A 55745-nucleotide genomic window follows, 5' to 3' on the forward strand; every position below is an offset into this window, starting at 1 on the left:
CTTGAAAATCATCATCCTAATTATCCTTTTACTGTTGGCTATGCCTGCATTCTAGGATAATTCCATCGGGGAGCTGCAACTCCCCGATGACTCCACTATAAATCACTCACAACCAAAAAGCAAGGTGGCAATCATGGCAAACGCACAAACAGAACACAGCAAAAAATTACGGGCAAAAACAGCAGCCGCGCACAATAAAGCGTTGCTCGCCAGTGGCAAAGTTAAGCGCATTTTGCTTCAGCTTGACGCAAATGTGGCCGCTGAATTTGACGCTATTGTCTCGGAGCTGAATGTCAGTCGCCCGCAAGCACTCAAAGCCCTTTGTGAGCTTTACCGGCAACAGCAACAATAAAAAAACCGCCCGAGGGCGGTTTTTATTGTGAAATCTAAAATCACAAGAACGGCAACTAGAAAAATCATATTAACTCTTTTATAATTTCCAGCAACCTAACGTTTTGTTAGGGAGGTGGTAACTTGATGCCGCCAACCTGGTCCGTTGAGGGCAACTTGTTACTTATGAGAAATCATAATAACAAAGAGACAATATGATGAAAAAATTGTCGTTATATGCGTTTCTTGGTTGTCTAGTCTTGACGGTAAATACAAAAATATTTCAGGTTGATGTATTAAGCGTCTGGCTAGACATCAAGGTAAATGTAACACTGTAATCAGTTCGAGGGGCTTTTGCCCCTCTTTTTTTATTATATATAGCCAACGGCTAACAGATCAAGCGGTTTTAATGTGAGCTTTACCGACCACAGCAACAAAAAAAACCGCCCGCAGGCGGTTTTTTTGGGGGTTAAATATCTTCCACCGTGTAATTTAACAGGGCTTTGGCCATCGCTAGCGCGCCTTCTTCTGTCGTGAATACCAACCCACGCTCAACTAAATTAACATCGGCTGGGTCATTCTTACTCAAAATTCTTGAAGTAACCATGTGGCTGGAGCTGTAATACACAAAATAGTAAGGGCGTGTTTCGTCCCATTCATCAATGGTCACACAGTGTGGCACTTTAACGCCATTAATGTAGCGAATTTGCTCTTTCCACATGCCTGCAATTGAGTGTTCCCTATACCCCATTGTAGAAATGCCCGCCTTAGTCCACGCAATTGAGTATTCAACACCTTTATAAATATAAAATCCAACAAAGCAATCCACATGTGCGTTTCTTGTGCCTTTTAACTCCCTCAAAATATAGGCCTTAGATCCATCTCTTAGTTTAATTGGCTCACCAGCCAAAGCTTTATCTAAATCAAATTTTTTCATTGTTACCCCCAAAAATCAAAAAAAGTATAAAACTAAAGCCCACGATTAGCGCCACATAGCGCAGCACGCGTTCGTCTGACAGCACCACGGCCAGCACGAGCAACACGGTGGTGATGCCGTAGCCAATGCCCTTGAGCAGTAGCCAGCCTTTATACAAGAGATCCAGCATTGGCTTTCTCCTCCTCAATTGGGTGGGCGTTGCGGGGTGCGTCTAGCACCGGTGCGTCACCTTTCGGCAATTGTGCCAGCCAGTGGGCGATGCACTCAGCGGGGCTTTGTGGGTTGCAAAGTGCGGTTGTTAATTCGTCAAGCATTGATCAGCTCCTTGAGTGGTATGTAGTGGGTGACTTGTCCGTCTAGCCACGGCTTGTGGCTGTCGTTGTAAAAGCAGGCGATCAGCTGCGGGCGGTTGTTGCGGCGTATAGCTTTCCCCGTGCGGTAATCCAAAAACGCCACGCGCCCTTGGGTGATGAAAAAGATCTCTTGCGCGTGCTCGGCGATTAAATTAAACCAGCGTGTGCTGGTGTCTGCATTGAGCAGCACGGCCACGTTGCAATCCTCTTCATCTCGGGCGCGGATTGCACGCTCCACGAATGGCAGCGGTTTTGAATAGGGTGGGTTCATAAACACCGCACGATTGCGCCCCCACTCGGTGGCCAGCGTGTTTTGCTGTTCGGTGATAAATTGACTGCACTTTGTGTTTTGCGCGTTGGCGCAGGCATCAAGCTCAAAACGCAGTGATGTGATGCGCTCAATGCCCTTGAATACATCACGCGGAGTGGACCAATAGTCTTTGGGTTTGAGTTTTATTGATTTTCCGGCTTTCATATTTTCTCCTGGCGTATGAAATTTAGATAATTCAATCCCGTTGGCGGTCGTGCCGCTCGGTGATCAGCATGTTATGTTTGAGCGTGACGCTCTCGAATTGGGTTAAATAAAGCCTTTTGCCGCTCAAAATATGCTCAACGTGGTGGTCAGTCACTTTAAACATCAGCCGTTTTAGCTCATTTTTTATACTTTGCTTAAAATCTGTACTATTACAGTTACTGACACAAGTCCAAGGGCGCGCAAGCGCGCCAATGTCGGTGGCGCTATCCCGCTCTGTGCGTGGGTTCGGGCGTTTTTTGATAGTCCACTTTTTCTTTCTTGTTTTGATAAAATCGCCCAGGGCGGCACAGATGTTTTTGGCGATGCCCACAATGCGTTTTTGTGGCTGGCCATATTTGTTGGTGCTGGTGGTTTCGTAGTGCAACTTGATCAGGCGATCAGCACGGGGTGCACCCGCGCCGCCTTGTTTGTCGATGTACCACGCATAGTCACTTAGATCGGCGCCAAACCACGTGTCTTTGATCGCTTTGTCTTTGATTTCGCCTTCCACTAAGCGGCGCAATTCACGCCAAATGCTGACACCGGGGTCGCCATAAAATTGAAATTGGCGAATGTTCCACAAGCTCGCCCACGCACGTGAGCGGCTGGCGTTTTCGCGCAGGGGCATATCGTCCACTTCGTCGGATGTTTCGCCCTTGAGCGCGTAGCCGTCAATGTTTTTGGAGATGTATTTGGTGATGTAACCGGTGGCTGAACCTTTGGATTTATCGCAGTCTTCCACCTTCACGCGGTGCTCGGCTGCGCCTTTTTCGTCGCCGTCCACTTCCAGCCCTTTGCGGCGCAAGACTTCGGCCACTTCGTCGCGGCATTCTTGGCGCACAAACATCAGCATGTGCCAGTGCGGGGTGGCATCGTGGTGCGGTTCGGCGCAGCGCATACCAAAAAACTTGATTTTGCGCTGGGCAAAAATGGCGCGCACTTGCACCCACACTTTGTTTAAGTGGGCTTGTGTGTCGCGGGGGCTGGCACCGTTGTATTTCGGGTTAGGTGCACCATTGTGCAATTGGGCGTGGAATGATGACGGGGCGGTGAGCGTCACAAACAGTGCGTGCCACCCGTTGTGCTCCGCCCATGTTTCAAGGCCGTTGAGGCGCGTCATCAATTCTTGACGGCGCAAGGCTGGGTTTGAATTGGATTTTAAATACATATCCAACAGCTCCGCTTGGTCTTTCGGGTCGGCCACGTTTTCCAAAATCATGGCGCGCAGGAAGTCGTAATTTTTTTTCACTTGGGCTTTGTGCTCGGCAAAGGCGTTGTGTGACACATACGCGCTCGTGCGCTTTTGCACTTCACCGCAGGCGATGGCGATGTGCTCCACCATTCTTTTCTGTGTGGTGCGCATACGGCGTAGCCAGTATTTTGCATCCACCACTTGGCAAAGTGCGGTGTCGAGCTTTTCGCCCTTTAACCGGCGCAGGCCTTTTTTGCTTTTGGCGTTTTCCCAATGTGCGATAGGAAAGCCAATGCTCACACAAAACTCACCGCACTTTTGATATAGCTCAATAAAGATCTCCCGCTCAAGTTCGGGGGTTAAGGTGTCAATTTCTTGGCTTTTGGCCACCATAAAGTCGGCTTGATTGCTTTCAATAATGCTGGCTACGGTGCGGGCGTAGTCTTCCAACAATGCGGGTGGGATTAAATAAAATGGTTGTTTGGCAAATTTGTTGATTTGCCGCTTAATGGCTGCGGTGTATTTGTGGGGTGCGTTTTCGTCAAAGTCAGGCTCGCGGTAATGCTGCATAGAAAATTGCGCCACGTGGCAATCGTATTGATTGAGCACACGATCCAGTCGATTAAACAGCACTTCACGCAGATAGGTGTTAGCCGCTTTGCGCTGTTTGTTGCCGCATTTAAACGCGATGGAGCCGTCGTTTTTCACGGCTTTGTAAGCATTCACATACAACTTGCGAAAGTGCTCGCGCTGGCGTTTGCGTGGCAGCTTGCACAGCCATTTTTCAACTAAGTCGTAATCGTCGGCGTTGGTTTCAAACAACGCGATTTGCATTTGGGTGGGTTTGGGTTGCGCTCAAAAAATGCTTCACGGCGAAAATCAACCGCCCTTGGTTGGGCGGTTTGTGTGTTGGCGGTGGCGTGGCTGACAGCGTGCATAGCTTACCACTCCATTGCGTGAATTTGGCCTAATTCGTTGCATATTCCTTTCAAGGCTGGCAAGGCTTGTGTAAGGTTTTCACGGTTCACTTCATTGCCATCAAGGTTAAGCTCACCAATCAGCAAAAACGAAAAGAACACGGATATTTTGTCAAACTCATAGCGCGTGCCAAAATCAAATGTGCCCGCGGCGTTAAGGTTGAGATGTGTCACCGCCACACGGTTGTTTTTCAGCTCCACTTTATAGCGGTTGTGCGCCAATTCAATAAAGTACTCCATAACGCCCCCATTAATGTAACGTGGCGATGGCTTGGCTGACTAAACATTCAAGTGCGGCCAAATTGCGCTGCGCAAGGGCTGCTTGATGTTGCCAGTGTTGGCGCTCGACGTCGGTGGTGGCGCTGTGGGATAGCTCCACAAAAACGTCAAAGCTATCTTGCCAGTAGTAGAAATAATGGTTGACGGCGTTCACGTTGATATTTTTGGCTTGGATATTCATTTCATTGCTCCCTTTTTTGGTTTTTCGGCATCACAAATAAAATCTTTGATGGATACGGCATTGCCGTGGTTAAAAGCTTTGCTTAGCTTTCGAATGCGGCGAAAGGCGTAAGCCAGCTTTTGCCGTTGTTCGTAGTCGTATTTTGCAAAGTTTTCATATCGGGCCACGTCGGCAATCTTGCACAGGAATGTTTGATCTGATTTATCAAGGCGGTTGTAGTCCCGATTAACATAAAACCGCGCGCCGCGTGTATATGTTCTCAATGCGCCCCAATCATTTTTGATGATGGTGGCGCTCGGTGATCTATCTTGCTGCATTGCCAACACCACGCTCTTTGCGGTATGCTTTCAGCCATATGCGATTTAGTTTTCGGCTTAACTTAAGGATTTGCCCCAATGACCGATCAGAACGATAAAACTGTTGAAGAACTTCAAAAACAGCTGCTAGAACTTCAGGTGGCGCACTCGGCGCTTGAAACATTGACGGGGTGCTTGATTCGTGCTGCGGCGCGTCATTCGCCCGAGTTATTGAGTGCGTTTGAGCAAGAGGTTTATCAGCAAGTTGAGAAAGCTCAACAAACACATCAGCCAACAGCTGATTTCTTGGCGCATTACCTCGCATTTCTGACAAAAACGCAGGATTATGCTGAATAGCTTGTTTAAGATGCTTTTCAAGGTTAGCCAGTGGGCTGGCTGCGCGTTGTGATGATTGTTCGGCGTGTTGTATGTCAGTGAACAATTGAGCAAAGCGTGCTAATTCAAGGCCTACTATTCGTGCTTGTTTCACAAGCTGTGATTGCCCGTATTGTTCGGTGTTTTGCATTTCAGTGAGTAATTGCGCAAAGCGTGCCAATTCAAGTCCGACTTTTCGAGCTTGTTTCACCAGCTGCGCGTGCTCGTATTGATTGATTGTTTTCATATTCCACCTCTAACTTGATTACTTAAGGATTAACGATGAAGTTGACGTCCCAACAAGAAAAAATGTTAAGTGCCACCGCATTGAATAGTGTTTGCATTGAAGCGCTTGCTTTACTGTCGTCAGAGCAAGGGCAGCTGCTTGAAAAAGATTTTCCCAATGTGATGTCAGAGTTAAGTTTTGACTTAACTGATAGCCGTCATCGTGCGCAGCTATCACAGAAAATGGCCTATGCTGAACGCGTACTCCGCCAACTCTCAAGCGTGCTAGACGATGAACAGATTGAACAGCTAAAGCAGTTGATGAACGAAAAACAAGCCCAACTGAATGCCACGAAAGATCCATTTGATACATTGTGTCTCTCCCGTGAACTTAGCTATTTTTCAGCGGTGCTTGCTGATAGATAATTTGTTTCAGATAGGCATAATTTTTTGTAGCAGTTTCTTTCCATTTGTCAGAAAGATAACGCGATGTTTTGATACGATTGTTCATATTCCACCCCCGACCGCACTTTGTGCGGTTTTTTTGTTAGTTGATGACTTTGAATTGTTCAATGATGTTGATGGCATCTTCTTCTTTTACCCAGAATTTGCTGCCACCTGGCAAGCGAAAGGCAGGGATTACGCCTTTTTTGATAAGTCGCAGTAATTTTCTGTAATGCAGCCCCGTGGTGTTGGAAAGCTCTCGCACGGTGAGATAGGTCGGCTTGTGCTGTACATTTGTACACATTGCGTTATTTAGGCTCATAATGTACTCTCTTAAAAAACGTGTATTTTTGTGTCTTCTTGTGTTTTATTGTGGTCTTTTTTGACCGTGATCTATGATAGATCGTCAAAAACGACTTGTAAATAATTTTTTGTGGTCTTTTTGTATGATTAAAGATTTGCAGGGTGGTAAGCCTATTGTCGATAGGTTACAAAAAGCTTATGGATTCAGCCGTCGCAAGGATTTGGGCGAACACTTAAACATTTCGCCCAACACCTTTAGCACTTGGGTGAAAAGAGACTATTTCCCAGGTGATATTGTTGCGCGTTGTGTGCTAGAAACTGGTGCAAGACTGGAGTATTTAGCCTACGGTGAAGAGCCAATCTTCAATGACGAAAGCGATCTAAAGGTATTTGAGCGCATTAAACTTGATGGCGGAAAGCTGATCGAAATGCCACCGACGTCATTCACCTTGCCACACTTGCCGCCCGATACTGACCCCGACAAAACATTGTGTGTAATCGATGGCGACCGCACTTTCTTTGTGGCGGTGGAATTTGGCGATTTGATTGATGGTGAATATTTGGTGGTGGTGGAAAACTCGGCATGGATTAGGCAACTCACCCTTATGCCGGGGAAACAGGTTCACGTAGCCGGTGGCAATTTTGACTTTGACACCGCCGTGGAAAATATCAAAGTGCTTGGAAAAGTGATTTTAAAAATGGAGAAGGTGTGATGGAATTTATAGGCTTTATTGGTGCTCTACTGTTTTTCTGTGCGTCGATCGCCACTTTTGTTGGACTAATATTCCCTAGACTTTGGAAGAATAAAGCAAATAACACAATCCCCACTAGAAAACAGATTTTAAAACGCGGGCTTATTACTGCGATTATTGGTTTTATTGTTGGTGCTGTTGGAATAAATAACAGCAAAGACACTCAACAAAATAAAACAGAAATAGCCGCAAAAAGTGAAAGTGCGGTTACAGATACAAATTCAGACAAACCAAAACCACAAACAGAAGATAGAGATACAAGTATTTGGAAGAAAATAGACGACGCTATCGGGCCTGCTGCTGATAATGCTAGTCAAAAGGATGAAAAGCGTGTTGCTGTGCCTGATCCTGCTAAATCTATTCATTTCAATATGGATAAATTATATTCTGATTTGAAAGATATTTATCCCTCAACACGATTTGAAAGCCGTATGCTTAATGATGGCCGAATGGATCACACTATTTACATTAATGATGGTGTATTAATTGAAGGATTTGGGAAAAAACGGTCAGATGTATATAAAGTAGATATGCAACTCGTTTATGCTGATGACGCATACATAGAGCAATCTTCTATCTTAGTTCTTGCTACGGCTAGCCATTTTAAAGTCAAAGATAATAAAAAATTTGCAAAGTTTTTATCTAATATTCAATCTAAGGCTGCTAAAAAATATACGAAAACTAAAAAGGATGTTGTATTAACTGAAAATTATGAAGGCTACAAAATACAGTTTAAAACCATTGCTGTTTTTGGTATCGGTCATCTTTCAATTGAAAAGCGTTAATCTTAGGATCAAGGAGTAAACAATGAAAAAGTTACTTTCTATTTTATTGATTTCTAGTGCGGTGGCGATGGTGGCGAATGCAGCAGACGCGCGCGGGCGTGAGCCATGCTCGGGCAAAAAAGGCGGCATTGCGCATTGCACCAAAGGCGGGAAATTTGTGTGCCGTGATGGCTCAATTTCTAAATCAAAGAAAATTTGCCGACGCGATGAATATTAATTTGTGATGATGTAAATGGCCGTTCGTAAAGACAAAAGCAAAGGCAAGTGGCTGGCTGAATTTTATCAAGGTGACAAGCGCGTGCGCCGTTGGTTTGCCACACGCAAAGAGGCGGACGGCTTTTTCGCACTCAATAACCCCGCCTTTCAATCTGAAACCGCACTTTCAGCCGCTGAAGGTGACGCTGCGCAACACAAGCCCACATTTAAGCCAGTGAGTTATTATGTGCAGCTGTGGTATGACTTGCACGGGCAAACGCTCTCCGACGGTGAGCAACGCTTGGCCAAATTGCTCAATGTGTGCCAGCACTTGGGCGACCCGCTGGCGCACGAATTTGACGCCGAAGTTTTTGCGGAATATCGCCGCCAGCGCTTGGCGGGTAAATTTTCAGCCAATCCTAAACGGCCACCAAAACAAACCACCGTCAACCGCGAGCACGCCTATATGCGCGCCGTGTTCAATGAGCTGTCACGCCTTGGCAAGTGGGATGGCGACAACCCATTAAAAGGCGTGCGCCAATTTCGTGAAAGTGAAACCGCACTGGCATTTTTAGAAGCCGACGAAATCCGCCGCTTATTGGCAGAGTGTGACCGCTCGCGCAATCCTGACTTAGGCATGATCGTGCGTGTGTGCCTTGCAACCGGCGCACGTTGGAGTGAGGCGGAAACCTTAACCGGTGCGCAGGTGAGCAATCAGCGCATCACGTTCGTTCATACCAAAAGCAAGCGAAACCGCACGGTGCCGATCAGTGCGGAATTGTTCGCGATGTTGCCAAAGCGCCGTGGGCGATTATTTGGTGATGCTTATGAGGCGTTTTCAAATGCGGTGGAGCGTGCCGAGATTGATTTACCCAAAGGGCAATTGACGCACGTGCTGCGCCACACGTTCGCCAGCCACTTTATGATGAATGGCGGCAATCTGTTAGTGCTCAAGGAGATTTTGGGCCATTCCACGGTTGAAATGACCATGCGCTATGCGCACTTCTCACCAACGCACCTAGAAAGTGCGGTCAGTTTGAACCCATTGCAGGGCATAAAATAGCCAAAGGGATTAAAATTTTCCCTAATCCCTTGGGGCTTTTGGTGGCTGTGGTGGCTGTTTATTTTTTGCTTTCTGTGTTCGTTTATGTTCTTTTGGAACACTTAATCTATTGATTTTTAAATAAGTTATTGATTTAAAAAAGGCAGGCAAAAGTCTTTAAAATCCCTCGGCTTTCGAGCTGTGCCAGTTCAAGTCTGGCCTCGGGCACCATTGAAATGCCTCAGCACATTAGGTGAGAAGTAAAGAATAGCTTCTTAAAAGCGATGTACTGAATGTACCTAGCCAATACACTCCATAGTTTTGAGGGTTTATAACCCGTATTTATTATGCCTCGTATGAGTGTAGTTTGTAAAGCCTTAAAACAATAAATCCAATCAAGATCACAAAAAGATCCTAATAATAGGATCTTTTGCTAAACCACTATATCAGCGCATTAATCTTATTTCTTATCATATCCACATCATGTTCAATGTAGCTCAATGTGACCTTGATATCTCTATGCCCCAGCAATTTCTGTGCAATATAAACATTTTCAGGTTCTTTCATTAATTTTGTTGCTATTGTGTGTCTAAATCTATGTGGAGAAACAGAAATTCCTATCTCTTTCGAGATGACTCTACATAAATGCGAGAGTTGATGCTGTGTTGTTAATAACCCTTTTCTTCTATTGCATACAGAAAACAGGTTGTAGTTGAACAGCTGCATCTCATCAGAATAACCTCGTTTTTTTATTTCAATCACCAATCTAGTTAAATAAGGCTGCAACACGTCAGGGATGGGAATGATATGATCATCATGATTTTTATTATGGTGTCCTTCAATATAAATAACTTTGTCTCTAAGTCGAATATTCTTTACTTTCAATGTTAGTAACTGAGATCTCCGTATCCCTGTATATTGGAATGTTAATATAAGTGCTTTAATAAACCACACTGGCTTTAATATTTTGGGAATATCATCATCTTCATCATCTAATAATGAATTTATTTTATTTATCTCATCTGCTGTAAAAATTTTTCTTTTTCCTTTTCCTGCTCTAACAAATAATTTAGCAAACGGATTACATTTTATTATGATTAAATTTTGTTCAATTGCAAATGTGAATAATGCCTTAAGGTGTCGAACATAACTGTTCCATGTGACAGGTTTAACTTCGACATTAAGTATTTGAGAGCGCCACTCTAAGATTAGCTCACTCGTCAGTTCTGCTGGCCTGATATCGGGATAAAAAAACAACAAACGCCTCACCGCCTTGTTGTAACTTTCAACTGTTGCAGGTCTTAAATGTTTAAAGAAAAAAATTTTGTTAATAAATCATCAAAAGAATATCATGATTTAACTTCATAAATCACCTTTTATTAAAATATGATAGTATTACTCTTATGCACATCACACTTGATGCGAAAGCAGATAATACATCAAATAGCCCCTATCGCCAACATCCATAGAAAATACTCATCTTTCTTTTACCTCGAAGGTCTATTTTTCTATCTCATTTTGAAAAAGAGTTTCTTCTTGTTAAAAATCCCCTCTCTCTATAAAGTCATTTTAGATAATTTTTAGAGAGTGATATCAAAATGGATGATAATGTTAAAGCCATTGGGCAGCGCATACGAGAAGAGAGGCTTCGGTTGGGATTAACGCAGAAGGAAACAGCCCAACATTGCATGACGAGTAAATTAAGTCAGATGAATTACGAGAGTGGGAAACATACGCCAAATGCACTGTATCTCCAAAAAGCCAATCACCTTGGTATGGATATCTTTTATATCATTACAGGCTCAAGATTATGTGAGATGCATCTTACAGACGACAAAGAAAAGGCGCTGTTTGATAAGCTCAAAACAGCTCCTAAACTGATCCAGGATTTTATAAAAAACGCGTTATAGCTACCCCAACGCTAAATTATCTAAGAAAAATAAAAATTATACTTCTGTGAACTCAATTCCAGTTATATTATTTTCCATCAGCAATTTTTTAAGGCGTTCACTAATAATAATTGCAATTGAAAACTTACCCAATCGGAATAGTTCTTTATTAATTCTTGAATAATCCAATTTAAGTTTATAAAATCCATCATATTCACCTGCTAAATCTGGCCTAACAGGATCATCCTCTTCAAATTTAGTAAATTCAGACCTTTCTTCATCCACACAATCTATTTCATTATGAATAACCATAGCAAAATATTTCTTGACTGTTTTTTATTCTCAATTTTAACAGGAATAAAAGATAATCCATCAAGATTTCCTACCATATCCTTAAGAGTATCACTTACAATTGGAATTCCAAATACTTCTGTAACAGTATAATCCATCTCTCTACCATCTCGGTATAATTCAAGTTTAAGAGCATCATTTTCAATATCTATTGTTTTATTTAATAACTGCCAATTATCAATTGTATTTATTTCTCCCAAATACCAACGCTTGGGATACTCAATATCATCTAATAGCCTATAGTATTTCACTAGATTACTCCTTTGTTAACCATTTATTGACTTGCGTTCCAGGCGTCTGTGCTTCCTTACCTATTCGTTCTAATGTAGACTCTACTGCTCGTCTATATTCAGGCGTGTTAGGGGAAAGACCTCTAGTTCTTCTTGATAACTGATCATACACATATTGATGATATTCTTTAGGATGTGGTCCTTGGTGACCCGCCACCTTAACCTTGTTAGCTGCATCTCTAAAACTTAAACCTGCTCCATTAAAAATTTTCTCAAATCTAGGCGTCCAAGGCCCTCCGTTTACTGTTGAGATACAGTTTTTATCCGTACAAATGTGGTGAATCGGGGCGTCTTGCTGATTTAAACTATTTTTAATCCAGATGGTCGAGGAACACTAATTTGTAATCCATCATTATCAATCATGACAAATTGATTAACATAAGAATTATCGTCTGTAACTCGTTGGAAAATTACGTTACCTGTCGTTTTATCAACCCTTCCTGTATTAACTATCTTACCTCCATTAGGGCCTATAAACATACCATCACCTAAGTAAGTATACTTATTATTAAGCATATTTCCTGAAGGCCCAATAATATTTCCCCCACGATCTAAGGTCTCTTTAGTTGATGTGCTGGCTAACTTACCTAGTGAATGAAGCTCTTTCGTGGCCATATTGGCACCTTTAATGGCAACTTTTGAGCCTACAATTGCAACATTAGATAATCCAGAAGCAGAGCCAAGAACACCTAATTCAGTAGATAAATAAACCTGCATCCGCTTCACATCGGCCTCTCTTATTAGGCCTTGAGATTCTAGTCGATCAGCTTCAGCTAACTCAGCTTTTATATTATCTGATATAACCCCTACAGGAGATTGAACAAAAGCTTTTATAGCTTGACCCATTTCATGTAATTGAGATTGCGAAGCTTCGTCTCCAGTTATAGCTTTAGCGGTTATTTTAACTAGCTCTGTAGAATTAGTTATATTTTCAGATGCTATCTTAGATAATGCTTCTCTCGCTACGTCTTCTGCATATTGGCGTTTAGCTTCGCTATATTTCATCGCCACATCAAGATATTCTGAGCGGATAGAATTATTTTGTAATTCATCTTTTGGATTTCCATAACTATGGAAAGCGTTACTCAAACTAATAAGTTCATTGGCACAAGTTGAGGTCATACCTAAATGACAAGCAGTTTGTAAATTGTTATCACGCTCAATATCACGTTTATGTAATTCAGATAGCTCATCTTTCTCTTCTTTAGTTAAACCTTCCTTCTGCTGTTTAGCTAATAGTTCAGATTGTCTAGTAGCCTCTTGCTTAAATAAATAGTTATTCTCAACCGCACTTTTACCACTCTGCGCTGCCGTGATTCCACTGCCGGTGTTATCTCCTGCCAGCACACCACTGAGTCCACTGGCCAATTGGCTCAAGGCGGATACGGTCTCTTTCTGTGCCTCGCTGAGTTTGTCTGGTGTGGTGTTATAGAGCTGTTCAGTAATCAGTTTGGCCGCCACTTCACCTGTAGCCGCACCAGCAGCCCCGGCTAACGCATTATTGCCCGTAGCAAGGGCTTCAGCCGCCCCCAGCACCGCATGGGCAAGGAGGTTGGCGGACTGATTAACTTTTCCATTTTCATCCGTGGTTGCCTGTTTGATGGACTTGTAAACTAGCTCAATAATTGTTCATCAACAATATCGAAGTCATTTTGAGAAACTACTAATCCATTTAATTCATAAATTAACTCCATACTACTCCATCCTTCATATGGATTTATTCTATAAATATACCTAAAAGAATCAAATTCAAAAGAATCATTCGATAAAACAGATTCAAAAATTCTGTTTATGATTACAATTTCTTCATTCCCTATTTTGAATATTAATTTGAATATTGCTTAGCGGTGAACCTATTCCTCCAACACCACATGTCCGATGTAGCTGAGGTTGCGGTGGCGTTGGGCGTAGTCGATACCGTAGCCGACGACGAATTCGTCTGGGATGGAAAAGCCGACCCAGTCGACAGGCACTTCAACTTCGCGGCGCGACGGTTTGTCGAGCAGGGTGCAGATGGTCAGGGAGGCGGGTTCGCGCAACAGGAGCATTTGGCGGACTTTGTCGAGGGTGTAGCCGGTGTCGATGATGTCTTCGGCAATCAACACATGCTTGCCTTTGATGTCGCCGTCGAGATCTTTGGTGATTTTGACATCGTGGTTAGAATAAAGCCCCGTGCCGTAGCTGGTGGTGGTCATGAATTCGATTTCGGTGGCGATGTCAATTTGGCGCACGAGGTCGGCCATGAACATGAACGAACCGCGCAGCAGCCCCACCACGGTGATGCATTCCACCTGTTGCTGTTGATAAAAGCGGGTGATTTCTTGCCCGAGGGTGTGAATGCGCTCGATGACGTCGGCTTGCGGGATGAGGGTTTCAACGTGATGTTTTTTCATGCTTGTGCCTTTCATAAACTAAGAGGTTTTATGATACATCAAAGTGCGGTTTTCGCCAAAAAGAAAGGCTGAAGAATCTTCAGCCTTAAAACTTAACGAATTTACTTTTACTCTACATCTGCTGGACTGCTATCACAATCGCTGCGGACATCGCTACACCCAATCGCCGTGTAACTGTGTGCCATGATAGCAGGTTTATCCTTGTTGTCAATAAGAATTATTATCAATTGCATTAATTTCCTGAAATTTTCATCTCATCGAGCAAAATTGAGCCTGATTGAATGTTGGATCGCAGCTCGATGTCGTCACTCATCGCCACCATGTTAGCCAGCATGTCGCTAAGGTTGCCCGCAATGGTGATTTCACTCACTGGGTAGGCAATCTCGCCGTTTTCAACCCAAAAGCCTGCCGCGCCGCGGGAGTAGTCGCCTGTGACTAAATTCACACCTTGGCCCATTAGCTCGGTGACCAACAAGCCGGTGCTCATTTGGGCTAAAAGTGCGGTCAAGCCGCCTTGCACGTTGGGGCTCACGCGCCAGTTGTGAATGCCGCCAGCGTGGCCTGTGCTTTGCAGCCCCAATTTTTTGGCGCTATAGGTGGTGAGTAAATAGGTTTGCAGCACGCCGCGCTCTATAATCACGCGCGCTTGGGTTTTCACGCCTTCGCTATCAAAAGGGGTTGAGGCCAAGCCTGCGCGCACGTGGGGTTGCTCGGTGATGGTGAGCCAGTCAGGCACGATTTGTTGGCCGAGCTTGTCAAGCAAAAAGCTCGTTTTGCGATAAATGCTGCTGCCGCTCGCGCCGCCCACAATGGTGCCCAAAAGCCCCGTTGCCACATCGTTTAAAAACACCACGGGCGCGGTGCAGGTGGCCAATTTTTGCGGATTAAGGCGTTTGAGCACCTTTTGTGCGCATTGCTGCCCCACCCACTCGGCGCTGGCGAGTTGGCTGAAATCCCGCGCGATGGTGTATTCATAATCCCGCTCCATCGCCCCGCCGTCTTGGCCAATCACGCTGCACGAGAGGGAATAGCGCGAGGAGAGATAACTGGCTAACATGCCGTGGGTGTTGCCATAAACGCGGATGCCGCTGTGGGCGTTGACACTGGCGCCTTCACTGTTAACAATGTGCGCATCGGCATCTAGCGCGGCGCGCTCAGTTTCCAGCGCTAAGGCGATGGCTGCGTCCACATCGAGCTCGTGCGGGTGATAGAGATCCAAATCAGGTGGATCAAAGGCAATCAATTCACGCTCGGCAAGGCCATTGCAGTCATCTTCAGAGGTGTATTTAGCAATGCTTAACGCCGCCTCAACCGCACTTTTAACCGCACTTGGGCTGAGATCCGACGTTGAGGCGTTGCCCTTGCGCGCGCCGAGATAAACCGAGATGCCCAGCGCGCCGTCGTTGTTAAATTCAATATTTTCCAACTCTTTCAAGCGGGAAGAAACCGAAAGCCCGGCGGTTTTAGTCGCGCCCACCTGCGCGCTGGCGCCGGTTTTTTGGGCATAATCCAGCGCCATTTCGGCAGCGGCTAATAGATCGTGACGTTGTTGTTGCAGAAGTTGTGTTGAATCGCTCATGGTGCACTCTTTTGGAAAATTTGCCCCATTCTACCGCACTTTTGCGCCGCTGTTTAACGTAATTACAGAATTTATGCTATGATGAGCGCAATTTTTTGATAACCACAGAGAGTTTATGCAACACAATACGCCTGACTTTGTAGATGAAACAGACCAAGACGACGAAATCATTTGGGTGAGTAAAAGTGAAATCAAGCGCGACGCCGAAGAGCTGAAAAAATTTGGTGCCAAATTGGTCGCGCTCACGCCTGCCCAGCTGGAAAAGTTGCCGCTGGAAGAAAAACTGCGTGACGCCATCGAGCTCGCTCAGCGCTCCCAACGCGGGGCGTTGCGCCGCCAGCTGCAGTATATCGGCAAGCTTCTGCGCGCCATGGATGTGGAGCCCATCAAAGAGGGGTTAGAAAAGCTTGAAAACCGCCACAACCAGCAGCAAGTGCACTTCCACCGCCTAGAAAAATGGCGCGATGCGCTGCTTGAAGACGACAATAACGACGTGTTTTCACAACTGATTGCCGACTACCCAGCGCTGGACATTCAGCATTTGCGCAATTTGATTCGTGGTGCGAAAAAAGAGCGTGAGGCCAACAAGCCGCCGAAGTTTTATCGTGAAATTTTTCAATATCTCAAAGAGTTGAGCGACGATGAGTAAGCCTTTTCCTCCTGCGCGGGTGATTTTCCCGCCGCAGGCGCGCAAGCTCAAAACGCTGCGCTCACACCTGCGTTACTACTTTTATCGCGCCAAAGCCGCCGGACAATGCGCGCCGTGGATGGACTATTTAGCCCAGCACCGAGCAACCAATGCGATTTTTGACGCGCAGCCTTATCGCCACTATGCCTTGCTCTATTGCTACGGCGACAAGCGCTTCGGCCCCGCCGAGCGACGTGAGGCGATGGAATACACTTTTGATTTTGTCCGCCACCACCTTGGCGAGCGCTACCCTGCGCTGGTTGAACAGACCACGATGCCACTGGCTCGCTTGACGGATGACATTAGCGCGCATTTTAACGTTAACCAAATTGACCCGCTGGAAGGCTTTTTTTCACTCAACTTGCGTGACGACAGCCACGAGCGGCTTTATGATCTCGCCTTTATTGTGCTCAAAGGCAACAGGCTGGTGATCACCTCGCTGCAAGGCCCGAAAGGTGAGCACGCGCAAGGGCTGGTGCGCAGCCTGACCAAGCAACTGCATGGCGTGCGACCGCACTTTATGTTAGTCAATTTGATGAAAATGCTCTCCGCCCACTGGGGCTGCACGCTCTATGGCGTGGCGCACAAAAATCAAGCAAAATACCGCTTTAACGATCACTCGCGCTTGCTGTTTAACTATGATGAATTTTGGGCTGAAAATGACGGCGAGTTTGATGCACAATCGGGCTTTTGGCGTTTGCCGATGCCAATTGAGCAAAAGCCGCTTGAAGAAATCGCCAGCAAAAAGCGCAGCATGTATCGCAAACGCTATGCCATGCTTGACGACGCACAACGCGCGATTGCAGAATTTTAAACCACAAAGTGCGGTCAAGCCTTACAGCTTGCGCCGCCCTAAAAACGCGTGGCTGAGCGTGGTGCCGTCGGTGTTTTCCAACTCGCCTCCGACTGGGATGCCGTGGGCGATGCGGGTGACAGGGATGGCGTATTGCTGGCAAAGTTGTGCGATGAAATGCGCGGTGGCGTCGCCCTCCACGGTGGGGTTGGTCGCCAAAATCACTTCACTGAATGACTCGGCAGCGAGGCGTTGCTCGAGCAAATCTAGCCCAATTTCTTTCGGGCCGATGCCATCGAGTGGCGAGAGGTGGCCCATCAGCACAAAATAGCGGCCTGAATACTGCCCTGTCAGCTCGATGGCTTGAATGTCGGAGGGCATTTCCACCACACAAAGCTGCTGGCTTTTTTGCCGGCGTGGGTTGCGACACAGCGCGCATACGTCTTCTTCTGTGAAGGTGCGGCAGTGGCTGCAATGGCCGATTTGGCTCATGGCGCGCTCGAGCATTTGCGAGAGGTTCATGCCGCCGCTGCGGTTGCGCTGCAGCAGGTGATAAGCCATGCGTTGAGCCGATTTTGGCCCCACGCCCGGCAGGCAGCGCAGGGCGTCAATGAGTTGGTCTAATAATGGGCTGATTTGCATGCATAATCCAAAACCGCACTTTTATCTAAAGTGCGGTAGCAATTAGAATGGCATTTTAAAGCCAGGTGGCAATTGCATGCCGTTGGTGACAGAGGCCATTTTTCTTTTTGCAGCTCTTCGGCGCGACGCACAGCGTCGTTGTAGGCAGCGGCAATCAAATCTTCGAGCATCTCTTTGTCGTCTTCCATCAAAGATGGGTCAATTTCAACGCGGCGGCAGTTGTGCGCACCGTTGATGGTGATTTTCACCAAGCCCGCACCCGATTCACCAGTCACTTCAAGCTGGGCGACTTCTTCTTGCATTTTTTGCATGCGCTCTTGCATTTGCTGCGCTTGCTTCATTAAATTTCCAAGTCCACCTTTTCCAAACATTGTTTTCTCTCTCTTTGTGTTAAAAGCTGCATTTTAGCCTAAAAGCCCCGCGCTGGCAAAGCCTAACCCACTGGCCGAATGCTGTCACTTTCCAGCGTGGCGTCAAAGGCCTCTTTGAGCAGCGCAAGCTTGTCGTCTTGCTCAAGCGCCTCTTTTGCAGCTTGGCTAAGTTCTTGATAAATCTCACGGCGCAGTTCAATCGGCGTGCGCGTGCTCTCGTCATCGTTGATCTCCACGCGCAATTGCAAGTGCGGTTGGGCAAAATGGTGTTGTAATTTGCTTTGCAACGCCTCAAGGTAATTATCCCGCTGCAGGTGGCTAAATTGCCCGCGCAGGCCAAGCACAATTTCATCCTCACCATGGCTTAGCAACACGGCATTGAGCGCCAGCTGCTTGCTTAGGCCAGTCATGCCCAAAGCCTCAACATCCGCCGCCCATTGATCGCGCTCGGCACTGAGTTTGAGCACTTTTGCCACCACATCAGGGGTGTAATCTTGCAAAATCGCTTGTTTGATATCCGACGGGCGCAGGCGGTTGTCATCACCGCTTTCAAGCTCAGGGTTGAGCCACTGCCAGTGGTAATCTTCGCCAATTTCCTCCTCATCGCGCTCATCTTCCCCCTCCGCGGCGCCTTCCGCGCTCGCGACAGGCTCAGCTGGCGCCGCCGGCGTGCTTTGGGCAAGGTGGTTGAGCCGCTCAAGCAAATCAAGCTTACCGCACTTTTGCGCGGGCTTGGCGGCCTCTGCTGGAGGTGACGCTTCTTGCTCGGGCTCAGCGGCTAGGGCTGGCTTTTTTTTTTCGCGCGGTTGAGCTTTTTCAACGCCGCCGCTGCGCGCAAGGCAGGCGAAAGTGTTTCGGTTTTGGCTTCATCAGCACTGTTTTCAGCCGCGGTGGGGCTGGATGGATTTTCCACTGTTGGGTTTATATCAGAGCTTGGCGAGGGCGCTTTGGCTTGGCTGACCGCACTTTGGTTTTTCAGCTGCTCACGCACGGCATCAATTTTGCGCGCGGTGTCTTGCACGGCAGTGGGGTTGGCGCTGGGTTCGGCGTGCCAATGGCTTGGGTGAAACGCCAGCGCGCGCAACAATGTCATTTCCACACCACTGCGCGGCTCGGGGGCGTAAGGCAACTCTTTGCGGCCGGTGAGGATTAATTGGTAATAAAACTGCACATCTTCAGGCGGCAAATGTTGTGCTAAAAAGCCAATGCGGTCATCGGCGTGGTCGGATTTCAGCAACTGGCGCATCGCGATCAAATGCAGCTGGCTGGCCAGCTGTTGCAACAACTGATCCCACCCAATGCCTTTGTGCGCCACGGCGTTGATCGCCTGCATCAAGGCGTTGCCATCGGCCAGTTGCAGCGCTTGAATAATATCCAGCGCTTGGTCATCGTCGAGCGTGCCGAGCATTTGCTGCACGGTGGCTAACCGCACTTCACCATTACCCATGGCGATGGCTTGATCGGTCAAGCTCAAGGCATCACGAATGCTGCCCTTGGCGGCTTTGGCCAATTGCTCGAGCGCGGTGAGGTCAAAGGCGAGCTTTTCTTGGTTTAAAATCGCGCCCAGGTGCTCGCTGATTTGCTCCGCGTCCAGCGCTTTTAAGTGAAACTGAATGCAGCGCGATAAAATCGTGACGGGCAATTTTTGCGGATCGGTCGTCGCCAGCAGGAATTTGACATATTCTGGCGGCTCTTCGAGGGTTTTAAGCAACGCGTTGAAGCTGTGGCGCGAGAGCATATGCACTTCGTCGATCAAGTAGATTTTAAAGCGCCCTTGCACTGGTTTATACTGCACGTTGTCGAGCAGATCGCGGGTATCTTCCACCTTAGTGCGCGAGGCGGCGTCAATTTCTAACAAATCGATAAAGCGCCCCTCTTCAATCGCCTTGCAGTTAGCGCATTTGCCACACGGCGTGGCGGTGATGCCCGTTTCGCAGTTCAGTCCTTTGGCAAACAGCCGCGCAATCGAGGTTTTGCCCACTCCGCGCGTGCCTGAGAACAGGTAGGCATGGTGCAGCCGGCCGGTGTTGAGGCCATTTTGCAAGGCGCTGAGCACATGCTGCTGGCCCACCACTTGCGCAAAGGTTTGCGGCCGCCACTTTCTTGCCAATACCTGATAGCTCATGTTATTCCTTAATACTGATCTTCACTAAATTCCACCACGTCAAAACACGCGATGTTTTCTTTCGCTAACCGCTCTTTGCCACCGAGATCGATCAAGCGGATAATAAAGCCCGCGTGCTCGGCTTTGCCGCCTAAGCGGCGGATTAATTTGGCTGTGGCCTCAACGGTGCCGCCGGTGGCGAGCAAGTCGTCGATGATCAACACATTGTCACCGCGGGTAATGGCATCAATGTGAATTTCTAACGTGTCTTGGCCGTATTCCAATTCGTAGCTTTGGGCGAGCGTTTCGCGCGGCAATTTGCCAGGCTTGCGCACCAGCACAAATGGCACACCAAGCGCCAGTGCCACCGGCGCGCCAAAGATAAAGCCACGGGATTCGGTGCCCACCACTTTGGTGATGCCTTGATTGGCATAATGGTTCACCAAGGTGTCGATAGCCGCTTGAAACGCCTGCGGATTTTCAAGCAAACTGGTGATATCTCTGAAAATAATGCCTTTTTTTGGATAATCAGGAATTGCCTTAATCGCCGAGCGGATCAATTCACGGTTTGCAGTCATTATTAAACCCTTAAAAAGTCGAAATCAAATTAAAAACCTAGCATAGCAAAACGCCCATTTTGTGCAAGTTATTGTGCGGGCATTTTGTAGATATCTTCGCCATCTTTGCGCGTTTTCAGCAGCCGCAAAATCCACACATATTGCTCGGGGGATTCACTGACGTACTCTTCAATCACCGCGTTCATATTGCGCGCCATTTGAGTGTCGTCATCACTGAGTGGCATTGGCGGTTTGATTTTCAAAATGTATTTGCCCTCTTGCGCGCTATAACAAGCAAACATCGGGATCACCACCGCGCGGGCGATTTTCGCCATTTTATTCAGCCCAGGCAAGGTGGCTTTGTAGGTGGCGAAAAAATCAGCATAGACACTGAGCGCTTCGCCGTAGTCTTCATCAGGCAAGTAGTAGCCCATTTCGCCGGCGCGCACGCGGTTTAAAAACGGCTTGATGCCATTTTGCCGCGCTTGCATTTTGCCACCAAAGCGCTCGCGAGTTTTATTCCATAAATAGTCCACCAGCGGGTTGCGGTGCGGGTTGTACATCGCCGTCATCGGCATGCCTTGGGTGTGTAAAATAATGCCCGAGGCGTCAATCGACCAAGTATGCGGCACCAGCAAAATGATGTTTTTGCCCGCTTTGCGCGCCTCAAGAATATGCTCAAGCCCCTCAAATCGCGTGCGGGCTTTGAGGTGCTCACGCGAGCGAAGGGCTATTTCGCCGATGCCGAGCATCACTTGGCTGACGGTGATAAACATCTGCTCGATGACCGCACTTTTTTTCTCATCGCTCCACTGCGGGAAGCAGTAATCTAGATTAACCTTGGCGCGGTGATATTGCTTTTTCGCCTTGCGCGCGACCACACGCGCGAGCTTTTCTGCCAGCTTGTCCCGCCATTGATAAGGCAAAAACGCCAGCAGCGCGATGATGCCCATGCCAAGCCACACGCCCCAATATTTCGGATGCAAAAAGTGCCACGACCACGCAGGGTCATAGCCCACGCGTGAGGTTAGGCGAATGTTGTCATCACTCATCAAAACCACCCATTATCCATTGCCAGTTTCACGGTCATAATCAACGACATCAGCACCACCATCGGACGGATCAGTTTTTGCCCTTTGGTCAGCACCATTTTCGCGCCCATGCGCGCGCCCAAAAATTGGCCAAGCATCATTAAAAAGCCAATGCCCCACACCACATGGCCACCGAGGATAAAAAACAGCAACGAGGCCGCATTGGAGGTGAAGTTAAGCACTTTGGCGTGCGCCGTGGCTTTAGCGAGGTTGTAGCCGAGCAGCGCCACGAACGCGAGGCTGAAAAAGGAGCCTGTGCCAGGGCCAAAGAAGCCGTCGTAAAAGCCCACGCCAAAGCCCGCGGTGAGCGCAAACACGCTCAAACTCACGCGGTGTTGTTTGTCCATCGCACCAAGCTTGGGCGACAGTAAAAATAAAGCCCGATGGCTAAAATCAAAAACGGCAGGATTTTTTTCAAAAAGCCCGCGTCGATTTGTTGCACCAACACCGTGCCAAGTGCGGCGCCAATAAAGGTGCAGACAATCAAAAACCACACCGTGCGCACATCCACCGCTTTTTGGCGGATAAAATACCAGCTGGCAGAAAACGAGCCGCCGCAGGCTTGCAGCTTGTTGGTGCCCAGCGCCATGGCAGGCGACATGCCGGTGGCCAACAGCGCGGGGATGGTGATGAGCCCACCGCCGCCAGCGATGGCGTCAATAAAGCCTGAAATGCACGCCAGCACAAACAGCAACGCAATCACATCAAAGCCAAGATCCATGAAACTCTCCTAAAAGCAAAGTGCGGTTAATCTTGCAGCCATTTGTGTTTATCCGGCGCGTCAAGCACTTGCTGGCACAGCGCAGGCAGGGCAGGTGGCGCTTTTTTCGGCTTGCTCACACTCGGTTTTGGCGGCTCAAACCATGAATAGAGCTCCGCCCCACAGCCTTCACCGGCTGGGATTGGCGCTTGCTCTTGGCAATATTTGGCATCCCCTGGGCAGTGCAAGCGCACATGAAAATGTGCATCATGGCCAAACCACGGGCGGATTTTGCGCAGCCAGCTGCGATCGCCACGCACACTTTGGCACAGTTTGACCTTAATGGCTGGGTTGACGAAAATACGCGCCACCCGCGGGTCTTGGCTGGCGAGCTTCAACATGGTGGTTTGCCCGTTCGTCCACACCCGTTCGTCCACCACCTTGCGCGCGCGGTCAACCATCAAAGTGGCCACTGGCGTTCTCGCCTCTTTGTCGCTCAACGGGCCAAAGCGCAACCAAATGTCGGCATCAAGCCCGATTTGGTGGCTGGCGTGGCCAGTTAAAAAGCGCCCACCGCCTGGCATCGCAATGTCACCCACCAGCATGGTTGGCAAGCCTGCTTGTTTGACGCGTTTGCCGAGATCTTGCAAATAGCGGATCATCATCGGGTGGCCGTAGTAGCGATTTTTTTGCATGCGGATAACTTGATAGCCCTCACCGCGCCACGCCAGCGGCTGCGCGCCGATAATGCAACCATTGCTGTAGCCCCCCACCGGCAATGCCTCGCCTGGAATAGGCCGCTTGATTTTTTGCCACTCGGTTTCCGCCACCGCACTTTGCATAGTCAAAAGTGCGGTCAGCGCCAGGGTGGCTAGTGCTGTTGTCCATTTCATATTAGCCTTCCTTCACGCCGCATTGCGCGCGCTGGCGCAGGAGGTGGTCGAGCAGCACAATCGCCATCATCGCCTCGGCAATCGGCACCGCGCGGATGCCAACACACGGGTCGTGGCGGCCACGGGTGACGACTTCAACAGCTTGGTTGTTGACATCAACACTGCGCCCTGGCACCGTGATACTTGAGGTCGGTTTGAGTGCGATGTGTGCCACAATCGGCTGGCCGGTGCTGATGCCGCCTAAAATGCCGCCAGCGTGGTTGGAGCAAAAGCCTTCAGGCGTCATTTCATCACGGTGCTCGCTGCCTTTTTGGGTCACCACCGCAAAGCCGTCGCCAATTTCCACACCTTTCACGGCGTTGATGCTCATCAGCGCATGGGCAAGGTCGGCGTCCAAGCGGTCAAACACCGGCTCGCCTAAGCCCACAGGCACGTTTTGCGCCACCACGGTGAGCTTGGCACCAATGGAGTTGCCCTCTTTTTTCAGCTCGCGGATCAGCTCATCAAAGTGCTCGACCGCACTTTGGTCTGGGCAGAAAAACGGATTGCTGTTGACAAACGCCCAATCGATTTGATCAAGACGCTGCTCGGCGATTTTCACCTCGCCAATTTGGGTTAAAAAGGCATTGATCTGCACGCCGAAGTGCACTTTGAGGTATTTTTTGGCAATGGCGCCGGCGGCCACACGCATCGCCGTTTCCCGCGCGGACGAGCGGCCACCGCCGCGATAGTCACGCAGGCCGTATTTTTGCTGGTAGGTGTAATCGGCATGCCCTGGGCGGAATTTGTCTTTAATTTCGCCGTAATCTTTCGAGCGTTGATCGCCGTTTTTGATCACAAGGCCAATGCTGGTGCCGGTGGTTTTGCCCTCAAATACGCCTGAGAGAATTTGCACTTCGTCGTCTTCCCGCCGCGGTGTGGTGTAGCGCGAGGTGCCTGGCTTGCGGCGGTCTAAATCGCCTTGCATGTCGGCCTCGCTGAGCTCAAGCCCAGGGGGCACGCCATCAACAATGCAGCCCAATGCCACGCCGTGGGATTCCCCAAAGGTGGTTACGCGAAAAAGTTGCCCAATGCTATTTCCTGCCATGTGTTATCCTTGTTTAGTGTTCATCATCGCCGTCAAAATCGATATCGAGATCATGATCGCGATGGTGTTCTTCAAATTCTTTCACCCGCGGTTGACTGCGCTTATGTTTCGGTTAGTTGACCGCACTTTGCATTGCCACCGCCGGTGTGTTTTTTAGCCGCCGCTTCGTTGGCCATCGCTTGCTGGTCAAGCTTGAGTTGTTGGCCGTCAGCGAGGTTTTTGATATACACATCCAATTGATTGAATGCAATTTCAATATGATTTTCTTTAAACAACTCATCAATGCGACGGTTTAAAAAGTCGATGGTTGGGTTACGGTATTCTGTTTGGCTGACATAAACGCGCAGCTCGTGGTCAAGGGTGCTCGCCCCAAAGGTGAGGAAGTACACCGACGGACCAGGCTCTTTCAGCGCGTGCGGCGCCTCATCAGCGGCTTGCAGCAACAAGTCACGGGTGCGCTCTAAATCCGAGCCATAGGCCACCCCCACCTCCAACACAATGCGGGTGACAGTGTTTGACAACGACCAGTTGGTCAACCGCTCGGTCACAAAGGTTTTGTTTGGCACAATCACCTCTTTGCCGTCAAAATCCACAATGGTGGTGGCGCGAATGCGGATTTTAGACACCGTGCCGCTGAATGAGTCAATGGTGATGATATCGCCAATGCGCACAGGGCGCTCAAACAAAATGATGATGCCCGAAACAAAGTTGGCGAAAATTTCTTGCAAACCAAAACCCAGCCCCACCGACAGTGCAGCAAAGAGCCATTGCAATTTGCTCCACGACATCCCCAAGCTTGAAAACGCGCTGCCAGCACCGACGGCGATGATCAAATAGCTCAAAATGGTGGTGATGGCATACGGCGCGCCTTGAGAGAGCCGAATGCGCGAGAAGACTAAGATCTCCAGCACCCCGCTTAAGTTGCGCACCACCAAGTAGGTGCCCCACAAAATCAAAAACGAGCTGAGCAAATTCAGCAACGTGACGGATTCTAGCTCCGTTTTGCCGTTTTCACCCGTGCTGGTTTGCTGCCACAAATTGATGCCGTCGAGGTAATAGGCTACGCTGAGCAAATCCGACCACACCCAATAGAGCAAGCCAACGAGCAAAATCCACATTACAATGTCGCTGACTTGGCTGATTTGTTGGTTGACGGTGGCAATGGCGATTTGCTCTTCTTGCGCGTCGACCATAAACTCCTCGCCGCGCACCTCTTGCGCTTGCTGCTCACGCTCGCGCTCGCGTTTTTCTTTCAAGCGGCGATAGGCCAATTTGCGTGCCGACACACGAATGGCGCGGTGGATAATCTCACGCAGATAAAACCACAAAATCGTCACCACATAGGTGTAGGTGATGTATTTAATCAGAATAAGTGCGGTGTAATAATAGCCGAGCGCAATCAGCACAATCAGCGTGATAGGAATCAGCACCAACAGCACACTGAAAATGCGCAGCACGGTGGTGTAGTTGATCTCCTCACCGCTGTTTTGGTGGTCCGTTTGCATATGCTTAACGGCATTGCTAAACGCAGGACGAATTTGGAACAAAAAGATCAGCAGCGCCACCACAATCATCGCCTCGCCGAGGTAATCGTTGGTCACACCCGTGTCTTCAAGGCCGGTGAAAATCGAGGCATTGAGCAACACCACCAAAATCGGAATCGAGCGCTTGAGTGTGCTGCGGAACAGTTCGTTGGTGGTTTGGGAAAAATTAAAGTGGCGATAGCTGATGCCGTTCGGGCGCAGCAGCGCCAGCATAAAGGCGAAAAAGAGCCAAAATGCCGCCATGCGAAAGGCCCACGGCAGATAATCCAGCGGCGTTTTGAACATAAAGAACAAAATCACTGTGAGGCTGGCTAAAAACAGCAAAGTGCTTGGCAGCGCCAGCAACACGGTGTAAATCAACACCATAATGGTGCGCCACAGGCTGTCGCCGTTGAGCGTATTAACTTGTGAGTTGTGGAAGGTGATGCGCTTTTTGATCCACTCTTTGCGCCAGTTGATCAAAAACATCGGCACCAACAGCACCACCAGCAGCAATGCCACCGATGTGATGTGCTCCCGCCAGTGGCTGAAGCCCATCAGGGAGACAATTTGTTTGACCTGCGCGCTGGCCATTTTCGGCAAGTTTTTAAACCAGGTCCAATCCACTGGGATGTTACTGCGCACCCAAAAGCTCTGCTGCTCAAGCTTGCTTTGCAGCTCGTTACTGATACTCACCACTTGCTGCTGGTTAAGCTCGATATTGATCGCGTGATTAAGCTGCTCGTTGAGCTGGGTGATGATGTCGGTCAGCAGTTTACGCCGGTCTTGCAAAATGGTGGTCAGCTGCTTTTTCTCCAGCGCGCTAAACTGCGTGTTGCGCTCCGCCTCGAGCGTTTCAATGTAAGTGGCGGGGTTGAACACTTCGTCGCGCTTTTCATTAACATCAAACAGCATCACGCGCAGCTGGGTGATGCGGTTGGGCAAATCGCTGATTAAGCTGTCACTCGGCAGCGAATGGCGCTGCTTGTTGATCACCCGTGAGAGCAGCAAGGTGCCTTGCAAGGCGCTGATCTGCTCTTCGAGGTTACGCTGGGTTTGAATTAAATTATCCAACGTGTTGCGAATGCGCAAGCCGTCTTGCACCAGCTGGTTGTTGGTGTTGGTCTGCTCAAGCAAATCTTGGCTGAGCTTGGAATTGAGCGCCAGCTCAGATTTGATCAATGGATTGGCTAAATTGCTGCCACTGCTTTGCTCAAGCTGCGCCACCTGCTGTTGCGACAAGGCCAAACGCATCTCGCTGATTTTTTGCACTAAGCGTGCTTGAATAGCTTGAATATACTGCTGCTCGGCGGTTTTTTCGGCAATTTGGGATTCATACAACGAGGTCAAACGCGAGCCACCGTTGAGGCTGAGCTGATTATATTGGTTGCGCAGCTCAATAAGCTCCAGCTCGGCGTTGTATTTGGCACGCAGTGACGGGCTGACCTGCGCGCTGAACATCAATTTATTGAGCTGAGTGCTGCGCTCTAGGTTTTCACTCAGCGCACTTTGAATCCGCTCCGGCGCGCTGCGTTGCGCCACCAACTGGGTGTTGAGGTTGGTCAACTGGGTTTGAATTTGCTGCAATTTGGCCTCATTGGCGGCTTGCATCGCGGTGAGCTCTTCTAGGCTTTTGCCCACCCACTGCTGCGCCACTTCATCGGCTTTGGGTTGATCGTTGATTTGGTTGAGGCTGTTTTGGCTTTTTTGAATCAGGCTGTCAGCTTGGTTGACCGTCTCGCGCAGCTCATTGATCGCACTTTGCTGCTGCTCCACTTGATTCAAGAGCGAGAGCGTGTCGCGCAAGTTATTGAGTAAAAGCTCGGTGTCTGGCTCTTTTTTGTCACTTTTTTCCACCGCTTCAATTTGCGCCTGCACGTCGGCCTTTTTCGGCAGGGCGTCTTGCGCCCACACCTGCACGCCGAGCAGTAACAGCATCATCAGTGAACATAACCGTAAGCCAAACTTAAACATAATATTCCTTCTTCTTCGACATCCTCTGCGCGCGCTGCTGCAGCGCCACGCGCGAGATTTTAATGGCGCCATCACCTGCTGATTCCAGCGGATAATAGGCAATCGGCTGCTTAAAGCGCTCAAGTGCGGTTGCCATGCGCGCAGCTAACACCATACTTTGTGTTAAAAACTCACCAGGCTCAGCAAAGGCGACAAACGCCACCACTTTGTGGCCAAATTCCGCCTCGACTTGCCCCACCACATAGGCTTGGCTGACCAACCCTGTGCGATAAAGCACCTCTTCAATTTCTTCCGGCTGGACGTTTTCGCCACCGCAGATGAACATATTATCCATTCGCCCTGCAATGTTCAATCGCCCGCCGTCAAAAGTGCCGCAATCGCGCGTGGCAAACCAGCCTTGCGCATTAACAATCGGCACAATCTCGCCATCCCGCCAGCGCCCTTGCGCCAGCCCCGCGCCGCGCACCCAAATTTCCCCTTGCTCGATTTTCACCTCGCGGCCTGCCAAAACACCAAAGTGCGGTTGGCCAAAGCGTTCGATATAGACGGTGGAGGCCATCTCCGTTAAGCCATAGCCGCGATAAATCTCAAGCCCGCGCGCCAGTGCCGCTTGGCACAAGTTTGGGTCAAGGTAGGCGCCACCGAGCAGCACTTTTTGCCCCGTGTTGACCGCACTTTGTGTTTTTTCAGCTTGGTTGAGGTATCGCCACAGCTGGGTGGGCACCAGCGAGATGTGGCTGCACAAGGCGATATCATGGGTTAAATCCTCACTTGGCAGGCGCAAACACGCACCACGGCTGAGCCAACGCCAGGCGATCCCTTGGCCGGAGACGTGAAACAGCGGCAAGCTGAAAAGCCAGCAACTGCTCGCGTCAAACGCCAGCGCATCACACACGCCAGCGGCATTAGCCAAGTGCGCTGACACGCTGTGGACAATCGCTTTGGGCTGGCCGGTGGAGCCGGAGGAGAGCGTCATCGTCAACCCTTGCCAGCTGGCAACCGCACTTTGTGTTTTTTTCCCCGTCAGGTGCAAGGGCGTAAGCGGCAAAGAAAGCGGCGTGGGCGACCAATAGGCATCAAGCTGATTATCAAAGCAAAGCTGGGCGATTTTATCTGGTGGAAAATGCGGGTTGAGCACCATCACGCGCGCACCGACGCCTAAGCTTGCGAAATACAACAGCAGTTGCGTCAAGCTGTTAGCACCAATCAGCGCCACGCCTGAGTGCGGGCCAATGTTTTGCGCCCGCAGCGCGGCGCACAGCTTGTCGAGTGCGGCCATAACATCACACCAGCGCAACGTGCGAGATGAAAAAAGCAAGTCATCGACACTTGCTTTTTCACCGCGCTGGCAGGCGATGCGCTCACACGTTCGCAGCTGCGCTAAATGCGCCTGCCACGCGTTGGCATCACACTGTGAAATAGGTGCGGACATCATCAATCAAGTCAGCGGGCAGATGCATCGAGGTCATCGCCCCTTCCAGCATCAGCATTTTGCGCTGGCTGTTGGTGTTGGTGATCACCCAATACGGCGTTTCAGGGATCTGCTTCGGCTTCGTGTGGGTGCCAGCTTGCAGCAAGGTGGCCTCATCGCGCGCGAAATAAACCCGTGTGCGCCCAGCCAAGGATTCGGTCGCTTGGGCAAAGGTTTCAGGATTAGCGCGATAAAGTGCGGTTAAAATCATCAAAAATTTCACCACCCCTTTGCTCTCTTGCTGGAATGCCTCGGAGTCGATCACCTTGCGCACGCGATTAACCACATGCATGATGGACTCAGCCGATTGCGGCTTTTTGTTCACGACAGGCTCCGCCTGGGTTGGCGCCGCTGCCGCTGGCTTTTCCGCCACCACAGGTTTTGGTGCCTCACTTGGCGCGTTGCTCGGCGCGCGCTCGGCAGGCGCAGGGGTTGGTGTGGCTTCGCGATCGGTGTTGTCGGCGGATAAATTTAACAAGCGACGCAAAATATCCGACGCGCTCTCGCCAATCGATTGGGTGTTGGCCACGAGGTATTGATAAATTTCTTCGTCGACTTCAATAATTTTCATGCTTCTCTCCTCTCGCGCAAAGCTTAGTTTTGCTTATGGCAGTGATTGCTTGATTTGAATACTATTTTGCCCCATTATACTCATTAAATGCCTGTTTAACTACGATTTAACAAACACAAATGTCACAAAATACACAATTTCTCCATTATCAATGGCAAAATGACGAAAAAACAGCCACCGACGCGCCCGTGATGGTGGTGCTGCACGGCTTGTTTGGGGATTTAAACAACCTCGGCGTGATTGCTCGCGCCTTTGCCGACGACTACCGCGTGCTGAAGGTGGATTTGCGCAACCACGGCCACTCGTTTCACAGCGATGAGATGAACTATGCCATAATGGCGCGCGATGTGATAGCGCTGCTCGATCACCTCGACATTCAAGAGGTGATTTTGGTCGGCCACTCGATGGGCGGCAAAACGGCGATGGCGGCGGCTGATTTGCTCGCTGAGCGTGTTAAGCGCCTTGTGGTGCTCGACATTGCGCCGGTTGCCTACGGCCACCACGGGCATGATGATGTGTTCACCGCACTTTTTGCCGTGCAAAAGGCGATGCCCGCCAGCCGCCAAGAGGCCAAGCCGATTTTGCAGCAACACATTGTGGCCGAAGGCGTGCAGCAATTTATGCTGAAATCCTTTGATGCCAGCTCGCCACAGCGCTTTTTGTTCAACCTGACCGCACTTTATGCTAATTACGACAACATCATGGGCTGGCACAGTGTGCAGGTGAGTGTGCCGACCTTGTTTATCCGCGGTGGGCGCTCAAATTATGTCACCGACAGCTATTTGGCCGCGATTGAGGCGCAATTTAGCCATGCGCAGCTGGTCACGATTGACAACACTGCGCACTGGCTGCACGCTGAAAAGCCAAGTGCGGTGATTGAGGCGATGCGCGCGTTTTTGGCCTAATTTAACTTTTATAAAAAGTGTGGTATAGTTCGCAAATCTGGCCAACGGCTTATCATTCTCACTTGAATGCAGCCACACTAATGATCTATAACAAAAACAAAAATAGGGTAATCAACATGGCAGTAGTCGGTTTATTCTACGGCAGCGACACAGGCAATACTGAAAGCGTTGCAAAAATGATTCAAAAACAATTGGGTGACAACCTAGTTGATATCCGCGACATCGCAAAAAGCACCAAAGAAGACATTGAAGCCTATGATTTCATCCTCATCGGCATCCCAACCTGGTATTACGGCGAGGCGCAAGCAGACTGGGACGACTTTTTCCCAACACTCGAAGAGATTGATTTCACAGACAAAATCGTGGGCATTTTCGGCTGTGGCGACCAAGAAGACTACGCAGAATACTTCTGCGACGCCATGGGCACCGTTCGCAACATCATCGAGCCACACGGCGCCACTATTGTCGGCCACTGGCCAACTGAGGGCTACCACTTTGAAGTGTCGCAAGCCTTGGTAGACGCGCAAACCTTTGTCGGATTGTGCATCGACGAAGACCGCCAGCCAGAGCTGACCGAGCAACGGGTGGAAAAATGGTGCAAACAAATTTTCGATGAAATGTACTTAGACGAGCTGGTCTAACGATTATCATTTGCAATTAAATACTATTCCACATAAAATACAAGGGAAATGTGGTCGCAATAAGGCGCAAGCCTTTATAGAGAGGATATATGTCTGAACAAAATATTCAATTGCTGAAAAAAGCAGGCCTGAAAGTCACTGAGCCGCGGTTGAAAATTTTGGCGTTAATGCAATCAACCACCAACACAGAAATGCAGCACTTCTCCGCTGAAGATATCTACAAAATGCTGCTTGAAGAAGGCGAAGAAATTGGCCTGGCCACCGTTTATCGCGTGCTAAACCAATTTGATGAAGCCAATATTTTGACCCGCCACAATTTTGAAGGCAATAAATCCGTGTTTGAGCTGGCGCCGGTGAGCCATCACGATCACATCATCTGCACCGATTGCGGCAAAGTGATCGAATTCACCGATGATTTGATCGAAAAACGCCAGCGCGAAATCAGCGAAAAATTTGGCATCGAGCTGGAAAATCACAGCTTGTACTTATACGGCAAATGCAACAACGCCAACAAATGCGACGACAGCAGTAAAAAGTAATTTTTTTACATAAATAAGTTGCTTTTGTCGCCAAAGCATCCCAAAATAGGCTGCCTAATTATTTTAGGTTATAAAATAATTATTTTAGCTAACTTATTTTGGGATTTTTTATGTCTATTTTTCAACAAACCAACCCGAGCCGCCGCCGCTATGGCGTTGCCATTTTGGTCGGCATCATCGCAGGGCTGATCTCTGCTTTTGTGAAATGGGGCGCAGAACACCCGTTCCCACCGCGCAGCCCGCTGGATCTGTTCACCGCCGCTTGCCAAGACCCATCGCAAGCGTTAGAGGTGTGCTCTCGCGCCTTTTTGAACCCGCCACACGTATTTTTGCGTGACTATTTGGGCATTGACCCAACTGGTGCGGCGTTCACCTTTGCTGACCAAGCGTTCAACTGGATTGGCGTGACACACATCACCTTCTCGCTGGTGTTCGCTATTGGCTATTGCTTGGTGGCGGAAGTGTTCCCGAAAATCAAATTCTGGCAAGGTATCGGTGCGGGTCTTATCGCGAACATTTGCGTGCATTACATCACCTTCCCAGCCATGGGCCTGACCCCGCCGGTGCTTGACTGGCCGTGGTATGAGCACATTTCTGAATTAGTTGGCCACATCTTCTGGTTCTGGACCATTGAAATTATCCGCCGTGATTTGCGCAACCGCATCACGCATCAGCCAGACCCTGAAGTCCCGCTCGACCAACCTTACCGCTAAAAACAAAACCGCACTTTGAAAGTGCGGTTTTTTATTTTCTCGTTAATACCCGTTGTGATAACACAATTTCGCCAGCTCAACGCCTAAGGTGGCGATGGAAAATCGTTGCTCATCACAGGCGGTGAAAAACGCCACACCGCTGTCTTGCTCACGAATGTCACTGATGTGCAATTGCGCGTCGAGCTCGCCTGTCTGAACTGGCGTGATGGTTTTATCTGCCACGTTCACCAGCGTATTGGTGCGCCACTGGGCGACCAACGCATCAAGGGCGAGGGGGTATTCACTGCGCACGCTCACCTGCTGTGCCAAGCCATAGAAAACCGCACTTTGCAGTGGGTGGAGAGCCAGCTCAAGCTCACCGGGCAGCACTTTTTGCAACTGCTGGGTTAAGCGCTCAAGGTTAAAGTGCGGTGCGCTAAAAGGTGCAACATCAAACGCCAAGCGCGGCTCGTTGTCATCAAGCGGGATGCCGTTGAGCAACTTCGCGGTTTGCCCCGCCAAAGTGCGCACCTGCTCCTCGCCAACATAAGAGGCCGGCAGCAGGCTTGAGACAAAAACATGGGTCAGCGCACTTTCCATCAATGGCGCGAGCGCAATGGCCAGCTGGCTGATTTGCGCATCCGGCAAAGAGACAATATTGTGATTGCGCAGCAAGCTCAGCTGCTCGTCGTTCACGCTAGGCACCACCAGCGGCACATCGTGAAGGCTGGCAAACGCGCCGAGCAAATCTATCACCACACAGCCACTTTCAGCCGCCGCTTTCACGGCTTGCGCGTGGCTCAGATTGCCTGCAAAAAAGAGGTATTGCACCGCGCTCCAGTCAATCTCATCAAAGGTTTTTTGCGCCACCGCGCGGTTGTTAAAGCGCAATCCTTGCTCGTCACCAAAGGGCACAATTTCAATCGCCTCCACGCGCTCAAGTGGCAATTCACTGCCCTCAAGGGCCTCGATGATCTTCTCCGCCAAGGCAAATTCGGCGGCCACCACCGCTGTCATCATCTCTTGCATATTCTCTCCTGTGCAACCGCACTTTGCATTTTTTATTGACATAGCCCGCTATTTTACGCAATTCTATGGCCTAAGTCTTAAAAATTTACGAGGAATTGATGACACCCGCCATCCAACTTTTGAAAAAACGCGCCATCGCGTTCACACTCCACCCCTACGAGCACGACCCGAACAACACCCACTTTGGTGAAGAGGCCGCGCAAAAGCTGGGGGTCAGCCTTGAGCAAACCTTTAAAACCTTGATGGTGGCCACCGCCGACAAGCCGATTGGCGTGATGGTGCTGCCCGTCTCCCATCAATTAAGTCTAAAAAAAGCCGCCAAAGCCCTCGGCGTGAAAAAGCTCGAGCTGGCACCTTTAGACATGGCGCAAAAATCGAGCGGCTATTTGGTTGGCGGCATCAGCCCACTGGCACAAAAAAAGGCGCTGCCCACCTGGATTGATGAAAGCGCCAAAAACTGGGATGTTATTTATATCTCTGGCGGCAAGCGCGGGCTGGATGTGGCACTGCGCGCAGACGATCTCGCCACGCTCACCCGCGGGCAATTTACTGATTTGCTTGACGAGGCTTAAACCAAAGTGCGGTCAGCTGGTTGCTTAAGCCGCTTGGCCAGCGCTTGCGCGAGTTGGTGCTGGGCGCTGTCGGCCAGCTCACGGCGGGTTTGATCGTCGCTTGCCAGCGCGGGGAAAAAGTGCAGTTCCACCACCGCACTTTCTTGTTTGGCCAGCGCTTTGAGGGATTGAATGAGACTGATGTCGCCATAATAGGCCATGGTTTTATTGCAACCTGCGCCACTGCGCGCGGGGTAAAAAATCAGCAGCGGGCAGACGCTGACATTGGCATCAATCGCCGCTTGGAAAAAGCTGCTTTTAAAATTCAACACCTCGCGCCCATCACTTGAGGTGCCCTCTGGGAAGAGGGTGACTTGTTCTCCAGCACGCAGGGCTTGCGCCACACCTTGCACCTTGCCCGAGGTGGTGTTGCTGCCGCGCTGGCGGGAGATAAACACGGTTTGCGCCTGCGCCGCCAAATAGCCTATCATCGGCCACTTGCGCACGTCTTCTTTGGCGATAAACCGCCCTGGCAACACAGCATTGAGGGCGAAAATATCCAACCAAGAGACATGATTGGCCACAATCAACCGCCCTTGTTCCTCACAAGGCGCGGGCAGATTATGCGCGAGCACGCGGATGTTGAAAATCGCCAACACATTTTGCGACCAGCGCTGAATGCGCGCCAACTTTTGCGCCGGCGTGCTGCGCGGGAAGAACAGCATAATTTGCACCATGCCGCTGACAAGGTAATAAAACACCTTACACAGGCGATAAAAAACCCTCCACTGCACCATGCTAGCCTCGGCTTAAATGCTTGAAATAGCGATCGTCTAGGCGATCGAGCGTCATTAAAATCAACACATCGGCGGTGTTGAAATCGGGGTCAAAGGTGGGCTCACCGCAAATGTAGGCGCCTGCGCGCAAATAGCCTTTAATTAACGGTGGCGTGGGCACGTTCAAGTGCGGATTGAATTGGCTCAAATCGATAGGATTGCGCGGAAACACGCGCCAGTGCTCAGGGCACAAATGATGCTTGGCAAGCTTGTGATAAAGGCTGGCAGCCACATCGCCGCCGTCTTGCATGCTCATGCTGCCACAGCCGATCATGTATTTCAGCGCGTTGTCTTGCATAAATTTCACTAGGCCTGCCCACAGCATCAGCATCACCGCGCCGGTGCGGTAATCTTTGTGCACGCACGCGCGGCCTAGCTCAACAGTGTCGGGCAGCAGATGTTCAATATTGCGCAAATCAAACTCGGTTTGGCTATACCACTGCCCCAACGCCTGCGCGCCACGGGCGGTCAACAGGCGATAACACCCCACCACCGCGCCGGTGCGCTCATCAAGTGCAATCAAATGCTGACAAAAAGGGTCATATTGGTCCACATCACGCCCATCCACACTGTGCACCTTCGCGCCCATCTCCTGGGCAAAAACGGCATAACGCAAACGCTGCGCCTGCTCAATTTCAGATTGTGTGTTGGCTAATCTCACAATCACATTATGCTCGTGTGATTCCTGTGCCTGATCTTGCCCCAACATAGCGTCCCTTACTCTCGCCTTGATTGCTAAAGGCTAATAATAACACTGTTCGCCGTAGGTGAAAACTGTTTGCAAGTGGCAAGTTTGAATTAGTTCACCTCAAACGGTGAGTGTGGAGGGCAAGCCCGTCCAGAAAATGCCCTCGGGCATAAAAGATTTGCCCAAGCACCACTGAATGCTGTTTTCAGGCAGTTGGAAAATGCTGTATTGTTACCCATGGTAAGTTTAATAAAATCACTTTATAAATCAAGGATCAAGAAATCATCCCTTAAGTTTAAATTCAAATTTTGAGTTAATGGCTTTCTTTGAATTAATGCAATTCAAATCATCAGGGTGCAACTCACCTTTTTCGCATTTTGTAATGTATTCGGCTAACAGCTTTTCATCTTTTTTAAAGTCATCAACTGTGTATACTTTCTCCCCACAAGCTGATAGTAAAAAAAAGATTAAAGACACTTAGTGCTAAAAATCTCATTTCTGCTCCTCATTATTTAAATTTTCAATCACAATATTTTATAGATTTCTGATTTTCAAGTTAAAAAATCTGCGTTCGTAGAAAAACAGCACCTTTCCATTATACCCCACCCACCCATTCAATCAACATTTTACTTAAAATAGTAAATAAAATAAATCAATGGCGATTTAGTGTAATATTTTGAAAAATCAGAGTGTTTTGTGGGCGGTGGGATTGCATTGTGGGGCGTTGGGGGTAAACTCGAGGGGTAATTTGTTATGCAGATTACATTTACCTTTTCTGTTTTCCCCAGCGTTTCGCTGGGGCTTTTTTCGTTGAAGTGTGATTTGATATTGACAGCACGGCTGAAGTTGCTATGTTAGTCGTTTGGATTAAACAGCGAGAAGCACGATGACAACACACAAACCCCAACGGCAATTTTCCACCCTCTTTTTTGCGATGGCGGTGTTCTTTTTGGCGCTCAATTTGCGCCCAGCGATCATTGCCATGGGGCCGGTGGTGGATATTGTCCAGCGCAGCCTCAACACCTCCGCCACCATGATGGGCGTGGTGGGCACGCTGCCGGTGTTGGCGTTTGCTATTTTCTCCCCTTTTGTGGCGCGCTTGGCCAAACGCTTTGGCGCGGAGAATGTTATCATCACTGGCATGATTGGCATCGCCCTAGGCTGCGCGCTGCGCTCGGCGTTTAACAATATTTGGACAGTGCTGCTGGGCACCTTTGTATTTTGCGGTGGGATTGCGATGGGCAATGTGCTGCTCTCTTCAATGATCCGCCGCTATCGCCCGCGGTATGTTGAGCGCTTGACCGCACTTCAAATGCTCTCGTTTAGCGTCGGCTCGGCGGTGGCCTCGAGCATTTCCGTGCCGCTGGCGGAGGCGTTTAGCTGGCAGCTCTCCCTGGGGCTGTGGGGTGTGGTGGTGATCCCAGGCATCATCATTTGGTGGCGATTGCGCCAAAAAGTGAGCACGCCGAAAGCCGACGCACCGCACTTTAACACCGCCACCTGGCAAGGCAACATTTGGAAGAGCCCGCTGGCGTGGAAAATCAGCATTTACATGGGCTTGCAGTCAATGATGTTTTACACCATGGCCAACTGGCTGCCGTCGTTGATTGCCGCACGCGGGTTCAGCTCGGTGGAGGCGGGCAATTACAGCACTATTTTCCAGTTCATCGCCTTCCCGACCGCACTTTTGCTCGCCCCGCTGGCGGAAAAAGTCAACATCCGCATTTTGATCACTAGCGCGTGCTTGTTCACCTTGGCGGGCTTTTTGCTGCTGTGCTTTGCCCCAGTGCAGTGGATGTGGCTGGCAACCGCACTTTTAGGCATCGGCGGCTGCGCGAGCTTCACGTTGTGTTTGATGCTCTTTGCCCTCAAGGCGGAAAGTGCGGCGCACTCGGCGGCGCTCTCTGGCATGGCGCAAACGGTGGGCTATTTAATCGCCTCATTTGGGCCGATCAGCGTGGGCTACCTCTACCAGCTTAACAACGATTGGGCGCTGCCCATTTATGCCATCATCGGCGCACTGGGCTTGCAATTTATCGCCTCACTGGTGGTCGGCCACGAATCCCACGCGCGTTAAGCGTGAACTTATCACACGCCCCATAGTCTAACGGATACACACAACAAGAAAGGATGTTTTATGAAATTGAACTTAAAAACCGCCGCCATCGCGGCATTCACTGCCGCTTCAGTTTTCGCGTTTGCCCCAGTGGCCAGCGCCGCGCCAAGCCACACCAGCGTGAACGTACACTTTAAAAAAGGCGCTTATGCCGCCACGTATAAAGGCGTGATCAAAGGCTCACAATACAGCAGCTACTTTTTCACCGCCAAACAAGGGCAAAAACTGACCGTGAGCGTCAACACCAAAGAAAACGCCGAAGCCGTGCTTTATGGCTATGATGACTTCATGGAAGGCGAAGCTTACACCTTGCCGAAAAGCGGCAAATATGAAGTGCGGGTGCTGCAACCGCGCGCCTTCGCCCGCCGCGGCAAAACCTCACATTACAACGTGACCATCAACATCAAATAAGCGTAAGAAAAGCTGAGTTTTCACTCAGCTTTTTTATTCCCCGTTTTTAATGTTTTCCAACGCTTCCCAGCGCTCAAGCGCCTCGTCAAGGGCCTGCTCTTTGGCAGCCAAGGCCTCGAGCGTGGCGCTGGTGGTTTGGTGATCTTGATTGAAAAAGTCCGGGTCGCTGACCGCACTTTGCAAGTCGTTAACTTCCTGCTCAAGCTGCTCTAATAATGCAGGCATAGCGTCGAGCTCACGCTGCTCTTTAAAGCTCAATTTGCGCGTACGGGCTTGCGGCTTGTGCTTTGGCTTTTCTGCTTTTGGCTCAACCGCACTTTGCGCCTTTTCTTGCGCGAGTTGCGCGCTTAGTGCGTTTTCTTGCTGATGTTTGGCATCATAATAGCCGCCGATATAAGGCGCAATCACGCCGTCGCCTTCAAAGAAATAGCACTCTGTGGCGGTGTTGTCGATAAATTGCCGATCGTGGCTGACGATAATCAGGGTGCCTTGATATTGGCTTAAAATCTCCTCCAGCAGCTCGAGAGTTTCCACGTCCAAATCATTGGTCGGCTCATCGAGAATCAGCAAATTGTTCGCCTTCAGCAGCAATTTGGCCAGCAGCAAGCGGTTGCGCTCGCCGCCCGAGAGCGCCTTAACGGGGCTCATCGCCCGCTTCGGCGGGAAGAGGAAATCTTGCAAATAGCCGAGCACATGACGCTTAGCGCCGTTGACCTCAACATCCTGCTTGCCGTCGGCCACGTTGTCCATCACCGATTTTTCTTCATCGAGCGCGGCGCGGTGTTGGTCGAAATAGGCAATCTCCAATTTGGTGCCTGAGCGCACTTTGCCCGTTGTTGGGCTAAGCTCGCCAAGCAGCAATTTAATCAAGGTGGTTTTGCCGCAGCCGTTGGGGCCGACAAGGGCGATTTTGTCGCCGCGCATCAAGGTGGCGGAGAAGTTTTTAATCAGCTCTCGCCCGCCGATGCTGTAACTGACATCTTCAAGCTCAAATACAATTTTGCCCGAGCGCGCGCTTTGATCGAGCTGAATGTTGACATTGCCAAGCACCTCACGGCGCTCACGCCGCTCTTGGCGCAGTGCTTTCAGCGCACGCACGCGGCCTTCGTTGCGGGTGCGCCGCGCTTTGATGCCTTGGCGAATCCACACCTCTTCTTGCGCCAGGCGCTTGTCGAACAGCGCATTTTGCTGCGCTTCCACGCGCAAATCGTCCTCTTTGGCTTGCAGGTAGTGGTCGTAATCGCCTGGGTAGGAGGTCAGCTTGCCGCGGTCGAGATCGACAATGCGGGTGGCCATTTTGCGGATAAAAGCGCGGTCGTGGGAGATAAACACAATGCTGCCGGCAAACTCGAGCAAGAACTGCTCCAGCCAGCTAATCGAGGTGATGTCTAAGTGGTTGGTGGGCTCATCAAGCAGCAAAATATCAGGATTGCTCACCAGCGCGCGGGCAAGAGCCGCTCTGCGCTGCCAGCCACCGGAGAGATCGCAAAGTGCGGTTTCAGGCTTGAGCTCAAGGCGCTGCAGCACGTCGTTAATGCGGTTTTCAAACTGCCAACCGTTGACGTGGTCGAGCTCAGCTTGCACTTCGGCCAGCTCGCTCATCAGCGCGTCATCACAGGCGTTGGCGATGCGCTGGAGCAAGGTGTGGTGCTTTTTCAGCAAATCGGCCACATCGGCAATGCCTTCAGCAACATAGTCAAACACGCTGCCTTGCACATGGCGCGGTGGGTCCTGCGGCAAGCGGGAGACGACAACCGCACTTTCGCATTGCAGCTGCCCGTCATCGAGTGCGACCTCGCCTGACAACACTTTCATCAAGGTGGATTTGCCCGCGCCATTGCGCCCCACCAAACACACGCGCTCGCCGGCGTCAATGTGCAAATCGGTGTGGTCGAGCAACGGGGCGTCGCTGTAGGCCAAATAGGCCTGGGTTAAACTTAACAGTGCCACAAAAATCCTTATGTTGTTTTGTTATCGACCATCACGGGCTTGTCAAACAAATTCACGCCGCCTTTCACGCCAAAATCTAACGTGGTGACGTTGTAGGCGATGGAAATATGTTCCTGCTCAAAGCGCTTTTTCAGCGCCATGATGACCGCACTTTGCGCCGTTAGATAGTCGTTGTAATGAGAAAAGGCAATCCAAAACCGCACTTCAAAATTATACGTTGAGCTGCCAATGTTGGTGAAATAAAAATCCGCCTCATCAGGGGCAATGGTGCAATCGAGCGCGCGCACTACCTCGAGCGCCACCGCTTTGACGTGTTCGAGATCATCGCCGTACGACACGCCACTTGAGAGCACCACTTTGAGCTTGGCTTGGGCGGAATAGTTGATAAACACGCCGTTATAAATCAATTGGTTCGGTACATAAACAAGCTTGCCTTGCAGGCTTTTCAAGCTCACCGACACCAGCCCAATTTGCTCCACCACGCCGAGGTAATCTTCAATTTTGACCCAATCGCCGACATCAAACGGGCGCTGGGTTTTGATAAGCGCGCCTGCAAACGCGTTGGAGGCGATATCTTTAAAGGCAAAACCTGCGATGATGCCCACGATGCCGGCACCCGCGAGCAGGTGGGTGATAAAGGTGGTGAGGTTTAAAATATCCAGCGCTAAAATCACGCCTGAAAAGCACATAAATACAAACACCAGCATCGACACCACTGCGCCCATGCGCTGCGCCTGCGGAAAGAGCCGCTCATAGGCCTTGAGGCTTGCTTTGCGCAGCATCCGCGCCAGCCAATAAAAGCCCAGCAGCACAATGATTGCCGCCAGCACGTTTGGCAACATCGCCAACAACCACGCCTGCCAACTCTCAATGGTGTGTGCCACCATGGAAATGGGTTTATCTGTGTGCATAATATCCTCTATTTATTCGCTGTGTCGCTCGGCTTTTCGGCCGGCGTGACGGGCTCAACCGCACTTTGGCTTTCTGTGATGCTACTCTTCTCGCTTTTTTGCGCATCAGCAGCTTCATCACTCTTTTCTTCATCGCTCTCCGCCGCGTCAGCTTCCGCTTGTTCAAGGCATTCTTGATATTCTTGCACGATCTCTTCGTCGAACGGCTGGTCGGTTTTTTCGTCGTTACGCGGGTCAAGCTCGGTGGCGATGGTGGTGGTGGCGGTCGCTGGCATCACCACGTATTCGCTCAGCTCTTGCTCTGGCACCGATTTTTGGCTCAAGGTGTAGAGCACCAAAATCAGCGAGCAGATGGCATAAAAGCTATAAAAGCCAAAATCAACAAACTGCGACATCACCACCCCGAGCAATGGCGGGGCAATTAACGCGCCAGTGCCGTAGGCAAACAGCAAGCTACGGCTGACTTCAACAGTGCTCATTTCATTGGGGATCACGTCATTGGCGCGCGCGATGCTGAGCGCATACAACGTAAACAAGCTAGCACCAAGCAGGAACGACACGGCGTATTGCAAATAGATGTGGCCAAGGCCGTAGAAAATCGCGCCAATGCCGAGCGCAGCGCTCAAGGTGGCGAGCAGCGAGCAGACTAAAATGGCGTTGCGCCGGCCGTAGCGGTCGGAGAGGCTGGCGATCGGCAATTGGGTGACAAAGCCGCCGACCATCGCCACCATCAAATAAATCGAAATTTGCTGCACGCTAAATTGCAAATTGAGCAAAAACACCGACGCCATGGTGTAAAAGCCATTGACCAGCAGCCCACCGATAAAGCTCGCCACCAGCGCCAGTGGCGCGATCATCAACACGCGCGGCACGCTGATGCGATCGCGCGGTGGCAGTTGCGGCTCTTTGATGCGAGTCAGCGACACCGGCAGCATCGACATCACCACAAACATCGCCGCGAGGATAAAAATATTATTCGAGGTCAGTTGCAGCGAGAGCAACGCGATCCCGAGTGTAAAGGAGAGGTAAAACACCAAGTTGTAGTTTGCCAGCACTTTGCCACGGGTGCTGACGGTGGTTTTTTCACTAAACCAGCTTTCGATGATCATCAACAAGCTGTAATAACAAAAGCCGAGCGATATACGCAACACGCCCCACACCCAGAGGTTCTCCAGCATGATGTGCCCCAGGGCGGAGATGGCAAACAGCGCGCCGAACACACTAAACGAGCGGATATGCCCCACGCTTGAAACAATGCGGTGAGCGGCAACCGCACTTGAGGCCGCGCCAACAAAAAACGCCGCGTTGAGGATCCCGATCGTGATTTCATTCACACCCATTTCCGCCAGTTTCACCCCTGCGGAGTTGAGGAACAACCCGTAGCCGGCAAACAGGAGAAATACGCTGGAAAAAAGAGAATAAAATTTAGTTGATGTTGGCATAACTCGACTCATTCGCTATCAATAAATAAGGCCCACGCCAGTGAGCCTTAAAATAGTAAAGTGTATAGCGCGCGTGTGCAATGACTAATTGCAATTAATCCGCAATCGTCGTGCCTTATGCTTTGCGTACGTCGCTGGCTTGTTGCAAAAGTTGCCGGCTTTCGTTCAAAAACTGCTCGGAATAATCACCAAACCAGGCGTGCACGGCGTTGAATTTGTCGATAAAGGCTTGTTTATCTTGCTGCTCAAACAGCGCTAAGGTGTCTTTAAAGCACTGTTGCAGTGAGGCGATAACCTTCAGATTTTCAGGTTTATCCATAATGATATCGGCATAAAGCGCGCCGTCTTGCGCAAACAGCCGGCCGATCATGGCAAGCTCGAGGCGATAAATCGGTGAGGAAAGCGCCAGCAGCTGCGCCAATTCCACCGGCTGCTGAGACAGGTGCAAGCCGTTGACAAAGGTGGAAAAGTGCCGCAGCGCCTGCACATAGGTCATGTTTTTATCGTGCTCCGCGGCATCGGTGTGATACATCACCGCGCCCCACATTTGCATTTGCTCTAACAGCCAGGCGTATTGCTCAGGCTTGCGCCCTTGGCAGCACACCACCACTTGCTTGGCAAAACTTGGGATATCCGGCCCAAACATCGGGTGCAGCCCCACCACCGCGCCGCGGTGAATGTCCAACATTTTCGCCAGCGGGCGCGCTTTGACTGAGGTGAGATCGAGCAGCAGCATTTCTTCACGCAAGTGCGGTTGCAATTGCTCAAGCACCGCGAGGGTGTCGTGAATCGGCACGCTGACAATCACCACGTCGGCATCGGCTAAAATCTTACCCGCGCGCGGCCAATCGTCTCGTTCAAGGCTTTCACACGGGTAGCCTGAGAGCGTCAAATAGCGCGCAAAAAGCCCGCCGAGCTTGCCACCACCACCGACAATCACGATTTTGCGAATGTCGGGGTTGACGCATTTAAACCCTGTTTTGTGCTCGTTTTGGTAGGATTCACGCATCACGCGGCGCAGGATGTCTTCAATCAAATCCGGCGGCACGCCCAAATTTTCGGCCTCTTGGCGGCGCGCGGAGAGCATTTGCGCCTCACGCTCGGGCACATACACCGGCAGGCCATGCTCGTGCTTGACCTGGCCGACTTGCGCGACCAACGCCAAACGTTTCGCCAATAAGGAAAGCAAGGTTTTGTCAATGCGGTCAATTTCATCACGCAGCGGCTTTAACGGCTCCATAAATCCTCTTACAAAGTGCGGTTTTGCAATTTTTGGTGCAGTGATTTTAGCAAGTTTTCCGTCGTTTCCCAATCAATACACGCATCCGTGATTGACACGCCGTATTTCAGCTGCGCCGCAGGCACGTTGGCTGGTTGGTTGCCCGCATTGATGTTGCTTTCAATCATCAAGCCGGTAATCGATTGATTGCCTTGGCAAATTTGCGCGACCGCACTTTCTGCCACCAAGGCTTGGCGGGTGTAATCCTTGTTGGAATTGCCGTGGCTGCAATCGATCATAATCGACTGCTCCAGCCCCGCTTGCGCCAACACCTGTTCACATTCTTGTACAAAGTGCGGTTCAAAATTAGGCTTTTTGCCGCCGCGCAAAATCACATGGCCGTCGTGATTGCCCGCGGTTTGCAGCAAACTCACCTGCCCTTTTTGGTTGATGCCGATAAACCGATGCCCTTGAGAGGCGGCTTTAAGCGCATTCACCGCCACATCCAGCCCGCCGTCGGTGCCGTTTTTAAAGCCCACTGCCATCGATAAGCCCGAGGCCATCTCGCGGTGCGTTTGTGATTCCGTGGTGCGCGCACCAATCGCCGACCAGCTAAACAGCTCCGCCATGTACTGCGGCGAAATCGGGTCGAGCGCTTCGGTGGCCAGCGGCAAGCCAATTTTAATGATGTCTAACAACAACTTGCGTGCGATGTAAAGCCCATGTTCCACATCAAAGCTGCCATCTAAGTGTGGGTCGTTAATCAAGCCCTTCCAGCCGACGGTGGTGCGCGGTTTTTCAAAATAGACCCGCATCACGATGTAAATTGTGTCTTTCACCGCCTCAGCCAAGGCTTTCAAGCGCTTGGCATAATCCAGCGCGGCCTCAGGGTCGTGAATTGAGCATGGGCCGACGACCACCAGCAGGCGCTTGTCGCGCTTGTGAATAATGTCCGCAATTTGTTGACGGGTGGTGGCAATGAAATCCCTTTCGTCTTGGCTTAAGGGCAATTGGGCTTTGAGCTCGTGTGGGGTGATGAGGATTTTTTCATCATCGATGTTGACATTGTGCAGCGCGTCTTTGTTTAATACAGCATTCATGGGTTTTTACCTTTTGTTATTAGTTGTAAATATTATTTTACATTCAATGTATTTTATTCGTTACAATACTACACATCTGCCGTTTTCGCAAGGGCGCAATGCAATTTAACCGCACTTTTACAGTGCGTAACAACAGTGAGCTTGCAATAGCGCGCGCAAGGCAGTAAAATGCACTTTCTTGTCGTAGCTGAACTAGAGATCGGCTATTGATGTATTTTAAACAACTTAATTAGGAGTTAACATGTCTCTAAGCGCTGAAGAAAAAGCGAAAATCGTTGCTGAATATGGCCGTGACGGTAAAGATACTGGTTCATCTGAAGTACAAATCGCACTTTTAACTGCACAAATCAACCACTTGCAAGGTCACTTCTCTGTTCATAAGAAAGATCACCATGGCCGCCGTGGTTTGTTACGTATGGTTTCTCGTCGTCGTAAACTGTTGGACTACTTAAAACGTACCGATGTTCAATTGTACCTGTCTACCATTGAACGCTTAGGTTTGCGTCGCTAATCTTAGCTTTTCAAAAACCCTGCTTGGCAGGGTTTTTTTATGCCCAAAATCGCCACGGCGCGGCGGCGTTGGATATTATTTCTGCAATTAAAACGGTTGTGTTGAATTGGTGGTTGACTTCATTCAGTGAAGTTTGTATCATCTGCTCCACTTCAACGGAGGAATGGTCGAGTGGTTGAAGGCACCGGTCTTGAAAACCGGCGAGGGTTTATAGCCCTCCGTGAGTTCGAATCTCACTTCCTCCGCCATATTCTAAAAAACCGCACTTTGATAAAAGTGCGGTTTTTGCGTTTAGGCCTGCATCAGTTTAGCCACCAGTGCAGTATAGAGATGAAAGCCTGTGAGCAGCTGCTGTTCATCAAAGTCAAATTCCCCTTGATGATGCCCCGCCGTTCTATCCGCCCCAATGATGAAATAAATCGCTTTGCCGCCATGGGCTTGCACGCGTTGGCCAAGAATGGTGGCATCTTCACTGCCATTAAACGGATGCTCGCCCACCACGTTCTCCACGCCTGGCGTTTGTGCAGCAATCTCGCTGATCCATTCAACCAGTTGCGCATCGTTTTTCAAATCAACAGCCTCGCCCATGATTTCACTGCGCAACGCCACGCCAAAGCCTGTGGCGATGCCTTGCGCCAATTGCAGCACGGAGTCAGCCATATACTGATTAATTGCTGCGGTTTCACCGCGAACTTCAAGCTGCACATGGGCATGGGTTGGAATCACATTGCGCCCTTCGCCCGCGTTGAATAGGCCCACGTTGATGCGCGTCATGCCCTCCCCGTGGCGCGAGATGCCATGGAGCTGCGTGACACAGTGCGCGGCCGCCAGCAAGGCATTGCGCCCTAAATGTGGGCTGGCACCGGCGTGCGCAGGTTTGCCGTCAAAGTGTAAATCCAGCTTTGTGGTGCATAAAAATTGCGTCGGGTTGGCGATAATGGTGCCCGAATCAGCGCAAAAGCTTAAGTGCGAGCCGGCAAAATAATCCACATCATCGAGCACGCCACTGCCTGCCACGGCAGCAGCACCGCGCACGCCCTCTTCCGCCGGTTGAAAGACCAGCTTGATTTTGCCGCACAATGACTCGCCCTGTTCACTCACCCACTTTGCTACCCCAAGGCCGATGGCAATGTGCCCGTCGTGACCGCAGGCGTGCATCAGCCCCGCATTTTGTGAGCAAAATAACTCTCGGTTGGGCAAATGATTTTCGTTTTGCGTTTCTTGCACGTTGACACTATCAATGTCAAAACGCAACGCCACCACCGGCCCTGCACGGCCGCTGTCCCAAACACCCACGCAGCCTGTGTAGCCGTCCATCTTATCCAACCACTTGGGGTTGGCGCCAGAGGCAATGGCGCGATCTAGGCCTTGTTGCACCACTTGCGCTTGGCGCCCGCGGACAAATTCAGGGTTGATCACATCACGCCCCACTAGCACCTCAAAGCCCAACGCACTTAAGGTGTCACAAATGTTGCTGGTGGTTAAAAACTCCGCCCAGCCTGGTTCTGGAAAGCGGTGAAACGCCCGCCGCCAGCGGATAAGTTGCTCTAACATCTCACACCTCCTACAACATAAACAACGCCAAGAACAAAATTGCCAACACCATGCCAGGGGCGGTGCGTTTGATCATATCCATTGGGTTCACGCCAGCCAAGCCCGCGCATACAATGGTCACCCCTGCAATCGGTGATGCGGTGCGGCCAATGGCGCCAGCCACCGCCGCGGCCATGCCAAGGTTAACAAATTCATAGCCCAATTCAGGCGCATGTGGCGTCACCGCTCGGTTAAAGGCGATGGCGGCTGCATCACCAGAGCCTGTGATAATGCCCATCAAAAATGGCCCGACGGTGGCGCCCCAGCGGACAAATTCGTTCGACTCTTTCAAAAAGCCGATGGCCGCATCAATTGCGCCCGTGGCTTTGAGGCCAGCCACAAACACGCTCGCGGTGATGATGATGCCCATGATGTCAGCATACGAATTGCCCATGCCTTTGAAGAATTGATCAGTGATTTTGGCAGGCGACGTGCGTGTCACCAACACCGCATAAATCGCACCGATTAGCATGGCTTCTGGTACCTTCATTTTTGTCCACGCCAGCCATTCCACTTGATTGAGGCTAGTGCCCCCAATCACCAAAATAATCAACGGCACCAACGGCGCAATGGCATAAAGCACGTTGACTTTCATCACATGGGATTCGGCCTCTTGATTTTTCGCACGGTATTCATCGCGGTGTTTTTGACCATAATCACCCAAAATGACGGCTAAAATTGTCAACGTCACCGTGCCAATCGCTGCCGCGGTCAAGGTGTAAGGCGCGTGCACCATGTGAATTTGCGGGATGGAGAGATCCACAAACTCACTGATAATCGCCGCATGAGAAGAGCCTGGGCTAAGCATCGAGCCATAGGTGCCCGCCAAAATCGCCGCCCCTGCCATGGCTGGGCGCACGCCTGAGGCAATCAGCACAGGGATCAGTGTCGCCCCCACCGCCGCCGCACACCCTGCGGCGGAGGGAATAGCGATGTTAATAAAAAAGGTCAAAATCGTCGCAATGGGGATTAAAAAGAACTTCAAACCACTCAAAGGTTTAGTGAGCAAATGCACCAGATGAATGTCGCATTCGGTGAACTTCATCACATAGGCAAAACCCATGCTCGCACAGATCGCCATAATCAAATTAGCGCTGGTCATGCTTTTCGAAAACGCCTCCAACGCCCCCATCGGGTTCATCGCCAGCACGGCCATCAGCAAACCCACCCCAAACAACACCGCGCGGGTGTCATATTTTTTGATCAACAACACAATGGCTGTAATCACCCCAAGGGTTGCAATCACAATATTTAGACTGCCCATAATGCCTCCTTTTGTTATCTATCCTTGTGAAAAACAAAGAAAATTCGCTTTTTTATCATTCTACTAAAAAACCTTATTATTTGTGGTGTTTTAGATCACAAATTCGTATATTGCCTTGACAAAATCAGCCTCAAAAGCACAAAAAAACCGCACTTTATCCAAAGTGCGGTTTTGCGTTTTGAAACGTGCGGTCAGTTAGCTGCCGATTTGCCCGCCGTCGTCTTTTTGAATCACCACGGTGGCTGAGCGTGGCGGGATTGGCCATCGCGAGCCGGCCAGCTCGACAACGCTGCCACGGCATCGGGGGCGGTGACGCCGGAGTCTGGCTCGCCGGGGTGTTGGATGTTGATAAACATCGTTTTGTTATCTGGCGTGAAGGCGATGCCGGTGACTTCACTGCCGTTGGGGCCAGTTAAAAAGCGCTTAAACTCGCCTTTTTCTGGGATGACAGCCAGCATTTGGTTGTTGCCCATGCCTTGGTAATCTTTTTTGTTGATGGTGCTAGACGATACATCGGTTTGCACCCACAACACGCCGTTTGGCGCAAAACGCAAGCCATCGGGGCTGCCGAAGCTGTCGCCTTTGATATTGCCTTGGCCTTTTTCGTTGTTGCCTGCCAGGGCAAAAATATCCCAGCTAAAGCCTGTGGCGGCGCCGTTTTGGCCGTTTTCTTGCCAGCGGATGATGTGCCCGAACACGTTTTTATCACGCGGGTTGGCAGCGTCTTTGCCCGCTTTGCCCTCACCTCCGCGTTTGGAATTGTTGGTTAAGGTGCAATAGATTGAGCCTTTGGCGAAAGGGTCGGCGGCAATCCACTCGGGGCGATCCATCTTGGTGGCTTGCACCACGTCGGCTGCCATGCGCGTTTTGATCAACACCTCGCCTTGGTCGGCAAAGCCGTTTTCCGCGGTGAGGCCATTTTGACCGTGCTCCAGCGCCAGCCACTCGCCTTGGCCGTTGTCATCAAAGCGGGCCACATAAAGCGTGCCTTCATCGAGCAGGCGCATATTGGCGGCGCGATCATCTTTTTGATAAGTGCCTTTTGACACAAATTTGTAGATGTATTCAAAGCGTTGATCATCGCCCATATACACCACCGCGTGGCCGTCGTCGGTGAGGGTCAGCATCGCGCCTTCGTGTTTAAAACGCCCAAGTGCGGTGTGCTTAACTGGCGTGGAGTCAGGATTGAGCGGGTCAATTTCCACCACCCAGCCAAAGCGGTGTGGCTCGTTGGGATGTTTGTCGGTGTCAAATCGCTCATCAAACTCATGCCAGCGGTATTTGTCCTCTTTGGCTTTGGCGGTGATGCCGTAGCGTTTGTCCAGCGCGGTCATCTCGCCTTCGCGCACAAAAATATCCGCCCAGTTTTCCTCACAGGTGAGGTAGGTGCCCCATGGCGTTTCGCCATTGGCGCAGTTTTGCATGGTGCCGAGCACGCGCTCACCTTTCGGGTCGGCTTGCGTTTGCATTAACGCATTGCCACGCGCGGGGCCTGAAATCGTCATTGGCGTGTGCGGGGTGATGCGTCGTGCGTATTTTGACGGGCGCACCACCTGCCATTGGCCTTGCACTTTTTTGACCTCAATCACCGACACGCCCATCGCATTTTGCGATTTCAGCACTTTTTCCGCGCTCCAGGTTTTATCACCATCAGGGAAGAGCAAGCCGTTGTCGATGTATTCATGGTTCATCACCAACAAGCCGTGCTCGTTGCCGTTTTCAAGCGGGAAGTAAGCCATGCCGTCGTGGTTCATGCCCGCCTGCGCGGCTTGCTCTTGCGCGCTGTTGGCCGCATCAGCTTTGAATTCAGGGCTGTTGCCCGCAAGCCCGACAGGGTCACCCCAGCAATAAAACGCCTTGGCGCTGTAGCCTTTTGGCACAATCACGCTGTCTTCAACTGAAAATGGCACTGAAGTAAAATCAAGTGAGGTCATCCGCTCAATGGCCAATGAACCTGTCGCCGCACGGGCACGAAACGCCACCGGCAGCATCGCCATCGCGCCCAGCGCGCCGCCCACTTGGCAGATTTTCCGCCGTGAAAAGCGCGCGTTGAGCACCTGTGAAAGGCTGGCATTGGCGCTGGGATTGATGGCAATGTTCTCTTGCACCGAATTTGTCATAGTGTCTCCTTTTGTGTCGCAATGCGTTTGAAGTAAATTCACACGGAGTATAACAACGCTTTATGACAACTTTATGACAGCGCCACGCACAAATTTTTGCATTTTGTTTAATTTATGTTATAAATGAATGTGACACACATCACATTTATTGAAGGAGAACACTATGGGCTGGATTGCCGCAATTATCGTTGGTGCCTTGATTGGTTGGATCGCTGAAAAAGTGATGAAAAGCGACATGGGGCTGTTGATGAACATCATCATCGGTATCATCGGCTCCTCACTTGGGCGCTGGTTGTTCGGTGAAATCTTAGGGTTTGATTCCGCCTACATGGCTGGCAGCTTCTCATTTGCAGGGCTGTTCTTCGGGGTGCTTGGCGCCGCCGTGTTGATTTGGATTCTACGCTTTTTCAAAATCATGAAATAACCGACAAACCGCACATCAAAGTGCGGTTTTTTTTACGATGTATTACCACACACTTTCAACCCCCATCGGCGGCATGACGCTGCTGGCTGATGACACGGCGCTGCGCTTTGCGTTATTTGAGCGCGAGAGGCCTGTTTTGCAACCGCACTGGCGGGCGGGCGAAAATCATCCGATTATCAATCAGGCGCAAACCGCACTTTGGCGTTATTTTGCAGGCGAAAATGTCGATTTTGCCGCGCTGCCTATTGCACCACAAGGCACGGCAGTTTCAGCGTCAGGTGTGGCAAGCGCTGCGCGAGTTGGCCTATGGCGAAACGGTCAGCTACGGTGAGCTGGCAGCACGCATCGGGCGTGAAAGTGCGGTGCGCTCAGTTGCCAATGCGGTGGGGAAAAACCCGATCGGGATTATTATCCCTTGCCATCGTGTGCTGGGAAAGCAGCGCCAACTTACTGGCTTCGGCGGTGGGCTGCCTGCCAAGCGGCATTTGCTGATGCTTGAAGGCATTGACTTTGTTGACCGCGGGCAAGAGTTTGTCACGCCAAAGGCGCATCAGGGGCTTTGAGCGTTAACAGCGCGAGCACTTCAAAATGCGCGGTGTGGGGGAACATATCAAACAACCGCACTTTTTGGCAATGGCAGTGGCTCAGCTGTGCCAGATCCTGTGCCATGGTGCGCGCGTTGCAGCTTGAATATAAGATAAAGTGCGGTTGCAGCGTATTTAAAAAGGCGGCAAGCTCACGCCCGATGCCGCGTCGCGGCGGGTTGACAATCACCAAATCTGGCCGCTCCTCACTTTCCACCATACTAACGGCATCGAGGCTGGCAAACCGCACTTTGGTTTTTTTCATTCACCAGCCCCATCTCGCGCGCCGATTGCATCGCGCTTTCAATCGCAGGCGGTGAAATTTCAATCCCAGTGAGCGAAAGCGCCGCGTCAGGCTTCGCCGCGCGCAGCGCTTGCAGGCAATGCAATCCAAAGCCGCCCACGCCACAAAAGAGATCCCACACCTGCGCCACTGGCAAATCCGCCACCCAGTCTTGCGCTTGGCGATAAAGCGCGCTGGCCACCACAGGATTGGTTTGAAAAAAGCTGTTCGGGCGCAAAAACAGCGGCACGGTGTTGAAGGTTTCGCAAAGTGCGGTCTGTTCGGTGAGCACAATTTCCTGCGCGCCTTCTAAAATCGCGGCGTGTTTGGGCTGAATATTAACACTCACCACCGCCAATTGCGGCATGCGTGTGAGCAGTGCAGGCAATTCACGGCGGATCAACGCCAGCTTTTTGTCACTGTGCAACACCCAGCGCAGCATATAGCGCGCACTGTGCTGGCTGTAACTGAGCAAAAGGTATTTCAGCTCACCTTTGCGCGTGGCGGGGTTGTAAGGCACTAATCCTGCGCGGGCGACAAAGTCTTTCAGCGCGAGCAAAAGCTGCTGCATCGCCTCGGGGTAGAGCGGGCAATGGCACAAGTCAACCGCACTTTGCGGCTGTTGTGGGTCAGGAATGATGCCAAAAATAGGCCGTTCAACACGGCCACTGACGGCCATTTTCGCGCGGTTACGAAAACCACTAAACGGGGAGGATACCGCCGCTTGGAAAACCGCATCATCAAGCTCAAACGGTGCGAAAATCTCTTGCAATTGGCGCTCTTTGCGCGCCAATTGGGTTGAATAATCAAGCCCCAGCCACTGGCAAGATTGGCAACGGCCTTGGGCAAATTCCGCGCAGGCGAGTTTAGTCATTGCGCTCCAGCCACTGCTGCTGCAAGGCCTCAAGCGTGCGCTGGGCGTGCTGCCAGCGCGTGCTTTGCTGCAAGTCACGCAATGAAAACGCGCGGCGTTGATAAAGCCGGCTCAACCGCACTTTGGCGTTTTCATCCTGTGCGCAGGTGAGGTTGTCAAACACCGCCTCCACGCCTTTGCGCTCGTTGCACAGCAATAGCAAGTCGCAGCCCGCGTGCAACGCGCGCTTAGCACGCTCAACAAAATCGCCCATGAAGCCCGCGCCTTTCATGCCCAAATCATCGGAGAAAATCGCGCCGTCAAAGCCCAGTTGCGCGCGCAGCACGTCTTTGAGCCAATAGCGCGAGCCACTGGCAGGGTTGTCATCACACTGGGTGTAGATCACATGGGCGGGCATAATCGCATCGAGCTTGTGCGCAGCAATCAGCTCAGCAAAAGGGCGGATATCATGGGCGAATATTGTGGCTTTATCGCGCTCATCGCGCGGGGTTTCGAGGTGTGAATCCGCCAGCACCGCGCCATGGCCTGGGAAATGTTTGCCCGTGGCCGCCATGCCCACCTCGTGCATGCCGTCGATAAACGCGCCCGCCAGCTCGGTGGTCAGCTCGGCATCACAGCCAAAGCTGCGATCGCCAATCGCCTTGCAATCGTGGCCCAGATCCAACACTGGCGCAAAGCTGAGATCAATACCCAGTGCAGTCATCTCAGCGGCCATCAGCCAGCCGGCCTCTTTGGCATAAAGCGCGGCGGTGGCGCGGTCTTCCGCCAGCTGCGCAAAGGCTTGCATCGCTGGCAGTTGGGTGAACCCTTGGCGAAAACGCTGCACGCGCCCGCCTTCTTGGTCAACGGTGATCAACAGCGGCTTTTTCACGTTTTGCCGCGCGTCCGCAATCAACGCCTGCAACTGCGCGCTGTCATGAAAATTGCGCGTAAATAAAATCACGCCCGCGCACAGGGGGTGGGCGAGCAGTTCAATCTCTTCTTGGGCTAGTTCAAAACCTGCGAGGTCAATAATCAGTCGCGACATGCGCTCTCCTCTTTCACCGCTTGCCACAATGCATTGAGCAGGCGCACCCACGGGATGTAGCTGGTGGTGAGTTTTTTCAATTGTGTGGTTTTTTTAATCACAGGGTTATCCGCCAAATAGTGCTGCCACAGCAGTTGCTGCTGGCTTTGGTCAAGCGCGTTGTTGACAATCACACTGGCGAGATCAAAAGCCGGGTTTGACCAGCTGGCGTATTCCCAATCCAGCCACATCAGCTGCCCGCCTGGTGTGAGCACGATATTCTCTCGGTGCAAATCATGGTGGCCAAGGGTGGCCATTGCGCTTTCTTTATAGGCAGGCAAATCATTGAGTGCCAACAGCCACTGGCTTTGCGCTTCAGGCGGGATGCGCTGGAGCAAAAAGAAAATGTGCTGCATCAAATCCAAGTGCGGTAAGTCATGCAGCTGGGCTTGGGCGTGTTGCGAAAAGCTATGCAGCGCTTTGAGTTGCCCCGCCAGTTTTTCAAGCAGTGCATCATTCCATTGAGCCACCGTCTCCCCTGCCACCCAATGGTAAACCACGCCTTTGTCATTGTGGGCAAACAGCACGGGCACAAAGGGCAGCGAGGTGAGATGCTCAATTAACGCGGGCTCAAAGCGGCGCTGCGCGCCAAGTTCTTCCAGCGCGTCAGAAAAAAAGCGCACCACATACTGCGCACCGTCATCCAACGTGGCTTTGACGGTGTCGCTGGCCAGCCGATTGGCCTCACGCACCGCACTTGGCCAATCAAAATCGGTCTCGAGCTGAGCGCACAAATCACTCACGGCCTTTGCCCATAATGTAGATGCGGTAATTATCACTCGCCGGCGTTGGCTTGGTTAAGGCCATGCGCACCGCACTTTGGCCTTGCAGGCTCACGCACAGCCACGGCGGCGATTGCGACCAATCTGAGAGCTGGGTCACGCCGTTGGCGTCATACCAAGTGATTTGGTATTGCAAGTTTAAAAGATGATCGGTGAGGTTTTTCAGCTCCACCTGTGTGCGCGTGGCCATCACCTGAGTTTGTGTCGCCACTTGTGCGTCAATATTCACAATCGGCTCATCGCTGGCCAAATAGCGCGGCGGCGTGCTTGAACAGGCCGCTAACAAAACACAAAGTGCGGTTAAAGAAAGCAGTTTTTTCATATTATTTCGCCAGCATCGGCCCCAACGGTTGGCCACCGACTAGGTGCATATGAATATGAAACACCTCTTGCCCGCCGTGGCGGTTGCAGTTGACGATTAAGCGGTAGCCGTCTTCGGCAATGCCCTTCTCTTTGGCGATTTTGGCCGCCACCACAAACAAATGCCCCAGCGCTTGCTCGTCTTGCTCGGTGACGTCGTTCACGGTTGGAATCAGCTTGTTTGGGATGATCAAAATATGGGTTGGCGCCTGGGGCGAAATGTCATGAAACGCCGTGACTAACTCATCTTGATAGACAATCTTGGCAGGGATTTCTTTGCGGATAATTTTACTAAAAATGGTTTCTTCAGCCATAGTTCACCTCATCGCGTGTTAATGGCTTTAGAATAATCAAGTTTGCCGCCTTTAGCAAGGGCAACGTCAGGCGAGTAAAGTGCGGTTTTGGCCTCAAAATTGGCTGTCAAATTTAACAAATATTAACTTTATAACATTGTTTTAACACACAATTTTGATCTAAATCACATTTTCTACAACAGCGCGTTTTAAGCGAAAAAGATTTGTCGCCAGCCCGCTTGCCCCGTATAATGCTAAAAAAATTAATAAATATTAAAATTTTTTTGAAATCGAGGGTCAAATCGAGCTTATGAGCGCAAACGAACAACCAAATAGCGTGATGTTAACGCCCACTCAAATGACTGCTGTTGCAGTGTCTGCTGGTGCTTATAAAGCGCGCAAAAACCAGCTTCT

60 protein-coding genes, 1 tRNA gene and 5 pseudogenes (1 of these 66 running past the window's edge) are annotated in these 55745 nt (G+C 50.6%); 21 read left to right on the plus strand and 45 right to left on the minus strand.

Annotation, left to right across the window (positions count from 1 at the left end):
- Window positions 1–133: 133 nt before the first annotated feature.
- A complete protein-coding gene (locus HPC37_RS06155; RefSeq protein WP_208122295.1) occupies window positions 134–352 on the plus strand; it encodes a hypothetical protein in 219 nt (72 codons plus the stop codon).
- 447 nt (window positions 353–799) lie between these two features.
- Here the strand turns inward: HPC37_RS06155 and HPC37_RS06160 are convergent, their stop codons facing one another.
- From HPC37_RS06160 to HPC37_RS06200, 9 genes are all read right to left on the minus strand, one after another.
- On the minus strand, window positions 800–1267 hold the full coding sequence (locus HPC37_RS06160; RefSeq protein ID WP_208122296.1) for a hypothetical protein: 468 nt from the start codon (window positions 1265–1267) through the stop codon (window positions 800–802).
- Window positions 1254–1436: a hypothetical protein gene (locus HPC37_RS06165; protein WP_208122297.1), complete on the minus strand. Its 183-nt coding sequence runs from the start codon at window positions 1434–1436 to the stop codon at window positions 1254–1256. Before HPC37_RS06165 ends, HPC37_RS06160 begins: the two co-directional genes overlap by 14 nt.
- On the minus strand, window positions 1417–1581 hold the full coding sequence (locus tag HPC37_RS06170) for a hypothetical protein (protein WP_208122298.1): 165 nt from the start codon (window positions 1579–1581) through the stop codon (window positions 1417–1419). Before HPC37_RS06170 ends, HPC37_RS06165 begins: the two co-directional genes overlap by 20 nt.
- A complete protein-coding gene (locus HPC37_RS06175; RefSeq protein WP_208122299.1) occupies window positions 1574–2095 on the minus strand; it encodes a phage N-6-adenine-methyltransferase in 522 nt (173 codons plus the stop codon). The genes HPC37_RS06170 and HPC37_RS06175 overlap by 8 nt, the downstream gene beginning before the upstream one ends.
- A 31-nt stretch (window positions 2096–2126) precedes the next feature.
- Window positions 2127–4160 (minus strand): replication endonuclease, encoded by a 2034-nt coding sequence (locus HPC37_RS06180; RefSeq protein ID WP_208122300.1) that lies wholly within the window; start codon window positions 4158–4160, stop codon window positions 2127–2129.
- Window positions 4161–4267: 107 nt separating this feature from the next.
- Window positions 4268–4543: a hypothetical protein gene (locus tag HPC37_RS06185; protein WP_208122301.1), complete on the minus strand. Its 276-nt coding sequence runs from the start codon at window positions 4541–4543 to the stop codon at window positions 4268–4270.
- Window positions 4544–4553: 10 nt separating this feature from the next.
- A complete protein-coding gene (locus tag HPC37_RS06190; protein WP_208122302.1) occupies window positions 4554–4763 on the minus strand; it encodes a hypothetical protein in 210 nt (69 codons plus the stop codon).
- Window positions 4760–5080, minus strand: a complete 321-nt coding sequence (locus HPC37_RS06195) for a hypothetical protein (protein WP_208122303.1) — start codon at window positions 5078–5080, stop codon at window positions 4760–4762. The genes HPC37_RS06190 and HPC37_RS06195 overlap by 4 nt, the downstream gene beginning before the upstream one ends.
- Complete coding sequence (locus tag HPC37_RS06200; RefSeq protein ID WP_208122304.1) at window positions 5067–5681, minus strand: hypothetical protein; 615 nt, start codon at window positions 5679–5681, stop codon at window positions 5067–5069. Before HPC37_RS06200 ends, HPC37_RS06195 begins: the two co-directional genes overlap by 14 nt.
- Before the next feature lie 35 nt (window positions 5682–5716).
- Between HPC37_RS06200 and HPC37_RS06205 the strand changes: the two genes are divergently transcribed.
- Window positions 5717–6085, plus strand: coding sequence for a hypothetical protein (locus HPC37_RS06205; RefSeq protein ID WP_208122305.1), 369 nt, complete (start codon window positions 5717–5719; stop codon window positions 6083–6085).
- 121 nt (window positions 6086–6206) lie between these two features.
- Here the strand turns inward: HPC37_RS06205 and HPC37_RS06210 are convergent, their stop codons facing one another.
- The gene (locus HPC37_RS06210; protein WP_208122306.1) at window positions 6207–6425 is read right to left on the minus strand and encodes an excisionase family DNA-binding protein; all 219 of its coding nucleotides are present in this window, start codon (window positions 6423–6425) and stop codon (window positions 6207–6209) included.
- A 73-nt stretch (window positions 6426–6498) separates the two neighbouring features.
- Here HPC37_RS06210 and HPC37_RS06215 point away from each other — a divergent pair, with 73 nt between their 5' ends.
- The 4 genes from HPC37_RS06215 to HPC37_RS06230 are packed head-to-tail and all read left to right on the plus strand — an operon-like array spanning window position 6499 to window position 9201.
- Window positions 6499–7119 carry a phage repressor protein CI gene (locus HPC37_RS06215; protein WP_208122307.1) on the plus strand — a complete coding sequence of 207 codons (621 nt, stop codon included), beginning with the start codon at window positions 6499–6501 and terminating at the stop codon, window positions 7117–7119.
- Complete coding sequence (locus HPC37_RS06220; protein ID WP_208122308.1) at window positions 7116–7943, plus strand: hypothetical protein; 828 nt, start codon at window positions 7116–7118, stop codon at window positions 7941–7943. The genes HPC37_RS06215 and HPC37_RS06220 overlap by 4 nt, the downstream gene beginning before the upstream one ends.
- Window positions 7944–7965: 22 nt before the next feature.
- Window positions 7966–8160, plus strand: a complete 195-nt coding sequence (locus HPC37_RS06225) for a YdcA family protein (protein WP_208122309.1) — start codon at window positions 7966–7968, stop codon at window positions 8158–8160.
- A gap of 15 nt (window positions 8161–8175) precedes the next feature.
- A complete protein-coding gene (locus tag HPC37_RS06230; protein ID WP_208122310.1) occupies window positions 8176–9201 on the plus strand; it encodes a phage integrase in 1026 nt (341 codons plus the stop codon).
- Window positions 9202–9621: 420 nt separating this feature from the next.
- Here HPC37_RS06230 and HPC37_RS06235 read toward each other — a convergent pair whose 3' ends face one another.
- Window positions 9622–10449, minus strand: a complete 828-nt coding sequence (locus tag HPC37_RS06235) for a tyrosine-type recombinase/integrase (RefSeq protein ID WP_486669397.1) — start codon at window positions 10447–10449, stop codon at window positions 9622–9624.
- Window positions 10450–10778: 329 nt separating this feature from the next.
- On the opposite strand from HPC37_RS06235, the gene HPC37_RS06240 reads away from it, so the two are divergent.
- On the plus strand, window positions 10779–11090 hold the full coding sequence (locus HPC37_RS06240; protein ID WP_208122311.1) for a helix-turn-helix domain-containing protein: 312 nt from the start codon (window positions 10779–10781) through the stop codon (window positions 11088–11090).
- 36 nt (window positions 11091–11126) lie between these two features.
- Here the strand turns inward: HPC37_RS06240 and HPC37_RS06245 are convergent, their stop codons facing one another.
- From HPC37_RS06245 to pmbA, 6 genes are all read right to left on the minus strand, one after another.
- Window positions 11127–11381 carry an imm11 family protein gene (locus tag HPC37_RS06245; protein WP_208122312.1) on the minus strand — a complete coding sequence of 85 codons (255 nt, stop codon included), beginning with the start codon at window positions 11379–11381 and terminating at the stop codon, window positions 11127–11129.
- Window positions 11360–11671: a hypothetical protein gene (locus tag HPC37_RS06250; protein WP_208122313.1), complete on the minus strand. Its 312-nt coding sequence runs from the start codon at window positions 11669–11671 to the stop codon at window positions 11360–11362. Before HPC37_RS06250 ends, HPC37_RS06245 begins: the two co-directional genes overlap by 22 nt.
- 4 nt (window positions 11672–11675) lie before the next feature.
- Window positions 11676–12032 (minus strand): AHH domain-containing protein, encoded by a 357-nt coding sequence (locus tag HPC37_RS11265; protein WP_208122356.1) that lies wholly within the window; start codon window positions 12030–12032, stop codon window positions 11676–11678.
- Window positions 12011–13246: a VENN motif pre-toxin domain-containing protein gene (locus HPC37_RS06260; protein ID WP_345790014.1), complete on the minus strand. Its 1236-nt coding sequence runs from the start codon at window positions 13244–13246 to the stop codon at window positions 12011–12013. Before HPC37_RS06260 ends, HPC37_RS11265 begins: the two co-directional genes overlap by 22 nt.
- Before the next feature lie 317 nt (window positions 13247–13563).
- On the minus strand, window positions 13564–14103 hold the full coding sequence (gene hpt, locus HPC37_RS06265) for a hypoxanthine phosphoribosyltransferase (protein WP_208122314.1): 540 nt from the start codon (window positions 14101–14103) through the stop codon (window positions 13564–13566).
- A 232-nt stretch (window positions 14104–14335) separates the two neighbouring features.
- Window positions 14336–15682 (minus strand): metalloprotease PmbA, encoded by a 1347-nt coding sequence (gene pmbA, locus HPC37_RS06270; protein ID WP_208122315.1) that lies wholly within the window; start codon window positions 15680–15682, stop codon window positions 14336–14338.
- A gap of 115 nt (window positions 15683–15797) precedes the next feature.
- Here pmbA and yjgA point away from each other — a divergent pair, with 115 nt between their 5' ends.
- Complete coding sequence (gene yjgA / locus HPC37_RS06275; protein WP_208122316.1) at window positions 15798–16331, plus strand: ribosome biogenesis factor YjgA; 534 nt, start codon at window positions 15798–15800, stop codon at window positions 16329–16331.
- On the plus strand, window positions 16324–17184 hold the full coding sequence (locus HPC37_RS06280; RefSeq protein ID WP_208122317.1) for a VirK/YbjX family protein: 861 nt from the start codon (window positions 16324–16326) through the stop codon (window positions 17182–17184). The genes yjgA and HPC37_RS06280 overlap by 8 nt, the downstream gene beginning before the upstream one ends.
- Window positions 17185–17205: 21 nt before the next feature.
- Here the strand turns inward: HPC37_RS06280 and recR are convergent, their stop codons facing one another.
- The 11 genes and pseudogenes from recR to seqA form a co-directional block, all read right to left on the minus strand.
- On the minus strand, window positions 17206–17805 hold the full coding sequence (recR, locus tag HPC37_RS06285; protein ID WP_208122318.1) for a recombination mediator RecR: 600 nt from the start codon (window positions 17803–17805) through the stop codon (window positions 17206–17208).
- Window positions 17806–17847: 42 nt separating this feature from the next.
- Window positions 17848–18176: pseudogene (locus HPC37_RS06290) on the minus strand (YbaB/EbfC family nucleoid-associated protein).
- A 62-nt stretch (window positions 18177–18238) separates the two neighbouring features.
- Window positions 18239–20301 (minus strand): annotated as a pseudogene (dnaX, locus tag HPC37_RS06300) (DNA polymerase III subunit gamma/tau).
- An 8-nt stretch (window positions 20302–20309) separates the two neighbouring features.
- Window positions 20310–20858, minus strand: a complete 549-nt coding sequence (apt, locus tag HPC37_RS06305; RefSeq protein ID WP_208122321.1) for an adenine phosphoribosyltransferase — start codon at window positions 20856–20858, stop codon at window positions 20310–20312.
- A gap of 68 nt (window positions 20859–20926) precedes the next feature.
- On the minus strand, window positions 20927–21889 hold the full coding sequence (lpxM, locus tag HPC37_RS06310) for a lauroyl-Kdo(2)-lipid IV(A) myristoyltransferase (protein ID WP_208122322.1): 963 nt from the start codon (window positions 21887–21889) through the stop codon (window positions 20927–20929).
- Window positions 21889–22649 (minus strand): annotated as a pseudogene (locus tag HPC37_RS06315) (TSUP family transporter). Before HPC37_RS06315 ends, lpxM begins: the two are co-directional and overlap by 1 nt.
- Before the next feature lie 26 nt (window positions 22650–22675).
- Entirely contained in the window at window positions 22676–23521 is an 846-nt protein-coding gene (gene mepA, locus HPC37_RS06320; RefSeq protein WP_208122323.1) for a penicillin-insensitive murein endopeptidase, read from the minus strand.
- 1 nt (window position 23522) lies between these two features.
- A complete protein-coding gene (gene aroC, locus HPC37_RS06325) occupies window positions 23523–24608 on the minus strand; it encodes a chorismate synthase (RefSeq protein WP_208122324.1) in 1086 nt (361 codons plus the stop codon).
- Window positions 24609–24709: 101 nt separating this feature from the next.
- Window positions 24710–28105, minus strand: coding sequence for a mechanosensitive channel MscK (gene mscK / locus HPC37_RS06330; protein ID WP_235961505.1), 3396 nt, complete (start codon window positions 28103–28105; stop codon window positions 24710–24712).
- Complete coding sequence (locus tag HPC37_RS06335; protein WP_208122326.1) at window positions 28098–29537, minus strand: AMP-binding protein; 1440 nt, start codon at window positions 29535–29537, stop codon at window positions 28098–28100. Before HPC37_RS06335 ends, mscK begins: the two co-directional genes overlap by 8 nt.
- Complete coding sequence (gene seqA / locus HPC37_RS06340; RefSeq protein ID WP_208122327.1) at window positions 29512–30147, minus strand: replication initiation negative regulator SeqA; 636 nt, start codon at window positions 30145–30147, stop codon at window positions 29512–29514. Before seqA ends, HPC37_RS06335 begins: the two co-directional genes overlap by 26 nt.
- 119 nt (window positions 30148–30266) lie before the next feature.
- Between seqA and HPC37_RS06345 the strand changes: the two genes are divergently transcribed.
- The 4 genes from HPC37_RS06345 (at window position 30267) to HPC37_RS06360 (ending at window position 32945) form a co-directional block, all read left to right on the plus strand.
- On the plus strand, window positions 30267–31052 hold the full coding sequence (locus HPC37_RS06345) for an alpha/beta fold hydrolase (protein WP_208122328.1): 786 nt from the start codon (window positions 30267–30269) through the stop codon (window positions 31050–31052).
- 116 nt (window positions 31053–31168) lie between these two features.
- The gene (gene fldA / locus HPC37_RS06350) at window positions 31169–31693 is read left to right on the plus strand and encodes a flavodoxin FldA (RefSeq protein ID WP_208122329.1); all 525 of its coding nucleotides are present in this window, start codon (window positions 31169–31171) and stop codon (window positions 31691–31693) included.
- Window positions 31694–31782: 89 nt separating this feature from the next.
- On the plus strand, window positions 31783–32232 hold the full coding sequence (fur, locus tag HPC37_RS06355) for a ferric iron uptake transcriptional regulator (protein ID WP_208122330.1): 450 nt from the start codon (window positions 31783–31785) through the stop codon (window positions 32230–32232).
- A gap of 110 nt (window positions 32233–32342) precedes the next feature.
- Window positions 32343–32945 carry a YagU family protein gene (locus HPC37_RS06360; RefSeq protein ID WP_208122331.1) on the plus strand — a complete coding sequence of 201 codons (603 nt, stop codon included), beginning with the start codon at window positions 32343–32345 and terminating at the stop codon, window positions 32943–32945.
- Window positions 32946–32987: 42 nt separating this feature from the next.
- On the opposite strand, the gene HPC37_RS06365 is transcribed toward HPC37_RS06360, so the two are convergent.
- The gene (locus HPC37_RS06365; RefSeq protein WP_208122332.1) at window positions 32988–33953 is read right to left on the minus strand and encodes an oxidoreductase; all 966 of its coding nucleotides are present in this window, start codon (window positions 33951–33953) and stop codon (window positions 32988–32990) included.
- A gap of 98 nt (window positions 33954–34051) precedes the next feature.
- Here HPC37_RS06365 and ybaK point away from each other — a divergent pair, with 98 nt between their 5' ends.
- Window positions 34052–34525: a Cys-tRNA(Pro) deacylase gene (gene ybaK / locus HPC37_RS06370; protein ID WP_208122333.1), complete on the plus strand. Its 474-nt coding sequence runs from the start codon at window positions 34052–34054 to the stop codon at window positions 34523–34525.
- Here ybaK and HPC37_RS06375 read toward each other — a convergent pair.
- The 3 genes from HPC37_RS06375 to HPC37_RS11270 form a co-directional block, all read right to left on the minus strand.
- Window positions 34522–35301 carry a lysophospholipid acyltransferase family protein gene (locus HPC37_RS06375; RefSeq protein WP_208122334.1) on the minus strand — a complete coding sequence of 260 codons (780 nt, stop codon included), beginning with the start codon at window positions 35299–35301 and terminating at the stop codon, window positions 34522–34524. The two genes, ybaK and HPC37_RS06375, sit on opposite strands and share 4 nt — an antisense overlap.
- Window position 35302: 1 nt before the next feature.
- Window positions 35303–36049 (minus strand): GNAT family N-acetyltransferase, encoded by a 747-nt coding sequence (locus HPC37_RS06380; protein WP_208122335.1) that lies wholly within the window; start codon window positions 36047–36049, stop codon window positions 35303–35305.
- Between the two features lie 261 nt (window positions 36050–36310).
- On the minus strand, window positions 36311–36505 hold the full coding sequence (locus HPC37_RS11270; protein WP_208122336.1) for an EexN family lipoprotein: 195 nt from the start codon (window positions 36503–36505) through the stop codon (window positions 36311–36313).
- A gap of 409 nt (window positions 36506–36914) precedes the next feature.
- Here HPC37_RS11270 and HPC37_RS06390 point away from each other — a divergent pair, with 409 nt between their 5' ends.
- Complete coding sequence (locus HPC37_RS06390; protein WP_208122337.1) at window positions 36915–38105, plus strand: CynX/NimT family MFS transporter; 1191 nt, start codon at window positions 36915–36917, stop codon at window positions 38103–38105.
- Window positions 38106–38165: 60 nt separating this feature from the next.
- The gene (locus HPC37_RS06395; protein ID WP_208122338.1) at window positions 38166–38555 is read left to right on the plus strand and encodes a hypothetical protein; all 390 of its coding nucleotides are present in this window, start codon (window positions 38166–38168) and stop codon (window positions 38553–38555) included.
- A 33-nt stretch (window positions 38556–38588) separates the two neighbouring features.
- On the opposite strand, the gene HPC37_RS06400 is transcribed toward HPC37_RS06395, so the two are convergent.
- From HPC37_RS06400 to HPC37_RS06420, 5 genes are all read right to left on the minus strand, one after another.
- Entirely contained in the window at window positions 38589–40505 is a 1917-nt protein-coding gene (locus tag HPC37_RS06400; RefSeq protein WP_208122339.1) for an ABC transporter ATP-binding protein, read from the minus strand.
- Between the two features lie 8 nt (window positions 40506–40513).
- A complete protein-coding gene (locus HPC37_RS06405; protein WP_208122340.1) occupies window positions 40514–41416 on the minus strand; it encodes a mechanosensitive ion channel family protein in 903 nt (300 codons plus the stop codon).
- A gap of 8 nt (window positions 41417–41424) precedes the next feature.
- On the minus strand, window positions 41425–42858 hold the full coding sequence (locus HPC37_RS06410) for an MFS transporter (protein WP_208122341.1): 1434 nt from the start codon (window positions 42856–42858) through the stop codon (window positions 41425–41427).
- 115 nt (window positions 42859–42973) lie between these two features.
- The gene (gene tyrA, locus HPC37_RS06415) at window positions 42974–44098 is read right to left on the minus strand and encodes a bifunctional chorismate mutase/prephenate dehydrogenase (RefSeq protein ID WP_208122342.1); all 1125 of its coding nucleotides are present in this window, start codon (window positions 44096–44098) and stop codon (window positions 42974–42976) included.
- An 8-nt stretch (window positions 44099–44106) separates the two neighbouring features.
- Window positions 44107–45177: a 3-deoxy-7-phosphoheptulonate synthase gene (locus HPC37_RS06420; RefSeq protein WP_208122343.1), complete on the minus strand. Its 1071-nt coding sequence runs from the start codon at window positions 45175–45177 to the stop codon at window positions 44107–44109.
- Between the two features lie 241 nt (window positions 45178–45418).
- Between HPC37_RS06420 and rpsO the strand changes: the two genes are divergently transcribed.
- Both rpsO and HPC37_RS06430 read left to right on the plus strand, forming a co-directional pair.
- Entirely contained in the window at window positions 45419–45688 is a 270-nt protein-coding gene (gene rpsO / locus HPC37_RS06425; protein ID WP_208122344.1) for a 30S ribosomal protein S15, read from the plus strand.
- A 157-nt stretch (window positions 45689–45845) separates the two neighbouring features.
- Window positions 45846–45936 (plus strand) — tRNA-Ser (locus tag HPC37_RS06430).
- A 43-nt stretch (window positions 45937–45979) separates the two neighbouring features.
- Here the strand turns inward: HPC37_RS06430 and HPC37_RS06435 are convergent.
- From HPC37_RS06435 to HPC37_RS06445, 3 genes are all read right to left on the minus strand, one after another.
- Complete coding sequence (locus HPC37_RS06435) at window positions 45980–47242, minus strand: amidohydrolase (RefSeq protein ID WP_208122345.1); 1263 nt, start codon at window positions 47240–47242, stop codon at window positions 45980–45982.
- Between the two features lie 10 nt (window positions 47243–47252).
- Window positions 47253–48545 carry a C4-dicarboxylate transporter DcuC gene (gene dcuC, locus HPC37_RS06440; RefSeq protein ID WP_208122346.1) on the minus strand — a complete coding sequence of 431 codons (1293 nt, stop codon included), beginning with the start codon at window positions 48543–48545 and terminating at the stop codon, window positions 47253–47255.
- Window positions 48546–48775: 230 nt separating this feature from the next.
- Window positions 48776–50665 (minus strand): PhoX family protein, encoded by a 1890-nt coding sequence (locus tag HPC37_RS06445; protein WP_208122347.1) that lies wholly within the window; start codon window positions 50663–50665, stop codon window positions 48776–48778.
- A 163-nt stretch (window positions 50666–50828) separates the two neighbouring features.
- On the opposite strand from HPC37_RS06445, the gene HPC37_RS06450 reads away from it, so the two are divergent.
- On the plus strand, window positions 50829–51089 hold the full coding sequence (locus HPC37_RS06450) for a GlsB/YeaQ/YmgE family stress response membrane protein (protein ID WP_208122348.1): 261 nt from the start codon (window positions 50829–50831) through the stop codon (window positions 51087–51089).
- 37 nt (window positions 51090–51126) lie between these two features.
- Window positions 51127–51652 (plus strand): annotated as a pseudogene (locus tag HPC37_RS06455) (methylated-DNA--[protein]-cysteine S-methyltransferase).
- Here the strand turns inward: HPC37_RS06455 and rlmC are convergent.
- The 5 genes and pseudogenes from rlmC to hinT all read right to left on the minus strand — a co-directional run bounded on the left by rlmC (window position 51624) and on the right by hinT (window position 55352).
- Window positions 51624–52830: pseudogene (gene rlmC / locus HPC37_RS06460) on the minus strand (23S rRNA (uracil(747)-C(5))-methyltransferase RlmC). The pseudogenes HPC37_RS06455 and rlmC sit on opposite strands and share 29 nt — an antisense overlap.
- Entirely contained in the window at window positions 52823–53857 is a 1035-nt protein-coding gene (gene nagZ / locus HPC37_RS06465; protein WP_208122349.1) for a beta-N-acetylhexosaminidase, read from the minus strand. The pseudogene rlmC and the gene nagZ overlap by 8 nt, the downstream one beginning before the upstream one ends.
- Window positions 53845–54639, minus strand: coding sequence for a phosphotransferase (locus HPC37_RS06470; RefSeq protein WP_208122350.1), 795 nt, complete (start codon window positions 54637–54639; stop codon window positions 53845–53847). Before HPC37_RS06470 ends, nagZ begins: the two co-directional genes overlap by 13 nt.
- A complete protein-coding gene (locus tag HPC37_RS06475) occupies window positions 54632–55000 on the minus strand; it encodes a YcfL family putative periplasmic lipoprotein (RefSeq protein WP_208122351.1) in 369 nt (122 codons plus the stop codon). Before HPC37_RS06475 ends, HPC37_RS06470 begins: the two co-directional genes overlap by 8 nt.
- Window position 55001: 1 nt before the next feature.
- On the minus strand, window positions 55002–55352 hold the full coding sequence (hinT, locus tag HPC37_RS06480; RefSeq protein WP_208122352.1) for a purine nucleoside phosphoramidase: 351 nt from the start codon (window positions 55350–55352) through the stop codon (window positions 55002–55004).
- Window positions 55353–55689: 337 nt separating this feature from the next.
- Between hinT and focA the strand changes: the two genes are divergently transcribed.
- Window positions 55690–55745: the 5' end (the start) of a formate transporter FocA gene (focA, locus tag HPC37_RS06485; protein WP_427915961.1), read on the plus strand. The gene runs 751 nt beyond the window's last position; 56 of the gene's 807 nt are visible here — the first part of the coding sequence; its start codon is at window positions 55690–55692; its stop codon lies off the right edge, out of view.

The sequence above is a fragment of the Spirabiliibacterium mucosae genome, from assembly GCF_014884965.1.
Lineage (GTDB): Bacteria > Pseudomonadota > Gammaproteobacteria > Enterobacterales > Pasteurellaceae > Spirabiliibacterium > Spirabiliibacterium mucosae.

Bases quoted from the DNA above. Each gene is read 5' to 3' on its own strand.
- HPC37_RS06205 (WP_208122305.1), top strand. From the start codon at position 5,717: ATGAAGTTGACGTCCCAACAAGAAAAAATGTTAAGTGCCACCGCATTG.
- recR (WP_208122318.1), bottom strand. From the start codon at position 17,805: ATGCAAATCAGCCCATTATTAGACCAACTCATTGACGCCCTGCGCTGC.
- HPC37_RS06225 (WP_208122309.1), top strand. From the start codon at position 7,966: ATGAAAAAGTTACTTTCTATTTTATTGATTTCTAGTGCGGTGGCGATG.
- HPC37_RS06345 (WP_208122328.1), top strand. From the start codon at position 30,267: ATGTCACAAAATACACAATTTCTCCATTATCAATGGCAAAATGACGAA.
- pmbA (WP_208122315.1), bottom strand. From the start codon at position 15,682: ATGAGCGATTCAACACAACTTCTGCAACAACAACGTCACGATCTATTA.
- HPC37_RS06210 (WP_208122306.1), bottom strand. From the start codon at position 6,425: ATGAGCCTAAATAACGCAATGTGTACAAATGTACAGCACAAGCCGACC.
- mepA (WP_208122323.1), bottom strand. From the start codon at position 23,521: ATGAAATGGACAACAGCACTAGCCACCCTGGCGCTGACCGCACTTTTG.
- HPC37_RS06175 (WP_208122299.1), bottom strand. From the start codon at position 2,095: ATGAAAGCCGGAAAATCAATAAAACTCAAACCCAAAGACTATTGGTCC.
- HPC37_RS06215 (WP_208122307.1), top strand. From the start codon at position 6,499: ATGATAGATCGTCAAAAACGACTTGTAAATAATTTTTTGTGGTCTTTT.
- ybaK (WP_208122333.1), top strand. From the start codon at position 34,052: ATGACACCCGCCATCCAACTTTTGAAAAAACGCGCCATCGCGTTCACA.
- apt (WP_208122321.1), bottom strand. From the start codon at position 20,858: ATGACTGCAAACCGTGAATTGATCCGCTCGGCGATTAAGGCAATTCCT.
- HPC37_RS06200 (WP_208122304.1), bottom strand. From the start codon at position 5,681: ATGAAAACAATCAATCAATACGAGCACGCGCAGCTGGTGAAACAAGCT.
- HPC37_RS06240 (WP_208122311.1), top strand. From the start codon at position 10,779: ATGGATGATAATGTTAAAGCCATTGGGCAGCGCATACGAGAAGAGAGG.
- HPC37_RS06160 (WP_208122296.1), bottom strand. From the start codon at position 1,267: ATGAAAAAATTTGATTTAGATAAAGCTTTGGCTGGTGAGCCAATTAAA.
- HPC37_RS06375 (WP_208122334.1), bottom strand. From the start codon at position 35,301: ATGGTGCAGTGGAGGGTTTTTTATCGCCTGTGTAAGGTGTTTTATTAC.
- HPC37_RS06450 (WP_208122348.1), top strand. From the start codon at position 50,829: ATGGGCTGGATTGCCGCAATTATCGTTGGTGCCTTGATTGGTTGGATC.
- HPC37_RS06365 (WP_208122332.1), bottom strand. From the start codon at position 33,953: ATGCAAGAGATGATGACAGCGGTGGTGGCCGCCGAATTTGCCTTGGCG.
- HPC37_RS06245 (WP_208122312.1), bottom strand. From the start codon at position 11,381: ATGGTTATTCATAATGAAATAGATTGTGTGGATGAAGAAAGGTCTGAA.
- seqA (WP_208122327.1), bottom strand. From the start codon at position 30,147: ATGAAAATTATTGAAGTCGACGAAGAAATTTATCAATACCTCGTGGCC.
- hpt (WP_208122314.1), bottom strand. From the start codon at position 14,103: ATGAAAAAACATCACGTTGAAACCCTCATCCCGCAAGCCGACGTCATC.
- mscK (WP_235961505.1), bottom strand. From the start codon at position 28,105: ATGTTTAAGTTTGGCTTACGGTTATGTTCACTGATGATGCTGTTACTG.
- HPC37_RS06280 (WP_208122317.1), top strand. From the start codon at position 16,324: ATGAGTAAGCCTTTTCCTCCTGCGCGGGTGATTTTCCCGCCGCAGGCG.
- HPC37_RS06155 (WP_208122295.1), top strand. From the start codon at position 134: ATGGCAAACGCACAAACAGAACACAGCAAAAAATTACGGGCAAAAACA.
- HPC37_RS06185 (WP_208122301.1), bottom strand. From the start codon at position 4,543: ATGGAGTACTTTATTGAATTGGCGCACAACCGCTATAAAGTGGAGCTG.
- HPC37_RS06435 (WP_208122345.1), bottom strand. From the start codon at position 47,242: ATGTTAGAGCAACTTATCCGCTGGCGGCGGGCGTTTCACCGCTTTCCA.
- HPC37_RS06165 (WP_208122297.1), bottom strand. From the start codon at position 1,436: ATGCTGGATCTCTTGTATAAAGGCTGGCTACTGCTCAAGGGCATTGGC.
- HPC37_RS06410 (WP_208122341.1), bottom strand. From the start codon at position 42,858: ATGCCAACATCAACTAAATTTTATTCTCTTTTTTCCAGCGTATTTCTC.
- HPC37_RS06190 (WP_208122302.1), bottom strand. From the start codon at position 4,763: ATGAATATCCAAGCCAAAAATATCAACGTGAACGCCGTCAACCATTAT.
- nagZ (WP_208122349.1), bottom strand. From the start codon at position 53,857: ATGTCGCGACTGATTATTGACCTCGCAGGTTTTGAACTAGCCCAAGAA.
- dcuC (WP_208122346.1), bottom strand. From the start codon at position 48,545: ATGGGCAGTCTAAATATTGTGATTGCAACCCTTGGGGTGATTACAGCC.
- fldA (WP_208122329.1), top strand. From the start codon at position 31,169: ATGGCAGTAGTCGGTTTATTCTACGGCAGCGACACAGGCAATACTGAA.
- HPC37_RS06230 (WP_208122310.1), top strand. From the start codon at position 8,176: ATGGCCGTTCGTAAAGACAAAAGCAAAGGCAAGTGGCTGGCTGAATTT.
- HPC37_RS06195 (WP_208122303.1), bottom strand. From the start codon at position 5,080: ATGCAGCAAGATAGATCACCGAGCGCCACCATCATCAAAAATGATTGG.
- aroC (WP_208122324.1), bottom strand. From the start codon at position 24,608: ATGGCAGGAAATAGCATTGGGCAACTTTTTCGCGTAACCACCTTTGGG.
- HPC37_RS06420 (WP_208122343.1), bottom strand. From the start codon at position 45,177: ATGAATGCTGTATTAAACAAAGACGCGCTGCACAATGTCAACATCGAT.
- HPC37_RS06170 (WP_208122298.1), bottom strand. From the start codon at position 1,581: ATGCTTGACGAATTAACAACCGCACTTTGCAACCCACAAAGCCCCGCT.
- HPC37_RS06335 (WP_208122326.1), bottom strand. From the start codon at position 29,537: ATGTCCGCACCTATTTCACAGTGTGATGCCAACGCGTGGCAGGCGCAT.
- HPC37_RS06360 (WP_208122331.1), top strand. From the start codon at position 32,343: ATGTCTATTTTTCAACAAACCAACCCGAGCCGCCGCCGCTATGGCGTT.
- hinT (WP_208122352.1), bottom strand. From the start codon at position 55,352: ATGGCTGAAGAAACCATTTTTAGTAAAATTATCCGCAAAGAAATCCCT.
- HPC37_RS06475 (WP_208122351.1), bottom strand. From the start codon at position 55,000: ATGAAAAAACTGCTTTCTTTAACCGCACTTTGTGTTTTGTTAGCGGCC.
- HPC37_RS06180 (WP_208122300.1), bottom strand. From the start codon at position 4,160: ATGCAAATCGCGTTGTTTGAAACCAACGCCGACGATTACGACTTAGTT.
- HPC37_RS06380 (WP_208122335.1), bottom strand. From the start codon at position 36,049: ATGTTGGGGCAAGATCAGGCACAGGAATCACACGAGCATAATGTGATT.
- tyrA (WP_208122342.1), bottom strand. From the start codon at position 44,098: ATGGAGCCGTTAAAGCCGCTGCGTGATGAAATTGACCGCATTGACAAA.
- HPC37_RS06395 (WP_208122338.1), top strand. From the start codon at position 38,166: ATGAAATTGAACTTAAAAACCGCCGCCATCGCGGCATTCACTGCCGCT.
- HPC37_RS06405 (WP_208122340.1), bottom strand. From the start codon at position 41,416: ATGCACACAGATAAACCCATTTCCATGGTGGCACACACCATTGAGAGT.
- yjgA (WP_208122316.1), top strand. From the start codon at position 15,798: ATGCAACACAATACGCCTGACTTTGTAGATGAAACAGACCAAGACGAC.
- fur (WP_208122330.1), top strand. From the start codon at position 31,783: ATGTCTGAACAAAATATTCAATTGCTGAAAAAAGCAGGCCTGAAAGTC.
- rpsO (WP_208122344.1), top strand. From the start codon at position 45,419: ATGTCTCTAAGCGCTGAAGAAAAAGCGAAAATCGTTGCTGAATATGGC.
- lpxM (WP_208122322.1), bottom strand. From the start codon at position 21,889: ATGAGTGATGACAACATTCGCCTAACCTCACGCGTGGGCTATGACCCT.
- HPC37_RS06445 (WP_208122347.1), bottom strand. From the start codon at position 50,665: ATGACAAATTCGGTGCAAGAGAACATTGCCATCAATCCCAGCGCCAAT.
- HPC37_RS06390 (WP_208122337.1), top strand. From the start codon at position 36,915: ATGACAACACACAAACCCCAACGGCAATTTTCCACCCTCTTTTTTGCG.